63 protein-coding genes and 2 tRNA genes (2 of these 65 cut by a window edge) are annotated in these 54289 nt (G+C 63.6%); 35 read left to right on the top strand and 30 right to left on the bottom strand.

The features are described from left to right. Positions 1-288, top strand: partial view of an outer membrane protein gene (locus tag MUU56_RS03715; protein ID WP_244765943.1) — the end only. 354 nt of this gene lie to the left of the window's left edge; the window shows 288 of its 642 coding nt (coding positions 355-642); its start codon lies beyond the left edge, outside the window; it ends in the stop codon at positions 286-288. A gap of 418 nt (positions 289-706) precedes the next feature. Here MUU56_RS03715 and MUU56_RS03710 read toward each other — a convergent pair whose 3' ends face one another. From MUU56_RS03710 to MUU56_RS03700, 3 genes are all read right to left on the bottom strand, one after another. Beyond that, on the bottom strand, positions 707-1300 hold the full coding sequence (locus tag MUU56_RS03710) for a glutathione S-transferase (protein WP_244766011.1): 594 nt from the start codon (positions 1298-1300) through the stop codon (positions 707-709). Between the two features lie 113 nt (positions 1301-1413). Continuing rightward, positions 1414-2142 (bottom strand): ribonuclease T2 family protein, encoded by a 729-nt coding sequence (locus tag MUU56_RS03705; RefSeq protein WP_244765942.1) that lies wholly within the window; start codon positions 2140-2142, stop codon positions 1414-1416. A 77-nt stretch (positions 2143-2219) separates the two neighbouring features. Beyond that, positions 2220-3080 (bottom strand): 23S rRNA (adenine(2030)-N(6))-methyltransferase RlmJ, encoded by an 861-nt coding sequence (locus MUU56_RS03700; protein ID WP_244765941.1) that lies wholly within the window; start codon positions 3078-3080, stop codon positions 2220-2222. Positions 3081-3125: 45 nt separating this feature from the next. On the opposite strand from MUU56_RS03700, the gene MUU56_RS03695 reads away from it, so the two are divergent. The 5 genes from MUU56_RS03695 to creD all read left to right on the top strand — a co-directional run bounded on the left by MUU56_RS03695 (position 3126) and on the right by creD (position 10127). Then, positions 3126-5306: a molybdopterin-containing oxidoreductase family protein gene (locus MUU56_RS03695; RefSeq protein ID WP_244765940.1), complete on the top strand. Its 2181-nt coding sequence runs from the start codon at positions 3126-3128 to the stop codon at positions 5304-5306. 21 nt (positions 5307-5327) lie between these two features. Then, a complete protein-coding gene (locus MUU56_RS03690; protein ID WP_244765939.1) occupies positions 5328-5924 on the top strand; it encodes an NUDIX domain-containing protein in 597 nt (198 codons plus the stop codon). 375 nt (positions 5925-6299) lie between these two features. Continuing rightward, a complete protein-coding gene (gene aspS / locus MUU56_RS03685; protein WP_244765938.1) occupies positions 6300-8087 on the top strand; it encodes an aspartate--tRNA ligase in 1788 nt (595 codons plus the stop codon). 95 nt (positions 8088-8182) lie between these two features. Further along, the gene (locus MUU56_RS03680) at positions 8183-8512 is read left to right on the top strand and encodes a DUF1236 domain-containing protein (protein ID WP_244765937.1); all 330 of its coding nucleotides are present in this window, start codon (positions 8183-8185) and stop codon (positions 8510-8512) included. Between the two features lie 178 nt (positions 8513-8690). After that, entirely contained in the window at positions 8691-10127 is a 1437-nt protein-coding gene (gene creD / locus MUU56_RS03675) for a cell envelope integrity protein CreD (RefSeq protein WP_244765936.1), read from the top strand. Between the two features lie 240 nt (positions 10128-10367). Here the strand turns inward: creD and MUU56_RS03670 are convergent, their stop codons facing one another. Further along, on the bottom strand, positions 10368-11564 hold the full coding sequence (locus MUU56_RS03670) for a YdgA family protein (RefSeq protein WP_244765935.1): 1197 nt from the start codon (positions 11562-11564) through the stop codon (positions 10368-10370). A gap of 209 nt (positions 11565-11773) precedes the next feature. Between MUU56_RS03670 and parC the strand changes: the two genes are divergently transcribed. After that, the gene (parC, locus tag MUU56_RS03665; protein ID WP_244765934.1) at positions 11774-14026 is read left to right on the top strand and encodes a DNA topoisomerase IV subunit A; all 2253 of its coding nucleotides are present in this window, start codon (positions 11774-11776) and stop codon (positions 14024-14026) included. On the opposite strand, the gene MUU56_RS03660 is transcribed toward parC, so the two are convergent. The 6 genes from MUU56_RS03660 to hemB form a co-directional block, all read right to left on the bottom strand. Next, a complete protein-coding gene (locus MUU56_RS03660) occupies positions 14027-14419 on the bottom strand; it encodes a type II toxin-antitoxin system death-on-curing family toxin (protein WP_244765933.1) in 393 nt (130 codons plus the stop codon). Further along, on the bottom strand, positions 14416-14637 hold the full coding sequence (locus tag MUU56_RS03655) for an AbrB/MazE/SpoVT family DNA-binding domain-containing protein (protein WP_244765932.1): 222 nt from the start codon (positions 14635-14637) through the stop codon (positions 14416-14418). Before MUU56_RS03655 ends, MUU56_RS03660 begins: the two co-directional genes overlap by 4 nt. Positions 14638-14688: 51 nt before the next feature. Beyond that, the gene (locus tag MUU56_RS03650; RefSeq protein ID WP_244765931.1) at positions 14689-15603 is read right to left on the bottom strand and encodes a DMT family transporter; all 915 of its coding nucleotides are present in this window, start codon (positions 15601-15603) and stop codon (positions 14689-14691) included. Between the two features lie 78 nt (positions 15604-15681). After that, positions 15682-16446: an arginyltransferase gene (locus MUU56_RS03645; protein ID WP_244765930.1), complete on the bottom strand. Its 765-nt coding sequence runs from the start codon at positions 16444-16446 to the stop codon at positions 15682-15684. A gap of 151 nt (positions 16447-16597) precedes the next feature. Continuing rightward, positions 16598-17062, bottom strand: a complete 465-nt coding sequence (locus MUU56_RS03640) for an RDD family protein (RefSeq protein WP_064329698.1) — start codon at positions 17060-17062, stop codon at positions 16598-16600. A 245-nt stretch (positions 17063-17307) separates the two neighbouring features. After that, positions 17308-18324 carry a porphobilinogen synthase gene (gene hemB, locus MUU56_RS03635; protein ID WP_244765929.1) on the bottom strand — a complete coding sequence of 339 codons (1017 nt, stop codon included), beginning with the start codon at positions 18322-18324 and terminating at the stop codon, positions 17308-17310. 155 nt (positions 18325-18479) lie between these two features. On the opposite strand from hemB, the gene MUU56_RS03630 reads away from it, so the two are divergent. From MUU56_RS03630 to MUU56_RS03595, 8 genes are all read left to right on the top strand, one after another. Continuing rightward, entirely contained in the window at positions 18480-18917 is a 438-nt protein-coding gene (locus MUU56_RS03630; protein WP_244766010.1) for a DUF6163 family protein, read from the top strand. Positions 18918-19048: 131 nt separating this feature from the next. Then, positions 19049-19561 carry a transcriptional regulator LdtR gene (ldtR, locus tag MUU56_RS03625; RefSeq protein WP_024270688.1) on the top strand — a complete coding sequence of 171 codons (513 nt, stop codon included), beginning with the start codon at positions 19049-19051 and terminating at the stop codon, positions 19559-19561. Between the two features lie 287 nt (positions 19562-19848). Continuing rightward, positions 19849-21171, top strand: coding sequence for a L,D-transpeptidase family protein (locus tag MUU56_RS03620; protein ID WP_244765928.1), 1323 nt, complete (start codon positions 19849-19851; stop codon positions 21169-21171). 331 nt (positions 21172-21502) lie between these two features. Then, positions 21503-22801: a serine hydroxymethyltransferase gene (gene glyA, locus MUU56_RS03615; protein ID WP_244765927.1), complete on the top strand. Its 1299-nt coding sequence runs from the start codon at positions 21503-21505 to the stop codon at positions 22799-22801. A gap of 9 nt (positions 22802-22810) precedes the next feature. After that, entirely contained in the window at positions 22811-23290 is a 480-nt protein-coding gene (nrdR, locus tag MUU56_RS03610) for a transcriptional regulator NrdR (protein WP_244765926.1), read from the top strand. Next, positions 23291-24580 (top strand): bifunctional diaminohydroxyphosphoribosylaminopyrimidine deaminase/5-amino-6-(5-phosphoribosylamino)uracil reductase RibD, encoded by a 1290-nt coding sequence (ribD, locus tag MUU56_RS03605; protein ID WP_244765925.1) that lies wholly within the window; start codon positions 23291-23293, stop codon positions 24578-24580. Further along, the gene (locus MUU56_RS03600) at positions 24580-25197 is read left to right on the top strand and encodes a riboflavin synthase (protein ID WP_244765924.1); all 618 of its coding nucleotides are present in this window, start codon (positions 24580-24582) and stop codon (positions 25195-25197) included. The genes ribD and MUU56_RS03600 overlap by 1 nt, the downstream gene beginning before the upstream one ends. Positions 25198-25328: 131 nt before the next feature. Further along, a complete protein-coding gene (locus tag MUU56_RS03595) occupies positions 25329-26465 on the top strand; it encodes a GGDEF domain-containing protein (protein ID WP_244765923.1) in 1137 nt (378 codons plus the stop codon). Between the two features lie 5 nt (positions 26466-26470). Here MUU56_RS03595 and MUU56_RS03590 read toward each other — a convergent pair whose 3' ends face one another. After that, entirely contained in the window at positions 26471-26974 is a 504-nt protein-coding gene (locus MUU56_RS03590; protein ID WP_244765922.1) for a cupin domain-containing protein, read from the bottom strand. Between the two features lie 200 nt (positions 26975-27174). Here MUU56_RS03590 and ribH point away from each other — a divergent pair, with 200 nt between their 5' ends. From ribH to MUU56_RS03570, 4 genes are all read left to right on the top strand, one after another. Then, positions 27175-27636, top strand: coding sequence for a 6,7-dimethyl-8-ribityllumazine synthase (gene ribH / locus MUU56_RS03585; protein WP_244765921.1), 462 nt, complete (start codon positions 27175-27177; stop codon positions 27634-27636). Then, complete coding sequence (gene nusB / locus MUU56_RS03580) at positions 27633-28115, top strand: transcription antitermination factor NusB (RefSeq protein WP_244765920.1); 483 nt, start codon at positions 27633-27635, stop codon at positions 28113-28115. The genes ribH and nusB overlap by 4 nt, the downstream gene beginning before the upstream one ends. Positions 28116-28129: 14 nt before the next feature. Further along, a complete protein-coding gene (locus MUU56_RS03575; RefSeq protein ID WP_244765919.1) occupies positions 28130-29356 on the top strand; it encodes an MFS transporter in 1227 nt (408 codons plus the stop codon). A 192-nt stretch (positions 29357-29548) separates the two neighbouring features. Further along, a complete protein-coding gene (locus tag MUU56_RS03570) occupies positions 29549-31684 on the top strand; it encodes a sodium-translocating pyrophosphatase (protein WP_244765918.1) in 2136 nt (711 codons plus the stop codon). A gap of 84 nt (positions 31685-31768) precedes the next feature. On the opposite strand, the gene MUU56_RS03565 is transcribed toward MUU56_RS03570, so the two are convergent. Next, a complete protein-coding gene (locus MUU56_RS03565) occupies positions 31769-32248 on the bottom strand; it encodes an outer membrane protein assembly factor BamE (RefSeq protein ID WP_244765917.1) in 480 nt (159 codons plus the stop codon). Positions 32249-32344: 96 nt separating this feature from the next. On the opposite strand from MUU56_RS03565, the gene MUU56_RS03560 reads away from it, so the two are divergent. The 6 genes from MUU56_RS03560 to MUU56_RS03535 all read left to right on the top strand — a co-directional run bounded on the left by MUU56_RS03560 (position 32345) and on the right by MUU56_RS03535 (position 36896). Then, entirely contained in the window at positions 32345-32962 is a 618-nt protein-coding gene (locus MUU56_RS03560; protein WP_398431736.1) for a ubiquinol-cytochrome C chaperone family protein, read from the top strand. A gap of 11 nt (positions 32963-32973) precedes the next feature. Then, positions 32974-33528, top strand: coding sequence for a YceD family protein (locus tag MUU56_RS03555; RefSeq protein ID WP_244765916.1), 555 nt, complete (start codon positions 32974-32976; stop codon positions 33526-33528). 117 nt (positions 33529-33645) lie between these two features. After that, positions 33646-34704, top strand: coding sequence for a phosphate acyltransferase PlsX (gene plsX, locus MUU56_RS03550; protein WP_244765915.1), 1059 nt, complete (start codon positions 33646-33648; stop codon positions 34702-34704). 1 nt (position 34705) lies between these two features. Further along, positions 34706-35677, top strand: coding sequence for a beta-ketoacyl-ACP synthase III (locus MUU56_RS03545; RefSeq protein WP_244765914.1), 972 nt, complete (start codon positions 34706-34708; stop codon positions 35675-35677). A 222-nt stretch (positions 35678-35899) separates the two neighbouring features. After that, positions 35900-36238, top strand: coding sequence for an integration host factor subunit alpha (locus tag MUU56_RS03540; protein WP_064329714.1), 339 nt, complete (start codon positions 35900-35902; stop codon positions 36236-36238). Positions 36239-36365: 127 nt separating this feature from the next. Then, positions 36366-36896, top strand: coding sequence for a MerR family transcriptional regulator (locus MUU56_RS03535; RefSeq protein WP_244765913.1), 531 nt, complete (start codon positions 36366-36368; stop codon positions 36894-36896). 157 nt (positions 36897-37053) lie between these two features. Here the strand turns inward: MUU56_RS03535 and MUU56_RS03530 are convergent, their stop codons facing one another. Next, entirely contained in the window at positions 37054-37266 is a 213-nt protein-coding gene (locus MUU56_RS03530) for a hypothetical protein (protein ID WP_133033291.1), read from the bottom strand. Positions 37267-37750: 484 nt separating this feature from the next. Between MUU56_RS03530 and MUU56_RS03525 the strand changes: the two genes are divergently transcribed. Continuing rightward, positions 37751-37827: transfer RNA gene (locus MUU56_RS03525), tRNA-Pro, on the top strand. A gap of 84 nt (positions 37828-37911) precedes the next feature. On the opposite strand, the gene MUU56_RS03520 is transcribed toward MUU56_RS03525, so the two are convergent. Next, positions 37912-38100, bottom strand: coding sequence for a DUF2934 domain-containing protein (locus MUU56_RS03520; protein WP_244765912.1), 189 nt, complete (start codon positions 38098-38100; stop codon positions 37912-37914). A 191-nt stretch (positions 38101-38291) separates the two neighbouring features. On the opposite strand from MUU56_RS03520, the gene MUU56_RS03515 reads away from it, so the two are divergent. Next, positions 38292-38477 carry a hypothetical protein gene (locus MUU56_RS03515; RefSeq protein ID WP_244765911.1) on the top strand — a complete coding sequence of 62 codons (186 nt, stop codon included), beginning with the start codon at positions 38292-38294 and terminating at the stop codon, positions 38475-38477. Positions 38478-39143: 666 nt separating this feature from the next. Here MUU56_RS03515 and MUU56_RS03510 read toward each other — a convergent pair. From MUU56_RS03510 to MUU56_RS03500, 3 genes are all read right to left on the bottom strand, one after another. After that, positions 39144-39217, bottom strand: a tRNA-Arg gene (locus tag MUU56_RS03510). 273 nt (positions 39218-39490) lie between these two features. Continuing rightward, positions 39491-39655, bottom strand: a complete 165-nt coding sequence (locus tag MUU56_RS03505) for a hypothetical protein (RefSeq protein ID WP_244765910.1) — start codon at positions 39653-39655, stop codon at positions 39491-39493. Continuing rightward, entirely contained in the window at positions 39652-40233 is a 582-nt protein-coding gene (locus MUU56_RS03500; protein ID WP_244765909.1) for a hypothetical protein, read from the bottom strand. The genes MUU56_RS03505 and MUU56_RS03500 overlap by 4 nt, the downstream gene beginning before the upstream one ends. Before the next feature lie 121 nt (positions 40234-40354). On the opposite strand from MUU56_RS03500, the gene MUU56_RS03495 reads away from it, so the two are divergent. The 4 genes from MUU56_RS03495 to MUU56_RS03480 all read left to right on the top strand — a co-directional run bounded on the left by MUU56_RS03495 (position 40355) and on the right by MUU56_RS03480 (position 42291). Further along, positions 40355-40591: a helix-turn-helix domain-containing protein gene (locus MUU56_RS03495; RefSeq protein ID WP_244766008.1), complete on the top strand. Its 237-nt coding sequence runs from the start codon at positions 40355-40357 to the stop codon at positions 40589-40591. Positions 40592-40601: 10 nt separating this feature from the next. Beyond that, positions 40602-41105 carry a hypothetical protein gene (locus MUU56_RS03490; RefSeq protein ID WP_244765908.1) on the top strand — a complete coding sequence of 168 codons (504 nt, stop codon included), beginning with the start codon at positions 40602-40604 and terminating at the stop codon, positions 41103-41105. Between the two features lie 322 nt (positions 41106-41427). Beyond that, positions 41428-41787, top strand: a complete 360-nt coding sequence (locus MUU56_RS03485) for a hypothetical protein (RefSeq protein WP_244765907.1) — start codon at positions 41428-41430, stop codon at positions 41785-41787. A gap of 54 nt (positions 41788-41841) precedes the next feature. Beyond that, positions 41842-42291, top strand: coding sequence for a hypothetical protein (locus tag MUU56_RS03480; protein WP_244765906.1), 450 nt, complete (start codon positions 41842-41844; stop codon positions 42289-42291). A gap of 95 nt (positions 42292-42386) precedes the next feature. Here MUU56_RS03480 and MUU56_RS03475 read toward each other — a convergent pair whose 3' ends face one another. After that, on the bottom strand, positions 42387-42710 hold the full coding sequence (locus MUU56_RS03475) for a hypothetical protein (protein ID WP_244765905.1): 324 nt from the start codon (positions 42708-42710) through the stop codon (positions 42387-42389). A 57-nt stretch (positions 42711-42767) separates the two neighbouring features. Continuing rightward, positions 42768-42944, bottom strand: coding sequence for a hypothetical protein (locus MUU56_RS03470; protein ID WP_244765904.1), 177 nt, complete (start codon positions 42942-42944; stop codon positions 42768-42770). A gap of 377 nt (positions 42945-43321) precedes the next feature. Here MUU56_RS03470 and MUU56_RS03465 point away from each other — a divergent pair, with 377 nt between their 5' ends. Further along, positions 43322-43627 (top strand): hypothetical protein, encoded by a 306-nt coding sequence (locus tag MUU56_RS03465; protein WP_244765903.1) that lies wholly within the window; start codon positions 43322-43324, stop codon positions 43625-43627. 82 nt (positions 43628-43709) lie between these two features. Here MUU56_RS03465 and MUU56_RS03460 read toward each other — a convergent pair whose 3' ends face one another. Both MUU56_RS03460 and MUU56_RS03455 read right to left on the bottom strand, forming a co-directional pair. After that, positions 43710-44003, bottom strand: coding sequence for a hypothetical protein (locus tag MUU56_RS03460; protein WP_244765902.1), 294 nt, complete (start codon positions 44001-44003; stop codon positions 43710-43712). Next, positions 43996-44217, bottom strand: coding sequence for a hypothetical protein (locus tag MUU56_RS03455; RefSeq protein WP_244765901.1), 222 nt, complete (start codon positions 44215-44217; stop codon positions 43996-43998). Before MUU56_RS03455 ends, MUU56_RS03460 begins: the two co-directional genes overlap by 8 nt. 313 nt (positions 44218-44530) lie before the next feature. Here MUU56_RS03455 and MUU56_RS03450 point away from each other — a divergent pair, with 313 nt between their 5' ends. Next, on the top strand, positions 44531-45235 hold the full coding sequence (locus MUU56_RS03450) for a hypothetical protein (RefSeq protein ID WP_244765900.1): 705 nt from the start codon (positions 44531-44533) through the stop codon (positions 45233-45235). 12 nt (positions 45236-45247) lie between these two features. Here the strand turns inward: MUU56_RS03450 and MUU56_RS03445 are convergent, their stop codons facing one another. The 7 genes from MUU56_RS03445 to MUU56_RS03415 form a co-directional block, all read right to left on the bottom strand. Next, positions 45248-46390, bottom strand: coding sequence for a phage late control D family protein (locus MUU56_RS03445; protein WP_244765899.1), 1143 nt, complete (start codon positions 46388-46390; stop codon positions 45248-45250). Between the two features lie 8 nt (positions 46391-46398). Beyond that, positions 46399-48687: a phage tail tape measure protein gene (locus MUU56_RS03440; RefSeq protein ID WP_244765898.1), complete on the bottom strand. Its 2289-nt coding sequence runs from the start codon at positions 48685-48687 to the stop codon at positions 46399-46401. Positions 48688-48703: 16 nt separating this feature from the next. Continuing rightward, complete coding sequence (locus MUU56_RS03435; protein ID WP_244765897.1) at positions 48704-48991, bottom strand: phage tail assembly protein; 288 nt, start codon at positions 48989-48991, stop codon at positions 48704-48706. Between the two features lie 405 nt (positions 48992-49396). Continuing rightward, entirely contained in the window at positions 49397-50131 is a 735-nt protein-coding gene (locus MUU56_RS03430) for a head maturation protease, ClpP-related (RefSeq protein WP_244765896.1), read from the bottom strand. After that, entirely contained in the window at positions 50121-51059 is a 939-nt protein-coding gene (locus tag MUU56_RS03425; RefSeq protein ID WP_244765895.1) for a hypothetical protein, read from the bottom strand. Before MUU56_RS03425 ends, MUU56_RS03430 begins: the two co-directional genes overlap by 11 nt. A gap of 11 nt (positions 51060-51070) precedes the next feature. Next, positions 51071-51424, bottom strand: a complete 354-nt coding sequence (locus MUU56_RS03420) for a hypothetical protein (RefSeq protein WP_244765894.1) — start codon at positions 51422-51424, stop codon at positions 51071-51073. Between the two features lie 324 nt (positions 51425-51748). Continuing rightward, on the bottom strand, positions 51749-52609 hold the full coding sequence (locus MUU56_RS03415; RefSeq protein ID WP_244765893.1) for a hypothetical protein: 861 nt from the start codon (positions 52607-52609) through the stop codon (positions 51749-51751). Between the two features lie 194 nt (positions 52610-52803). Here MUU56_RS03415 and MUU56_RS03410 point away from each other — a divergent pair, with 194 nt between their 5' ends. Further along, positions 52804-53052 carry a DUF2934 domain-containing protein gene (locus tag MUU56_RS03410; RefSeq protein WP_244765892.1) on the top strand — a complete coding sequence of 83 codons (249 nt, stop codon included), beginning with the start codon at positions 52804-52806 and terminating at the stop codon, positions 53050-53052. 38 nt (positions 53053-53090) lie between these two features. Continuing rightward, positions 53091-53273 carry a hypothetical protein gene (locus tag MUU56_RS03405; protein ID WP_244765891.1) on the top strand — a complete coding sequence of 61 codons (183 nt, stop codon included), beginning with the start codon at positions 53091-53093 and terminating at the stop codon, positions 53271-53273. 377 nt (positions 53274-53650) lie between these two features. Here the strand turns inward: MUU56_RS03405 and MUU56_RS03400 are convergent, their stop codons facing one another. Then, positions 53651-53860: a hypothetical protein gene (locus MUU56_RS03400; RefSeq protein WP_244765890.1), complete on the bottom strand. Its 210-nt coding sequence runs from the start codon at positions 53858-53860 to the stop codon at positions 53651-53653. Positions 53861-54126: 266 nt separating this feature from the next. Next, positions 54127-54289, bottom strand: partial view of a YfjI family protein gene (locus tag MUU56_RS03395; protein WP_244765889.1) — the 3' portion only. The gene runs 1286 nt beyond the window's last position; 163 of the gene's 1449 nt are visible here — the last part of the coding sequence; the start codon falls outside the window, past its right edge — the gene reads right to left on this strand; its stop codon occupies positions 54127-54129.

Below are 54289 nucleotides of genomic sequence, written 5' to 3'. Positions count from 1 at the left end.
ATCCGCGGCCGCGTCGGTGTCGACCTGAACCCGGTCCTCGTCTACGGCACGGCCGGTATTGCCGGCACGAATGTCGAGATGAAGAACGCCGCCGGCAAGGACGACCGCAACATGGTCGGCTGGACCGCCGGTGCCGGTGCCGAAGCCTTCGTGACCAACAACGTCACGGCGCGTATCGAATACCGCTACAGCGACTACCAGAAGAAGGGCTTCAACCTCGGCGGCACCAAGGTGAAGTCGGGCTTCGAAGACCACAGCGTCCGCGTCGGTCTCGGCGTGAAGTTCTAAGCCAAACGGCTTTGGAAGCGGAAAAGGCCGGGCGAAAGCCCGGCCTTTTCTGCGTTTGGGGAATGTGGTTGCCCCTCACCCTAACCCTCTCCCCGCAAGCGGCAGGCGAATTGCATATGGATGAGGCGGCGCGTCCTGCCCCTTCTCCCCCGCGGGGAGAAGGTCGCGGCAGCGGGATGAGGGGGTGGCGCAGACGTCAGACGGTGTGCAAGCCCCCTCATCCGGCCCTTCGGACCACCTTCTCCCCGCGGGGGAGAAGGGGAAAGCAGCAGCGTGCTGTCATATGCAATTCGCCTGCTCAAGGGGAGAGGGGAGCTGTCCCACCAACGGCTATTGGTAGAGGAAACCGATGCGGCATATCCCCTTCGCCCCGCTTGCGGGGAGAACGTGGCCGGCAGGCCGGATGAGGGGCGAACCGTCAATCCTTGAACTGCGCGTAATCCGGGAAAACCGCCTCGAAGCGGGAGAGGAAGCGCTTCAGCTTGGGCCGGCCGCGCTGCCATTTGCCGGCAAAACGCAATTCGATGTAGCGCAGCATCGCGGCCAGCGCGAAGTGGCCGGCATGCGCCTTCCTGGCGAGGCGGGGCATGTTGGCTTCGAGATGGTCGAGCGCACGCTCGACCTTGTGCCACTGCCGGTCGATCCAGGGCTGGTGGACCTTCTCCTCCGGCCGCGAGCGGCGTTCGTAGACGATGGCGAGCAGGCTGTCGCAGATGCCGTCGGCGGTCGCCTCCAGCACGTCCACCTCCGTGCGTTTTGCCGCATTGCGCGGATAGAGCGTGCCCTTCGTCTGGCGGTCGATATAGTTCATGATCGCACGGCTGTCGTAGACGGCAAGGCCCTCGTCGGTCACCAGCGTCGGAATCTTGCCGAGCGGGTTGGCGGCCAGCAGCTCCGCCGGGTCGGCATTGGTGTCGGTCGCGACCGATCGCGCGTTAAGGCCGGCGAAATGCGCGGCCATGCGCACCTTGGTGGAATAGGGCGAGGCACTCGAATAGAAGATCTTCATCAGCGGCATCCTGTTCTGGGGCAAGTCCGACAAAAGGGCGAAGCGGTTTTGCGTCCGCAATCGCATTGAAAGAAGCGTTAGAGCGCTTTCGCGTTTCGAAGAAAAGCGGAAACGCGTTAGCGAATGGGCGGTTGTTCGATGGATCCGGCACGGCAGCCGGCGCGGTCGACGGCAGGGCAGGTGCGGAAGGAAAGCGCCGTAGTCATGCAGATGCGGACCTCCTCCAGCCGGCCGTCCCCGCAGGTGACCGCGATGCCCTTGCGGTCGAGGCCGGGATTGGCGGCGATGAAGGCCGCCTCCACCGCATCGGGGGAAAGCCGGGCACCGCCGCGCTGCGGCGTGAGGTCGGCGGGAATGCCGATGCGTTCGAAGGCCGCGCGCGTCACGGCAAAATAGTCCTTCTGGCTGAGGCCCGAGCAGGAGCCGTGCTTGCGCCATTGATGGCCGACCAGCCCCATGGAGGGAATGATGTCGAGCACGGTGCGGCCGAGGTTCTCCGGCACGCGGTCCGGCTGGCGCGTCGGGCAGAATTCCGGATAGCCGCGCTCGTTCTGCGGCCAGAGGCCGTGCACGATGAAGCCGTTGTTCTCGCCGCGCCGGCACTGCTGCGTCCGGCCGCCGGCATCGTTGTCCGCGCACCAGGTCGGCGACCAGGAGAGCGACAGCACGTAGAAATCGAACCCCTTGCCGAGCGGCACCGCCCCGCGCGTTTCCGGCGCCTTGCGGCTCACCTCCGTCTTCGGCTTTTCGGCCGGCTTGTCCTCGCTGCAGCCGGCAGGCAGCGCGAGCCCGGCGAGCAGCAGACAGAGGGGGCGGGCGAGGGGGAAGGAAAGCAGCCGGCTCATCGTTCGGCGGCTGCGAGGAATGGCGTCATGAAGGTCTCCCGGTTCGGCGCGCGATTGTTGCCGCCGGACGGCAAAGGTCAAGAGGCCTTCGTTTCCCCCGCGAGCCAGAAGGCGCGGGCCGAGGCGAAGCGGTCCTGCGCCAGCCGCTCCTTGAGGAAGGGCAGCAGCACGTCGAGCTCCTGCTTCAGCGTATAGGGCGGATTGACGACGATGAGGCCGGAGCCCGTCAGTCCCGTCGTCTCGCGGTCGCTCTTCACCGAAAGCTCCGCGCAGAGCATCTTGGGAATGCCCGTCGCCTTCAGCGCCTTGTGGAAGGCGGCGATGGGGGCGTTCTTCTTCAGCGGGTACCACAGGCAATAGACCCCGCCGGCAAAGCGACGCACCGCCTTTTCCAGTCCCTCCACCAGCCGCTCGTATTCGCCCTCGATCTCGAAGGGCGGATCGACCAGCACGATGCCGCGCTTCTCCTTCGGCGGCAGGTGCGCGCCGAGCGACAGCCAGCCGTCGAGCCTGGTGATGCGGCTCTGGAAGTCGCCGTCGAACAGCCGGTGCAGCGTCTCGTAGTCATCCGGGTGCAGTTCCATGGCGGAGAGCCGGTCCTGCGGGCGGAAGAGCTGGCGCGCCAGTTTCGGCGAGCCGGGATACCAGGTCAGCCCGCCTTGCGGATTGAGGTCCTGGACGGCCTTCAGGTAGGGGGCGAGGATATCGGCCACCGGAGAAGGCAGGTCGCCGTCGAGAAGCCGGCCGATGCCGTCGCGCCATTCGCCGGTCTTCTGCGCTTCCTCGCTCGAAAGGTCGTAGAGGCCGATGCCGGCATGGGTGTCGAGCACGCGAAAGGCTTTGTCCTTGCCCTGCATATAGAGGACGAGGCGGGCGAGCACGGCATGTTTCAGCACGTCCGCGAAATTGCCGGCATGGTAGATGTGGCGGTAGTTCATTTCAGGCCCCGTGCGACGCCCGCGATCATCCGCGCTGATGCGACGATGAATTGTTGCAATGGTAGAATGATTTGCCTTTTGGCACTTCGTGCTCTGCAATATAGAAAAGCCATGAACGTTGCGACCCCCCATCTCGGAAAACCGCGCATCGGCCATTCGGCCTGTCCGCATGACTGTCCCTCCACCTGCGCCCTCGATGTCGAGATAAGCGCGGATGGACGCATCGGCCGCGTCAAGGGCAGCGCCGACAACAGCTACACGGCCGGCGTCATCTGCGCCAAGGTCGCCCGCTATGCCGACCGCCTCTACCATCCCGACCGGCTGATGAAGCCGCTGGTGCGCAGGGGCGGGAAGGGCGGCGGCGAATGGGCCGACATTTCCTGGGAAGCCGCGCTCGACGCCATTGCCGAAAGCTTCGTCAAGGCCGAGCAGGCCCATGGCAGCGAGGCGGTCTGGCCCTATTTCTACGCCGGCACGATGGGCCTCGTTCAGCGCGATTCCATCGATCGCCTGCGCCACGCCAAGCGCTATTCCGGCTTCTTCGGCTCGATCTGTACCAATCCGGCCTGGACCGGCTTCACGATGGGCGCGGGAACGCTGCGCGGCCCCGATCCGCGCGAGATGGCGAAATCCGATTGCGTGGTGATCTGGGGCACCAATCCGGTCTCCACCCAGGTCAACGTGATGACCCATGCGGTGAAGGCGCGCAAGGAGCGCGGCGCGAAGATCGTCGTCATCGACATCTACGACAACCCGACGATGAAGCAGGCGGACATCGCGCTGAAGTTGCGCCCCGGCACGGATGCCGCGCTCGCCTGCGCCGTCATGCACGTCGCGTTCCGCGACGGCTATGCCGACCGCGCGTACATGGAAAGATATGCCGACGATCCGGCGGGCCTCGAAGCGCATCTTGCAACGCGCAACCCGGAATGGGCGGCCGGCATCACCGGCCTCGGCGTCGCGGAGATCGAGGCCTTCGCCGCCCTGGTCGGACGCACGAGGAAGAGCTTCTTCCGCCTCGGCTACGGCTTCACCCGCAGCCGCAACGGCGCGGTCTCCATGCATGCGGCGCTTTCGGTCGCCACCGTGCTCGGCTCCTGGCAATACGAGGGCGGCGGCGCCTTCCACAGCAATTCCGACATCTTCCACCTGCGCAAGGCAGAGCTGACGGGCGCAAGGATGGCGGACAGCGACATCCGCATGCTCGACCAGTCGCAGATCGGCCGCGTCCTCACTGGCGATGCCGTCGCGCTGCGCGGGCGCGGCCCCGTCACCGCCATGCTCATCCAGAACACCAACCCGGCGAACGTGGCGCCGGAGCAGCGCCTGGTGAAGCAGGGCTTCCTGCGCGACGACCTCTTCGTCGCGGTGCACGAGCATTTCATGACCGATACGGCAAGGCTCGCCGATATCGTGCTGCCCGCCACCATGTTCGTCGAGCACGACGATATCTACCGCGGCGGCGGCCACCAGCACATCCTGCTCGGCCCCAAGCTCGTGGAGCCGCCGGCCACCGTGCGCACCAATCTCTTCGTCATCGAGGAACTGGCCAAGCGCCTCGGCGTCGGAGGCATGCCGGGCTTCGGCCTGTCCGAGCGCGAGCACATCACCCGCATGCTGCCTTATTACGAGATGGATTTCGACAGGCTGGGCGAGGAGAAGTGGATCGACTGCCAGCCGGATTTCGACACCGCGCATTTCGTGAAGGGGTTCGGCTTTCCGGACGGGAAATTCCGCTTCAGGCCGAACTGGACGAACACGCCGGCGCCCAACCGGCCGCCCAGGGCGCTCGGCGCCTTCGGCCCGCACGAGGCGCTGCCGGCCTTCCCGGATCATGTGGCGATCATCGAGACGCCGGATGCGGATCATCCCTTCCGCCTCGCCACGTCGCCCGCCCGCACCTTCCTCAACTCCACCTTCACGGAGACGAAGGGTTCGCGCGAGCGCGAGGGCCGGCCGGAGGTGATGATCCATCCCGAGGACGCGGCGGCGAACGGCATCGCGGACGGCGATATCGTGCAGCTCGGCAATCCCCGCGGCGATATCCGCCTGCATGCCAGGGTCACCGACGGCGCGAAACCCGGCGTCCTGATCGCCGAGGGCATCTGGCCGAATTCCGCCCATCTCGACGGGGAGGGCATCAATGTCCTGACCGGCGCCGATCCGGTCGCGCCCTATGGCGGCGCCGCCTTCCACGACAACCGCGTCTGGCTGCGCAAGGCCTGAATTTTCACGCAAGGATTTTTCATGACGCTCGACACGTCCTCCGCCGTCCGCATCGTCGACCAGCAGACGGTCTGGAAGCGGTTCATCCATCTTCGCACCGTCGTGGTCGAGCAGACGCGGGCGGACGGCCGGGTCGAGCGGCTCGACCGTGAGGTGCACGACCATGGCCCGGCGGCCTGCGTGCTGCTCGTCGATCCCGCCCGCCAGTCGGTCATCCTGGTGCGCCAGTTCCGCCCCGGCGCCTTCTTCGGCGGCCATCCGGACGGTTTCCTCTCGGAAGTTCCGGCGGGGCTGCTCGACGACGACGCGCCCGAGGCGGCCGTCGCCCGGGAGGCGATGGAGGAGACGGGCTATGCGGTGCGCGACGTGCGCCACCTCTTCGACATCTATTCCAGCCCCGGCACGCTGACCGAGCGCGTCGGCTGCTTCGTCGCCCGCATCGACGCCACGGCCCGCGACGGCAAGGGCGGCGGCGTCGACGGGGAGGGCGAGGACATCGAGATCGTCGAACTGCCGATCGACGAAGCCTACGGCCTCATCGCCACCGGCGGCATTCAGGATGCGAAGACGATCGTCATGCTGCAATGGCTGATGCTGCACCGGGCGGAGTTCGGCTGATCGGGCGAGAGTGATTCTCGGTCCCAAGGGCTCGCTTCAAGGCGGGAACGCCGAACGTATGCGGCCCCTCACCCTGACCCTCTCCCTGCAAGCGGGGAGAGGGGACTTGCCCCGCGGACGGGGTATGGGTTGAGGAAAACGGCGCGGCATATCTCCTTCGCCCCGCAGCCAAGGAGAAGGTGGCCGGCAGGCCGGATGAGGGGCCGTATATTCCTGGCAATCGCCTTTGCGTCTTTCATGGTCAAGCAGCACGCCCCGGCAAAAGACCCGCAAGCCTTGACAAACAGCCCCGGCCATGCGCTTTTCCGCGCGATTTTTCTTGGTCGCTGCGCCGGGTTCTTCCCGCGCGGCCTATCAGCATTTCAGGATACCACGATGCACCGTTACCGCAGCCACACCTGCGCCGCCCTCCGCAAGTCCGATGTCGGCCAGACCGTTCGTCTTTCCGGCTGGGTCCACCGCGTCCGAGATCATGGCGGCGTGCTCTTCATCGACCTGCGCGACCATTACGGCATCACCCAGGTCGTCGCCGACCCCGATTCGCCGGCCTTCAAGAAGGCCGAGACCGTGCGCGGCGAATGGGTGATCCGCATCGACGGCCTCGTCAAGGCGCGCACCGAGGACACGGTCAACAAGGGCATGCCCACCGGCGAGATCGAGCTTTACGCGCAGGAGATCGAGGTTCTTTCCGCCGCCAGGGAGCTGCCGCTGCCGGTCTTCGGCGAGCCGGACTATCCGGAAGACGTGCGCCTGAAGTACCGCTTCATCGATCTGCGCCGCGAGACGCTGCACAAGAACATCATCAAGCGCACGCAGATCATCTCCGCCATGCGCAAGGGCATGGGCGAGGCGGGTTTTGCCGAATACACGACGCCGATCCTCACCGCCTCCTCGCCGGAAGGCGCGCGCGACTTCCTCGTGCCGTCGCGCATCCATGAAGGAAAATTCTTCGCCCTGCCGCAGGCCCCGCAGCAGTACAAGCAGCTGCTGATGGTCGCCGGCTTCGACCGCTATTTCCAGATCGCGCCGTGCTTCCGCGACGAAGACCCGCGCGCCGACCGCCTGCCGGGCGAATTCTACCAGCTCGACGTCGAGATGAGCTTCGTCACCCAGGAGGACGTCTGGGAGACAATGGAGCCGATGATGACGGCCGTCTTCGAGGAATTCGCCGAAGGCAAGCCGGTGACGAAGAACTGGCCGCGCATCCCCTATGACGAGGCCATCCGCAAGTACGGTTCCGACAAGCCGGATCTGCGCAACCCGATCGTCATGGAAGCCGTCACCGATCATTTCGCCGGCTCGGGCTTCAAGGTCTTCGCCAACATGATCGCTTCCAACCCGAAGGTCGAGGTCTGGGCGATCCCGGCGAAGACCGGCGGCAGCCGCGCCTTCTGCGACCGCATGAACGCCTGGGCGCAGAGCCAGGGCCAGCCCGGCCTCGGCTATATCTTCTGGCGCAAGGAGGGCGAAAAGCTCGAAGGCGCCGGCCCGCTCGCCAAGAACATCGGCGAGGAGCGCACGGACGCGATCCGCACGCAGCTCGGCCTCGACGACGGCGACGCCTGCTTCTTCGTCGCCGGCGATCCGGCGAAGTTCCACAAGTTCGCCGGCGAAGCCCGCACCCGCGCCGGCGAGGAGCTGAACCTCGTCGACCGCGATCGCTTCGAAATGTGCTGGATCGTCGACTTCCCCTTCTACGAGTGGAACGAGGACGAGAAGAAGGTGGACTTCGCGCACAACCCCTTCTCCATGCCGCAGGGCGGCCTGGAGGCCTTCGACAGCAAGAATCCGCTGGAGCTGAAGGCCTACCAGTACGACGCGGTCTGCAACGGCTTCGAGATCGCCTCGGGCTCGATCCGTAACCAGTCGCCGGAGCTGATGGTCAAGGCCTTCGAGAAGGTCGGCCTCAGCCAGGCGGACGTGGAAGAGCGCTTCGGCGGCCTCTACCGCGCCTTCCAGTACGGCGCCCCGCCGCACGGCGGCTGCGCCTTCGGCATCGACCGCGTGGTCATGCTGCTCGTCGGCGCGAAGAATCTCCGCGAGATCTCGCTGTTCCCGATGAACCAGCAGGCGCAGGATCTCTTGATGAACGCTCCGTCGCCCGCAACCCCGGCGCAGCTTCGCGAACTCGCGCTGCGCGTCGTTCCGTCGAAGAAGGATTGATCCAGGCGAGGCGGGAAGGGCGCCGGTCCTTTCCGCCGTGCGGAACAGTTGCGCGTGATCGCCGTTCTTTCTGCGTCAAGCACAGGAGAACGAACATGCGCAACAAGCTACTCCTTGCCACGGCGGCGACGCTCCTGACGCTCTCCGCCTCGGCTTACGCCCAGAGCACGGTGATCATCGAGGAGACCGATCCGGTGACCACCGAATCAACCGTCGTCGTGCCGGGCGAGGTCCGCACCTATGTCCTGGAACAGGAAGTCCCCTCGGTCGCCTATGAGGGCGACGTGGTCGTGGGCCGGGTGATCCCGGATGCGGTGGAAATCCACACGATCGACGGCAATGCCGACTATGCCTATACGGTCGTCAACGAGCGCCGCGTCATCGTGAACCCCCAGACGCGCACCGTCATACAGGTTCTCGAATAAGCCGCTCGAAACAGAACCCGGCGCTTCGCGCCGGGTTTTGCGTGTCCTGCCGCGGCGGACGCCACAATGCCGCGAATTCGCCGCCAGTCGATCCCAATTCCGCGCACAATCAGTCGAAATGCACCCCTAGCGTGAAGTCGCGCCCGAAAGAGGCGATTTACGACTGGAGGGACTTTTCATGACAACGACGGAAGCGGACGATCCCATCCCGACATCGACCCGGCAGATGCCGCCTATCGAGCCGCGCGGCAATCTCGCCACGTTCCTGCGCTCGCCCGGCGTCAAGTTCATCATGATCGGCATCATTTCCGTGGCGCTCCTGGTGCCGCTGCTGCTCGTCTGGGGGCTGACGGAGGAGCGCGCACAGCGCGCCGCCGATGTCTCCCGGCGCATCGCCCATGGCTGGGGCGGCGACCAGGCGATAAACGGCCCCTATCTCGCAGTGCCCTTCGAGGTCGAGCGCAGCCGCGTGATGGATTCGCGCACGATCGTCGAGCGGGTGACCGAATGGGTGCTCGTCATGCCGGAGACGCTCGACGTGACGGCCGACCTGACGGCGGAGGAGCGCAAGCTCTCCATCTACACGCTGCCGGTCTATAACGGCGCGCTGATGCTGAAGGGCCGCTTTGCCGGCAATATCCTGCAGGACCTCGCGCAGCTCGACGGCACGCCGCAGCTCGACCGGGCGTTTCTGGTGCTCAACATCAACGACATCACCGGCATCCGCTCCGATGCCGGCGTGAAGATCGACAATGGCGTCGTGCGGCCCTTCGATCCCGGCATGCGGCAGATCTCCGCGATGGCGAGCACCGGCACGGACGGCTACGCCTCGCCGCAAACGAGCGCCGGCGTGCACCGGATCATCGAGCGTCCGCTCGTCGAAAACGGCTTCTCCTTCGAGATCGCCCTGTCGCTGAACGGCTCGCGCAGCTTCGCCGTCGCGCCCGCCGGCCAGACGACGAGCTTTTCCGCGAGGGCGAACTGGCCGCATCCGGGTTTCGAAGGCCTTTTCCTGCCGGAGGAGAAGACCGTCACCGCGTCGGATTTCTCGGCCAGGTGGACGATCCCCTATCTCGCCCGCGGCATCGACCGTGTCGCCACCGGCCCGACCCTGCCGCTGTCGGGCAGCATGATGAGCATCAACCTCGTAGAGCCCGTGCAGTTCTATCAGGTGGTCTCGCGCACGCTGAAATATTCGATCGGCTTCATCTCGCTCGTCTTCCTCGCCGTCTTCGTCGTGGAATTGAAGGGCGGGCGCATGGTGCACTGGATCCAGTACGTGCTGACGGGCCTTGCGCTCATCGTGTTCTACGTGCTGCTCCTGGCGCTCGCCGAACATACCGGCTTCACCATCGCCTATGCCGTAGCCTCGCTCGCCACGACCCTGTTGATCGCCGCCTATCTCGGCAGCGCGACGGGCAGCCGCAGGAACGGCCTGTCGCTCGGCGCGGTGCTGCTCTCGGCCTATGGCATCATGTACCTGGTGCTGCGCGAGGACGAATATGCGCTGCTCGCCGGCGCGCTGATCTCCTTCGTCACCATCGCCGCGACCATGTATGCGACCCGCCGCGTCGAATGGTCGGCGCCGGTGCCGCAGGCCGTGCCGGCCCGTTGAAATGAAGGGCCCGGGGCGAATGCCTCGGGCGCAGCCACCGGCAAGACCTACCGCACCTCTCTTCCGTCATGGTCGGGCTTGACCCGACCATCCACGTCCCGGGCGCGGCTTGGATCCTCGGCTCGGGGGCCGAGGATGACGACAGTGGGTGGCGAGAGGTTTGTCAGCAACAAGCCTTATAAGCAAAAAAGCCCGGAGCGATGCTCCGGGCTTCCCTGAATTCGGCAAAAGCCGAAGGTCTTACATCTCATCGTTCGCCGTGACGGTGACGCCGAGGACCTGCGGGATGGTGTTCGGCGCGCCCATGGCGGCCCCCATGATCATCGGGAACGGCACCGGCTCCTTCGGCTCGGCGCTGATCGTGATGCTCTTGGGGTCGTCGAGATAGGTGTTGACGGCTGCGGCGATCTGGTTCTGCAGCTCCGGCATGTTGAGCTGGGCGAGCATGATCGGAACCAGACCCTTCAGCGACTGGGCCATCTGGTCGCCGGAAACGCCCTGTTCGCCGCCGGCATAGTCGAGCAGCTTCCTGGTGATCGAGGCGTCCTCGAAGGAGATGGAGGCGCTGTTGAAGGTCAGCTGCTGCACGAGGCCCATCATGGACATGCCCATGGCGGCGTTGGCCTCTTCCTTGTTCGGGTTGGCCTCGGCGGCCTTGATGGCTTCCTGCATGCCCTTCAGGAAGTCGAGCGTGTAGCCGGAGAATTCCAGCGCCAGGTTGAGGCGGCCGACATCCTTGAAGTCGAAGGCATATTCATCGACGGCAAGCTTGCCGCTGGCGAGCTCCCAGCTGCCGGACATCGTGACCTTGCCTTCCAGCGTCTGCATGTTGAGCTTGGCGAGCGTGTCCTTGGCCTTCGGGTCCTCCACCGAGGTGAGGTCGGCCTTGAGGTCGGAGAGCGTGGCGTCGAATTCGAGGCCGGCATCGCCGTCCATGCGCGTGATGTTCGCCTCCATGCCGGACATGGAGAAGACCTCCTTGCCCTTGGAGGTGACGGAGACCGGGCCGGCGGTGGCCGATTCGTACATCAGCAGCGATTCCAGCGTGCCGGGAACGACCGTGCCGGGAATGATGACGCCGTTGATCGCGATGTCCTTGGCCGAGACCGTGGCATCCGCTTCGGTGACGTTGATGTCCTGGAACGAGACCGTCTCGACTGTGTAGCCGCCTTCGCCGTCTTCCTCGACGCCGTCCATGGTGATGGTGCCGAGCTTGACCGGGGCCTCGGCGCCGGTGGCCTTCAGTTCGGCATTTTCCAGCGTAACGGTGGAGCCGTCGGTGGCGACGTTCGACGAGCTGATCGTCACGCCGCTCGTGGCATAGGTGGCGTTCAGCTTGGCGAGCAGATCCGCGCCGTCGAGCGCGAAAGCGGGGCTTGCCAGGGAGGCGAGCGCGGCGCCGGCGAGAAGGGTGCGGAAATGGGAGGTGCGCATCATTGTAGGCTCTCTTTCTGGATTTTTGGACGGCTGCCTTGCCGTTACCGCTCATATACGTGCGGCGCGGCGACTATATTCGGGCCGCCGGAACTTTCCATGGAAATCTCGGGCGCCGGCCGGATTCCGGAAACAGCCTTTACAAAGCGCTATCCACAGGCCGGCCGCCCGGTTTCCTTGCCGCGAATCGGCAGGAACGCTAGTCAAGTCCCATGGGACAGAACACTTTGCCGCCGGATGGCGGAGACGACAACATTCAGCCGGTCGACCTGAAGGCGGCGCTGGAAGAGCGCTACCTTGCCTATGCGCTGTCGACCATCACGCAGCGCGCGCTGCCGGATGTACGCGACGGCCTGAAGCCGGTGCACCGCCGCATCATCCATGCGATGAGCGAAATGGGCCTCCGGTCCAACTCCTCCTTCAAGAAATGCGCGCGCATCGTCGGCGACGTCATCGGTAAGTTCCACCCGCATGGCGACCAGTCGGTCTACGACGCCCTGGTGCGCCTCGCGCAGGATTTCTCGCAGCGTTATCCGATCGTCGACGGGCAGGGGAACTTCGGCAATATCGACGGCGACAACGCCGCTGCCTACCGATACACCGAAGCGCGCATGACCGAGGTCGCGACGCTCCTGCTCGAAGGCATCGACCAGGATGCCGTCGACTTCCGCCCGACCTACAACGAGGAGGACGAGGAGCCGGTCGTCCTGCCGGGCGCCTTCCCGAACCTGCTCGCCAACGGGTCCTCCGGCATCGCGGTCGGCATGGCGACCTCCATCCCTTCGCACAACGTGCATGAACTGTGCGACGCCGCGCTGCACCTCATCCGCCATCCGGACGCCGATGTCGAAAAGCTCACGGAATTCGTGCTGGGGCCCGATCTTCCGACCGGCGGTATCATCATCGACGGCCGCGAGAGCATCATCGAGGCCTACAAGACGGGCCGCGGCGGTTTTCGCGTGCGTTCCAAGTGGCAGACGGAAGACCTCGGCCGCGGCGGCTACCAGATCGTCGTCACGGAGATTCCCTACCAGGTGCAGAAGTCGCGGCTGATCGAGAAGATCGCCGAGCTGCTCATCGCCCGCAAGCTGCCGCTGCTGGAGGACATCCGCGACGAATCGGCGGAAGACGTGCGCATCGTGCTGGTGCCGAAGAGCCGCACCGTCGATCCAACGATCCTGATGGAGTCCCTCTTCAAGCTCTCCGAGCTGGAAAGCCGGATTCCGCTCAACATGAACGTGCTCTCGATGGGGCGCGTGCCGAAGGTCATGGGCCTGAAGGACGTGCTGGTCGAGTGGCTCGCGCATCGGCGCGAAGTGCTCCAGCGCCGCTCGCGGCACCGGCTCGCGGCCATCGACCGCCGCCTGGAAATCCTCGGCGGCTACCTTGTCGCCTATCTCAACCTCGACGAGGTGATCCGCATCATCCGCGAGGAGGACGAGCCGAAGGTCTCCCTGATGGAGACCTTCTCGCTCACCGACGTGCAGGCCGAGGCGATCCTCAACATGCGCCTGCGTTCGCTGCGCAAGCTGGAGGAATTCGAGATCCGCACCGAATTCGACAACCTGTCGAAGGAAAAGGCGGAGATCGAGGCGCTGCTGGCGTCCGACGAGAAGCAGTGGCAGACCGTGGCCTGGGAAATCGGCGAGGTCCGCAAGAAGTTCGCGAAGGCCACCGAGATCGGCCGCCGCCGCACCCAGTTCGCCAGCGCGCCTGAGGCCGATGTCGAGGCCATCCAGCAGGCGATGATCGAGAAGGAGCCGGTCACGGTCGTCATCTCGGAAAAGGGCTGGATCCGCGCGCTGAAGGGCCATATCGCCGATACGTCCGGCCTCCAGTTCAAGGAGGGGGACGCGCTGAAGGTGGCGTTCCCGGCGCAGACGACGGACAAGGTGCTGGTCATGACGACGGGCGGCAAGGTCTTCACGCTCGGCGCCGACAAGCTTCCGGGCGGCCGCGGCCATGGCGAGCCGTTGCGCATCATGGTCGACATGGAGAACGACCAGGACGTGCTGACCGCCTTCGTGCATGACGCTTCGCGCAAGGTCATCGTCGCTTCGCAGGCCGGCAACGGATTCGTGGTCGCGGAAACCGAGATGGTCGCCAACACCCGCAAGGGCAAGCAGGTGATGAATGTCGGCATGCCCGACGAGGCCAAGCTGGTGGTGCCGGTGCGCGGCGACCACGTCGCCGTCGTCGGCGAGAACCGCAAGATGCTGGTCTTCCCGCTGGCGCAATTGCCGGAAATGTCGCGCGGCAAGGGCGTGCGCCTGCAGCGCTACAAGGACGGCGGCGTCTCGGACCTGCGCTGCTTCGCCATCGCCGACGGCCTCACCTGGGATGACAGCGCCGGCCGCAACTTCGTGCGCAGCAAGGAAGAGCTCCTGGAATGGATGGGCGACCGCGCCAGCGCCGGCCGCACCGTTCCGAAGGGTTTTCCGCGCAGCGGCAAGTTCAGCGGGTAATCAGCCGGAGTAGGGGACGCTGCCGTCGCGAAGGAAGCGCGTCGCGCCCTCCTCGTCGATCTCGCTGGCGGCGACGGCGAGGACGAACGCGATGACATCGGCTTGCGATGCTTCGATCAGGAAGCCGTTCAGTATCAGGAATGAGAACGCGGCGAGGAAGCCGGTTCGCTTGTTCCCGTCCGAAAACGGGTGGTTCCGTACGATGCCGTAAAGATAAGCGGCGGCGAGCTTAAAGATATCGGGCTCACCGTACGCAGCCTTGTTGAGCGGGCGGGCCAGCGCGGCTTCCAGGGCGTTTTCGTCCTTGAGGCCACCCAGCCCGCCATGCTCGCGAAGCTGCTCGTCATGCATGATCTCGACGGCCTGGCGCGAAAGCCATTTGATGTTGCTCATTTGGCGAGTTCGCGCAGGGCCACGCGATATTTCTCCATGCCCAGACGGGCGGCCTTCAACTGTTCCGCAAGGTCGGCATTTTGCGGAACCAGCTTGATCTTGCCATCCTCTTCCGTAAGGGTCAGTTCATCACCAGCCTTGACGCCCATACGATCGAGCACGTCCTTAGGTATGATGACGCCTTCGGAGTTGCCGATTTTGCGGATCGTGATGTTCATAGTGCACCTCGTTATAACTGAGTTATAACATAAAGCGTCCCGAGCTTCAATTCATCCCGTAAACGGAAACTCCGCCTTCTCGCTTTCCCTGACGGCGCGGGCTTTCGAGCGCATCTGCCACAGCGAGTGCGCAAGCAGCGCGAGGATGAGGATCGAGCCGCCGATCAGGGTCTGGGTGGTGGGCGTTTCGGCAAAGGCGATCCAGACCCAGATGGGGGCGAGCACCGTTTCCACGAGGTAGAACATGCCGACTTCCGGGGCGGAAAGATATCGGGGACCGGTCGCCAGGCACCAGAAGGCGAGGGGCAGGAGCACGAGGCCGTTGAAGAGGATGTAGACGGGTCCGGCGATCGAAAGGCCGCCGGGCGGCAGGAAGAAGAGTGCCATGACGCCCGACAGCACGGCGGCGACGAGCGGCACGAAACCCATGTCTGCGCCGCTCCTGCGGCTCAGCGTCAGCGAGATCGCCAGGAGCAGCGCCGAACAGGCGGCCATGGCATCGCCGAAGAGGTTTCCGCTCGACAGTCCGTCATGCACGATCAAAAGGACGCCCGCGACCATCGCGGCCATGGTGAGGAGCGTGGCATTGCCAGGGCGCTCGCCGAGGAAAATCCAGGAGAGGATGGCGGCGAACATCGATGTGAAGGCGAGGATGAAGACGACATTGGCCGTCGTCGTGTTGAACACCGCCAGCATGAATGTCAGCCCGTTGATGCCGTAGCACAGGCCGATCAGCAGGCCGATGCGTCCGGGAACGAGCACCGTCCTGCGGTGCAGGACGAAATTCAGGCAGGCCCAGAGGACGACCGCCATCACGAACACCGAGAGGTTCCGCACGACGACCATCGACCAGACGTCGCCATTGGCGGAACGGATCAGCGGAATGTCGAAGGAGAGGGCGAGGCCGCCAACGGCGGTGATGAGAAGGCCCTTGCGGTGAAGGGCGGGATCGTTTGTCGGGGGCACGGCAGGACCGGATCTGGGAATGCGATGGATACAATATCCTGAAGCAGTTCAGGCGAACAGGATGTCGTCGGACTTGCGCTAGGTGGTGTTCGTCTCGTCGTTATAGCGCTCCCAGCCGCGCGGCATCAGGTGCTCCTGCGGCAGGAACTTTGTCTTGTAGTCCATCTTGCGCGATCCCTTGACCCAGTAGCCGAGATAGACGTGCGGCAGGCCGAGTGCCTTGGCGCGGCGGATGTGGTCGAGGATCATGAAGGTGCCGAGGGAGCGGTCCGCCACCTCCGGATTGTAGAAGGAATAGACCATGGACAGGCCGTCGCCCATGCGGTCGGTCAGCGCCACCGCGAGCAGCTCGCCCTGCGGACGCTCCTTGAGGCCCGAGCCTTCCTCGCGCAGGCGGTATTCGATGACCTTGGTGTGCACATGGGTGTCCTCCACCATCATCGCATAGTCGAGCACCGACATGTCCGACATGCCGCCCTTCTGGTGGCGGGCGTCGAGATAGTGACGGAAAAGGGAATATTGCTCGCTGGAGGGCTCGGCGAGGTATTCGTGCGAGACGAGATCGGCATTGGCGGCCAGAACCCGGCGCATGGAGCGGCGCGGGGTGAACTCGTTGACCAGGATGCGGACGGAAATGCAGGCGCGGCAGGTCTCGCAGGCGGGCCTGTAGGCAATGTTCTGCGAGCGGCGGAAGCCGCCCTGGGTCAGGAGGTCGTTCAGCTCCGGCGCGCGCTCGCCCACCAGATGGGTAAACACCTTCCTCTCCATCTCCTGCGGCAGATAGGGACAGGCCGCCGGCGCGGTGAGATAGAATTGCGGAGAGGATGTTGCCTGCGTATTCATCGGCCGTGGGGCGACTCCGTCGCTGTGTGACACTTCTATGCCGATACCATGGCCTAGTTCAAAAAAAGGTCAACTGGCGCATGACCCTTCAGGCCGGAATCGACAGGGAGAACGGATCATGCGCAAGGCGGGGAGACGTCCCCCGCGTTTCTCAATAGCGGTCGCGGCGAACCATCACCGTGCCGAGCAGCAGGTCGTGCAGCAGGCGGCCACGATCGGTGAAGAGGCCGACGAGCACGATGAACGGCGTCAGGAGCGCATTGCCGATCCAGAACAGCACGAGATGCACGATCGCCGTCAGGAAATCGACCGGCCGTCCGTCGACGCGGGCAAGCGCAAGGCCCATGACGTTCATGCCGGCGCTCGCCTGGCTCGGGCCGCCCATCGTCAGGCCGAAATAGAGCATGGCGACGATGGCGAAGAGCGCCGGATAGAGGAAGAAGCCGAGGCCGAGCGTCAGGATGCCGAGGAAGAAGACCACGACGGCGGCCGGGATCCAGAGCAGCGCGACGATCGCATAGTCGATCAGAAACGCAAAAATCCGGCGCGACAGCACGCCGCGATAGGCCTGCCAGTCCGTCGTCGGAACCCGCGTTTCGTTGAAATCAGCACTCATCTGCCTGTCTCCTGGATGGAACATGCCCTTCATATGGGGATGTGTCGGGAGAAAACAACGGGTGCGAGCGAAGGCGGCGGTCTGCTCATTTGGCGTTTGCCCCTCACCCTAACCCTCTCCCCGCGAGCGGAGAGGGGACTTGCCCTGCGAACGGCATTGATTGGGGAAACCGGCGCGGCATATCCTTTCGCCCCGCTTGCAGGGAGAAGGTGGCCGGCAGGCCGGATGAGGGGGGATGGCGGAACTCAGCCCTTCTTCGCCAGATGCCGCGCCACGTCCATCGCGAAATAGGTCAGGATGCCGTCGCACCCGGCGCGCTTGAACGCCAGCAGGGTTTCCAGCATTACACGCTCGCCGTCGATCCAGCCGTTCATCGCGGCGGCCTTGATCTGGCTGTATTCGCCGGAGACTTGGTAGGCGAAGACCGGCAGGCCGAACGCTTCCTTCATGCGCCAACAGATGTCGAGATAGGGAAGGCCCGGCTTGACCATCAGCATGTCCGCGCCTTCCTCCACATCGAGCGCCGCATCGCGGATCGCCTCCGTGCCGTTGGCAGGGTCGATGTAGTAGGTCTTCTTGTCGCCCTTCAGCAGGCCGCCGGTACCGATCGCGTCGCGATAGGGACCGTAGAAGGCGGAGGCGAACTTCGTCGCATAGGACATGATGCCGACATTCTGATGGCCCGCGGCGTCGAGCGCCCGGCGGATGACGCCGACGCGGCCGTCCATCATTTCGGAGGGTGCGATGATGTCGGAGCCGGCATCGGCCTGGATGACGGCGGCCCGCGCGACCAGCTCGACCGTCTCGTCATTGACGACGACGCCCTCGCGCAGCACGCCATCATGGCCGTGGCTGGTGAAGGGATCGAGCGCGACGTCGGTGATGACGCCAATGTTGGGAACCGCCTTCTTGATGGCGCGCGTCGCCTCGTTGATGAGGTTGTCGGCCGCCAGGCTGTTCGAGCCGGTCTCGTCGCGCAGGTGCATCTCGACGTTCGGGAAGGTCGCGATGGCCGGAATGCCGAGGTCGGCGGCCTCCTTCGCCGCCTCCACCAGCCGGTCGACGCTCATGCGGTTGACGCCGGGCATGGCCGTGATCGGTTCGACGATATTGCTGCCCGGCACCACGAAGACCGGCCAGAGGAGATCGTCGACCGTCAGGCGGTTTTCCTGGACGAGCCGGCGCGTCCAGTCGGCCTTCCGGTTGCGCCGCATGCGGCGGTGGCCGGTGATCTCGTCGACGATGTTCCTGCTGCCGGTCATGGCGTCTTCATCCCTTGCGCGTGCGATTTCCGCCTCCATATCACGCCCGTCCCGGCAATCAAATCGCGCGCGGGCAAGGGGCCTGCGGCATATGGCCGTGCATGACCGCGGTTACGGGCTTTATGCCGGCCGGCCTTGCCCTTACTGTCCGCGCCATGGTTGCTGATTCTGCCAAGGGCCCGAGACCAAGCCTGACCGAAACGCTGTTCGCCCTCTTCCTGCGGCTGGCGGCGATCGTCTCTTTGTGGTTCGCGCTGCAATACTGGGCGATGCTGACGGGCTTCTCCTTCGGCGGGCAGGGGCGCTTCGACCTGCTGCCGCCGGCCTGGAAGGCGGCCTATACGGCGCTTGCCGTGCTGTTCCCCGTCGCGGCCGTCGGCCTCTGGCTTCTCGTCTCCTGGGGGCCGGTGATCTGGCTGATCGCGGCCGCCACAGAGATCGCCATGCACGAGGTCTATCCCTCGACCTTCGGCGTCAACCGGCTCCTGGTTCTCACCCACGGCGCCATAGCGCTTGTCTTCGTTCTTTTCCGCATCGCGCTCTTCGTCCAGCGCCGCCGGCAGGCCCGCACGGTAAGAACTGATTCACCGTGAGACAGGGTCGCCTTCCGGTAAGGCGCTGTTAAGGCTGCGGTTTAAGTAGAATTTTAGATGCATTCGTTAGGTTCTCACTCAAGGCGGGAAAACAAACCACACCGCCAAACAAAACAGTGAGGCAGTAAACCATGAACACCAAGATGAAGCCGCAGCAGGCCCCCGTCGTCGATCCGCAGGAAGACGCGATCCGCAATCTCTACCTGGAATCCCTCCACCTCGTCGAGCGTCTGCACCGTCGCCTGCTCGACGTCATCAAGGACGAGTTCGACCGCGCCGGTCGCTCGGATGTCAACGCCGTCCAGGCGCTGCTCCTCTTCAACATCGGCAATTCGGAACTGACCGCAGGCGAGCTGCGCTCGCGCGGCTACTATCTCGGCTCGAACGTCTCCTACAATGTCAAGAAGCTGGTCGACCTCGGCTTCATCAACCACCAGCGTTCGCGCATCGACCGCCGCTCCGTCCGCATCAGCCTGACGGAAAGCGGCCAGGAAATCGCCGAGACGGTCGCGAAACTCTACGAGCGCCATATCGGCTCGATCCAGAAGGTCGGCGGCATCGGCGAGGGCGAGTTCAACCAGATGAACAAGCTGCTCCAGCGCCTCGATCGCTTCTGGAACGACTCGATCCTCTACCGCCTGTAATTTCCGGGCGCCGTTTCCGACCTCCTTCACAAAAGCCGGCCGCGTCCCCTGCGCGTCCGGCTTTTCATGTTTTCATGCGGGGGCTTAGGGTCGGGCGCGCCTGCCGAGACACGAATTGGCCATATTGCTGTGACACCCGGACGCTGGGCTAAGGTATGCGCGGGCGGCAGGGCCGGTTTGCGTTTGTTAACCCTGTTCGTGATAGCTGCATCGGGTATGGACCCTTGGGGTCGCCGTGCCGTGCGCACCTCGCCGTTCTTTGCGGCGCTCAGGAGATGGTAGGATCAATGTCTCGCAAAACCGGATTTGATGTGTTCTCGCGCCGCGCCTTCCTGCGCTCCGCTGCAACCTTCGGTGCCGCTGCCGTGGCCGGCCCGACGCTGGCCCAGACAGCGCTCGACGACATCCTCAACGCTCCGCGCCGCGGCAACTGGGACGACCAGTTCGACGCCGAGGCATCGCGCACCGCCACCGCCGTCGTCTCCAACAACCCGATCTTCGGCTCCGGCAGCTCCGGCTATCTCCAGCAGGCGATCAACGACTACCAGAACATCGTCTCCAATGGCGGCTGGCCGACGGTCAACACGCAGCAGAAGATGGAGATGGGCGTCGCCGATCCGGCGGTCCAGCAGTTGCGCCAGCGCCTGATCATCTCCGGCGACCTGCCGCGTTCCGCCGGCACGAACGGCGCCTTCGATTCCTACGTGGACGGCGCTGTGAAACGCTTCCAGGCCCGTCACGGCCTGCCGGCCGACGGTGCCGTCGGCGAATATACGCTGAAGGCGCTGAACGTTCCGGCCGTCACCCGCCTCGGCCAGCTCCAGACCAACCTCGTGCGCCTGCAGGCGATGTCCGGCGACCTCGGCCGCCGCTACGTCATGGTGAACATCCCCGCCGCCTATATCGAGGCCGTCGAGAACGGCCGCGTCGCCTCGCGCCACACCGCCATCGTCGGCAAGATCGACCGTCAGTCGCCGGTGCTGAACTCCAAGATCTACGAAGTGATCCTCAACCCATATTGGACCGCGCCGCGCTCGATCATCCAGAAGGACATCATGCCGCTGATGCGCAAGGATCCGACCTATCTTGCGCGCAACTCGATCCGCCTCTTCGACGGCAACGGCAACGAAGTCTCGCCGGAAACCGTCGACTGGAACGCCGAGAAGGCCCCGAACCTGATGTTCCGCCAGGACCCGGGCAAGATCAACGCCATGTCCTCGACGAAGATCAACTTCCACAACGAGCACCAGGTCTACATGCACGATACCCCGCAGCAGGGCCTGTTCAACAAGCTGATGCGCTTCGAATCGTCCGGCTGCGTGCGCGTTCAGAACGTGCGCGACCTCTCGGTCTGGCTGCTCAAGGACACGCCCGGCTGGTCGCGCGGGCAGATGGAGGCGACCATCAAGAGCGGCGTCAACACGCCGATCAGGCTGGCCGAGGAAGTGCCGGTCTTCTTCACCTACATCACCGCCTGGTCGGCCAAGGACCGCGTCGTGCAGTTCCGCGACGACATCTACCAGAAGGACGGCGCCACCGAACTCGCCCTCCAGACCGGTTACAACCAGGAAGGCGGCCGCTCCGTCGAGAGCGATCTCTTGCCGCAATAAAGGGTGATCCGTCCGAGGTTTTCGCGGGCCTCGCTTCCTGGCGGAAGCGGGGCTTTTCCTTGCCGACAAACATTAGCCAGTCCACCACCGTCATCCTCGGCCTCCGAGCCGTGGATCCACGTCCCCACCCGCGGCGGTGGATGGTCGGGTCAAGCCCGACCATGACGGAGGAGAGGTTTTCGGACCTGGCCGGGCGGCTGGCATGCCAAGTGATCCTTGTCGTTTTTATCGCATAACACGCGCGGAAATGGCGCAAACCGTGGAGCGGATATTGCCCTTGCCATGCGAGGACGCTAAACACCGTGCCACTTGACCCTAAGGAGCCTCGAGGATGAGCAATTCTTCCGCTACCGACGTTTTCTTCACGCGTTCCCTTGCCGATACCGATCCGGAGATTTTCGGCTCGATCCAGAAGGAACTCGGTCGCCAGCGCCATGAGATCGAACTGATCGCCTCGGAGAACATCGTTTCGCGCGCCGTGCTCGAAGCCCAGGGCTCGATCATGACGAACAAGTATGCCGAAGGCTATCCGGGCAAGCGCTATTACGGCGGCTGCCAGTTCGTCGATATCGCGGAAGAGCTCGCCATCGAGCGCGCCAAGAAGCTGTTCGGCGTCAACTTCGCCAACGTGCAGCCGAATTCCGGCTCGCAGATGAACCAGGCCGTCTTCCTCGCGCTGCTCCAACCGGGCGACACCTTCATGGGCCTCGACCTCAATTCGGGCGGCCATCTGACGCATGGCTCGCCGGTCAACATGTCCGGCAAGTGGTTCAACGTCGTCTCCTACGGCGTGCGCGAGGAGGATCACCTCCTCGACATGGACGATGTCGCCGAGAAGGCCCGCACCCACAAGCCGAAGCTGATCATCGCCGGCGGCACCGCCTATTCCCGCATCTGGGACTGGAAGCGCTTCCGCGAGATCGCCGATGAAGTCGGCGCCTACCTCATGGTCGACATGGCGCACATCGCCGGCCTCGTCGCCGGCGGCCAGCACCCGTCGCCGTTCCCGCATTGCCATGTCGCCACGACCACCACGCACAAGTCGCTGCGCGGCCCGCGCGGCGGCATCGTGCTGACGAATGAGGAAGACATCGCCAAGAAGATCAACTCGGCCGTCTTCCCGGGCCTGCAGGGCGGCCCGCTGATGCACATCATCGCCGCCAAGGCCGTCGCCTTCGGCGAGGCGCTGCAGCCGGAATTCAAGGACTACGCCGCGCAGATCGTCAGGAACGCCAAGGCGCTCGCCGAGACGCTGAAGGCCGGTGGCCTCGACATCGTCTCCGGTGGCACGGACAACCACCTGATGCTGGTCGACCTGCGCAAGAAGAACGCCACCGGCAAGCGCGCCGAAGCCGCCCTCGGCCGCGCCTATGTCACCTGCAACAAGAACGGCATCCCGTTCGACCCCGAAAAGCCGTTCGTCACCTCGGGCGTGCGCCTCGGCACTCCGGCCGGCACGACGCGCGGCTTCAAGGAGGCCGATTTCCAGGAGATCGGCAACCTGATCGTCGAGGTGCTCGACGGCCTGAAGGTCGCCAATTCGGACGAGGGCAATGCGGCAGTCGAGGCATCGGTGCGCGAGAAGGTGCTGGCGCTCACCGGCCGCTTCCCCATGTACTCCTACATGTAAGGAGCCGGCATGCGCTGCCCCTATTGCGGTTCGGAAGATACGCAGGTGAAGGATTCCCGTCCCGCAGAGGACGGGGCCGCCATTCGCCGCCGGCGCATCTGCCCGGATTGCGGTGGTCGCTTCACGACCTTCGAACGGGTGCAGCTTCGCGAGCTGATGGTCGTCAAGAAGACGGGCCGCAAGGCCCCCTTCGACCGCGACAAGCTCCTGAAATCCTTCGAGATCGCGCTTCGCAAGCGGCCCGTCGACCGGGACCGCATCGAACGCGCGGTCTCGGGCATCGTCCGCCGCCTCGAAAGTTCCGGCGAGACGGAAATCTCTTCGGAGGAGATCGGCCTCCAGGTGCTGGAGGCGCTGAAGGCGCTCGATGACGTCGGCTTCGTGCGCTACGCCTCGGTCTATCGCGACTTCTCCCATGTCGACGATTTCGAGAAGATCCTCTCCGAAGTCGCCGCCAAGATCGCCCGGGATCCGGGCGCCGACGGCTAGATGTCCGGCCCCGTCGAAGACGACGCACGCTTCATGGCAGCGGCCATCCGCCTCTGCCGCCGCAATCTCGGCCGCACCGCCACCAATCCCTCCGTCGCCTGCCTGATCGTCAAGGACGGCGTCGTCGTCGGCTCCGCCGTCACCGCCCCGGGCGGCCGGCCCCATGCGGAAACGCAGGCGCTGGCCGTGGCCGGTGACGCCGCGCGTGGCGCAACGGCCTATGTCACGCTCGAACCCTGCTCGCACCACGGCAAGACGCCGCCCTGCGCCGATGCGCTGATCGCCGCCGGCGTTTCGCGCGTCGTCGTGTCGGTGACGGACCCGGACGAGCGCGTGGCGGGCAGGGGGCTTGGGATGCTGCGCGATGCCGGTATCGCCGTCGAGACGGGCGTGCTGGAAGCGCAGGGCCGTGCAGCGCTTGCCGCCTATCTCACCCGTCAGACGAAGAAGCGGCCCTATGTGACTCTCAAGCTTGCCGTTTCCGCCGATGGCATGCTCGGCCGGCTCGGCGCGGGCCAGGTGGCGATCACCGGGCCGGTCCCGCGCGGGCAGGTGCATGTGCTGCGCGCCGAGACGGATGCGATCCTCGTCGGCATCGGCACGGCGCTCGCCGATGATCCCGAGCTAACCTGCCGCCTGCCGGGGCTGGAAGCCCGCTCGCCGGTGCGCATCGTGCTCGACCCGCGGCTGGAGCTGCCGCCGGCCTCGAAGCTGGCGCGCACGGCGAAGAACGTTCCGGTTATCGTCGTGACGTCGAAGGGTGTGGGGTTACCCCCCTCTGGCATGCCGGCCATCTCCCCCTCAAGGGGGGAGATTGGATGGGAGCCTGATCCCCGCGCACCGTCATCTGCATCACCTGCTGGACCGACGTTTGATGTGGACGGGAACGCTGCTTCCTCGATCTCCCCCCTTGAGGGGGAGATGGCCGGCAGGCCAGAGGGGGGTATGGATGGCACGGCCTCCGATATGCGAAGTGCCCGCGCTCAGGCCCTCGAAGCCGCCGGCGTCGAGATCCTGACCTGCGACCCGCGCCGGCTCGACGACCTGCTGATGGCGCTCGCCACGCGCGGCATCTCCTCGCTGCTCGTCGAAGGCGGCGCGCGCACGGCGCAATCCTTCCTCGATGCCGGGCTCGTCGACCGGATCTCGCTGTTCGAGGGGGCCGGGACCATTGGCAAGGACGGGGTCGCATCCCCATGTGTGTGCGGACGCGTGCCGGATGGTTATTCGCTCCGCCGCACGGCGCACTACGGCGCGGACAGATTGTACGAATACGAAAGAGACGATTGATGTTTACCGGCATTGTCACGGATATCGGAACGGTCGAGAAGGTCGAGCCCATGAACGAGGGGGTTCGCCTGCGCGTGCGCACCAGCTACGACCCCGCCACCATCGACATGGGCGCCTCCATCGCCCATTCGGGCACCTGCCTCACTGTCACGGCGCTGCCGGAGGCAGGCTCGAATGCCCGCTGGTTCGAGGTCGAGGCGTGGGAGGAGGCGTTGCGCCTGACGACCATTTCCGGCTGGATGCCCGGCACCCGCATCAACCTCGAACGCTCGCTGAAGATCGGCGACGAACTCGGCGGACACATCGTCTCGGGCCATGTCGACGGCAAGGCGGAAATCCTCTCCGTCGAGGCCGAGGGCGACGCGACGCGTTTCCGTATCCGCGCGCCGGAAGGGCTGGAGCGCTTCGTCGCGCCGAAGGGGTCCGTCGCGCTCGACGGCACCTCGCTCACCGTCAACGCCGTCGATGGCGCGGTCTTCGACGTGCTCCTCATCCGCCACACGCTGGACGTCACCACCTGGGGCGAGCGCAAGGCGGGCGATTTCGTCAACTTCGAGGTCGACACCATGGCGCGCTATGCAGCGCGGCTTGCGGAGTTTCCGGCGCCGAAGGCGTGACGATGGCGTGACTCGCCCAGGCGTCGTCATCGATCGGGACCGCCGCGCGTTGCGGCCCGCCCGTGAGGTAACGATATCGATACCTCTTGCTCCGTAGTGTGCGGCATCGGACCGTTGGAGACCGCTGCCGCATGGCGCCTGACTACCAAACCCTTCTGCTGGCGATCGGGCTGGCGGGCTTCTGCCTGTCGGCCACGCTGTTCGCCTCGTGGATGTCCGCCCGCGTCGAGCGCTTTCTCCTGAGCTGGTCCATCGGCATCGGCTGCATCGTGCCGGCCGTCGCGGTCTACAGTCTCTATATCGACCAGGCGAGCGTCGCGATCGGGTGCCTTGCCTTCGCGCTGCAGTTCCTCGGCTTTGCCTTCATCTACGGCGCGGCCTACCGGTTCCGCTCCGGCAAGCGGGCGCGCCGGCGCATTGCCGCCGTGCTCGCGGGCTGCCTTGCCGTTGCGCTTCCTCCGCTGGCGGCCGGTTATGACGGAATCGGCTTCATCGTGCTCAACCTGCTGATCGCCGGTTCCCTCGTCGCGACGGCGCGGGAATATTGGCGGGGCCGCGCGGAGGCGCCGCTGCCGCTGATCGGCATCGTCATCCTCTATCTGCTGACGGCCGCTTCCTTCCTGATCTGCGCCGCCGTGCTGCTGCATGACGGCAAGTGGGTCATGGGTCATGCGCCGGACAACTGGGCGGAAACCCTCAACCTGATCGCCGCCATCATGGGCATTACCGGCATCGGCGCCATGTCGCTCGCGCTCAACCAGTGGCGCATCGCCGGCCGCCACCGCCGTGCGGCCATGACCGACGCGCTGACCGGCCTGCTCAACCGTCGCGCGCTTTTCGATCGCTACGGCGTCCTTCCGGTCGGGGAGCACCAGGCGGCGATCGCCTTCGACCTCGACAATTTCAAGGCGGTCAACGACCGGTACGGCCATGCGGCCGGCGATGCGGTGCTCATGGTCTTCGCCGATGTCCTGCGCGAGTCCTGCGGCGCGGCCGCCTGCCTCGCCCGCCTGGGCGGCGAAGAGTTCGTCGTCGTCTTGGAGCGGACCGTGCCGGACCGCGCGCAGCGCATCGCCGAGCGTATCCGCCAGGACTTTGCCGGCAAGCTCATTCCGATCGGCGGGCGGTCCATCACCTGCACCGTCAGCGCCGGCATCGCCTTTGCCGGCAAGGACTGCGCGAGCTTCGATTCCCTGCTCAGCAGCGCCGACAGGGCGCTCTACATGTCCAAGCGCAACGGCCGCAACCGCGTGTCGCTCGCTGCCTGAACGCGTCAGGCTCCGGGCTCGCCCTCCCAGTAGTCGACGGCCTCCCTCGTGCGGCCGATGGTGCGGAACTCGGTGCGGCCGCCGGTAGGGGCGCGCGTCTTGGCGAGGAATTTGCCGGAATCGGGATATTCGCAGATCTCCGTCGCCGCCATGGACGAGATGGAGAGGTATTTCAGCGGCACGGTGCCGGTGTTGAGGATCTGGTGCGCCGTCTCCGGTCCGCCGGCCGGCGCGCCCAGCACGTCGCCGGGGCCGATCAGCCGCCGTTCGTCGCCATAGCGATAGGTGCCGTGGCCTTCGAGGATGACGAACAGCTCTTCCTCGACATGGTGGCAATGGAAGGGACAGCCGGACTTGCCGGGTGGCACCTCGCCATAGCCGATGCCGAGGGCCGTCAGGCCGAGGAGGGCGCCGAAGGCCGTGTCGCGGGATTCATAGAGCGTGCCTTGCGTCCAGTGCTCGAGCGTCAGCTTGGCAAGGTTGACGATCGGCGGGTTGTGCGCGTTCATCGGGCTGTCTCCTCGTGTCGGGCACGTATCGTTCGCATTTTGTTCCGATGTGTCAAGCCCGCGGCGCGCGGTGGGCCGGCGTGCCGGGGCACCGAAATCGCCGCAGGCGGCGGAAAATGCTTGCCAAGCTCCGTCCGTCGTGGTTTGACCGCCGCCTCTGCCCGCTGATGCGTGGCCTGCCTCCAATTTTCAGGTGATTCATGGCCGACACCGATAATCCCCATCTCCTCATCGTCGAGGCGCGCTTCTACGACGACATGGCCGATGCGATGCTCGACGGCGCCAAGCATGCGCTCGATGCCGCCGGCGCCACCTACGATATCGTGACCGTCATGGGCGCGCTCGAAATCCCCGCCGCCATCTCCATGGCCCTCGACGGCATGGAAAACGGCGGCACCTGGTATGACGGCTTCGTCGCGCTCGGCATGGTCATCCGCGGCGAGACCTACCATTTCGACATCGTCGCCAACGAATCGAGCCGTGCCCTGATGGACCTGTCCGTCAGCGAGGCCCTGCCGATCGGCAACGGCATCCTGACGGTCGAGAACGACGAGCAGGGCTGGGCGCGCGCCCGCCGCACGGAAGGCGACAAGGGCGGCTTTGCGGCCCGCGCGGCGCTCACCATGATCGATCTGAAGAAGAAACTGGGCGGCGAACAGTGACGACGGACAGGGACCAGCAGCCGGTGAAGCCGGCCAACCAGCGCGGCGCGGCGCGTCTTGCCGCCGTACAGGCGCTCTACCAGATGGATATCGGCGGCACCGGCGTCCTGGAGATCGTCGCCGAATACGAGATGCATCGCCTCGGCCAGGAGCTGGACGGCGACACCTACCTGAAGGCGGATGCCTCCTGGTTCCGCTCCATCGTCTCGGGCGTCGTGCGCGACCAGCGCCTGCTCGACCCGATGATCGGCGCGGCGCTGCAGGACGACTGGGCGCTGTCCCGGCTCGATTCCACCGTGCGCGCCATCCTGCGCGCCGGCACCTTCGAACTGAAGGAGCGCAAGGACGTGCCGGTCGCCGTGATCGTCACGGAATATGTCGAGATCGCCAAGGCGTTCTTCGAGGATGACGAGCCGAAGCTGGTGAATGCGGTGCTCGACCGCATCGCCAGGCAGCTTCGGCCGGACACACGCAAGTAGGTTGGCAGGGTGACATGAGCACGGGCACGGTCGAAGGTCTTGAACACGAACTTTCGGCTGCGCGCCGCAACGTCTTCCTCCTGACGATTGCGCAGGCCTTGCTGGCTTCGGCCGGGCCGATCGTCTTCTCCATCGGCGGCCTTGCCGGCTACAACCTGCTCGGCGCGGACAAGTCGCTCGCCACCGCGCCGCTGACCGGCTTCAATGTCGGCGTGGCGCTCGGCGCCGTGCTCGTCGCCATCGCGGCCCGCATGCTCGGGCGCACCTATGGCTTCATCGTCGGCGCGCTCGTCGGCGCGGGGGGCGGCCTCTTGGCCGCCATCGCGCTGTTTCGCGGCGATTTCTGGCTCTTCGCCGTCGGCTTCGTGCTCGTCGGCATTTCCAGCGGCTTTGCCCAGAAGATCCGCTTCGCGGCGGCCGATGCCTCGCCGTCCTTCTACAAGCCGCGCGCCATTTCCTGGATTCTCGCCGGCGGCGTCATCTCCGCCGTGCTCGGACCCCAGGTGGTCATCCTCACCAAGGACCTGTTCGAGCCGGTGCTGTTTGCCGGTGCCTTCGTGGCGCTGGCCCCGCTCTGCCTTGCCGCCATCGGCCTCTTCCTGTTCCTGCGCCTGCCGGACCACAAGGCGGCGGCCGTCGCGACGGGGGAGGCGACGCGGCCGCTCGGCGAGATCGTGCTGACCCAGCGGTTCATGACGGGCATGATCTGCGGCATATCCTCCTACGCCCTGATGACCTTCATGATGACCGGCGCGCCGCTGGCCATGGTCATCGGCTGCGGCTTCTCGCCCGAGCTGGCGACGCTCGGCATCCAGTGGCATGTGCTCGCCATGTTCGCGCCGAGCTTCTTCACGGGCATGCTGATCCAGCGCTTCGGCACGGAAAAGGTCGTCGCCGCCGGCCTCCTCATCCTCATGGCCTGCGCGGCGGTCGCCCATGCCGGCCTCGAACTCTGGAATTTCTGGGGCGCGCTGATCCTGCTCGGCGTCGGCTGGAACTTCGGCTTCATCGGCGCCACCGCCATCGTCGCCTCCAGCTACAAGCCGCACGAGGCCGACAAGGTGCAGGGGTTCCACGACATCATCCTCTTCGGCACGGTGGCGCTCGCCTCCTTCTCCTCCGGCAAGGTGTTCAACGCCTATGGCTGGCAGACGATCAACCTGATGTTCTGGCCGATCACCGGGGTGAGCCTCGTGCTCGTGCTTCTCCTGCTTTTGCGCAGCCGCCGCGCGGCTGCCTGAGCCCGTCCGCCGTCCGACGTCGAAAAATCCAGCGCAGCGCGCCGCTTGCCGCAGTGCAGCGGCTTGACGCAACCGATTCGCAAACGCACTCTGGCCCCGCGCCGGCTCCCGTCTTGTGAGGAGGCAAGCGGGAGCGGACGCATATCGGCTGCGGGGAGAGGACCCCGCGGCCTCCAAGGAGGACAGAGCGAAATGACCATATTGTTGGGCGTTATCGCATGCGGGTTGCTCTCGGTGGTCTATGCCATCTGGGCGACACGGTCGGTGCTTGCCGCCGATCAGGGGAATGCCCGCATGCAGGAAATTGCAGGTTATATCCGGGAAGGGGCGCAGGCCTATCTCACCCGGCAGTACAAGACCATTGCCATCGTCGGGGTCGTCGTCTTCGTCGGCACCTGGCTGCTGCTTTCCGCTACGGCTGCCATCGGGTTCCTGATCGGCGCCGTGCTCTCGGGTGCCGCCGGTTTCATCGGCATGCATGTGTCCGTCCGCGCCAATGTGCGCACGGCGCAGGCCGCATCCGTCAGCCTGTCCTCCGGCCTCGACATCGCCTTCAAGTCGGGTGCGATCACCGGCATGCTTGTCGCCGGTCTCGCGCTGCTCGGCGTGTCGATCTACTATTGGGTCCTCACCGGCCTGCTCGGTCAGGAGCCGGCCTCGCGTGAGGTCATCGACGCGCTCGTCGCGCTCGGCTTCGGCGCCTCGCTGATCTCCATCTTCGCCCGTCTCGGCGGCGGCATCTTCACCAAGGGTGCGGATGTCGGCGGCGACCTCGTCGGCAAGGTGGAAGCCGGCATTCCCGAAGACGACCCGCGCAACCCGGCCACCATCGCCGACAATGTCGGCGACAATGTCGGCGATTGCGCCGGCATGGCCGCCGACCTCTTCGAGACCTATGCGGTGACCGTCGTCGCCACCATGGTCCTCGCGGCGATCTTCTTTGCCGGCACGCCGGTTCTTTCCAGCGTGATGATCTATCCGCTGGCGATCTGCGGCGCCTGCATCATCACCTCGATCGTCGGCGCCTTCTTCGTCAAGCTCGGCACGAACGGCTCCATCATGGGCGCGCTCTACAAGGGCCTCATCGTGACGGGCCTCTTGTCGATCGTCGGCCTTGCCGCCGCCACCTCGCTCACCATCGGCTGGGGGGCCATCGGCACGGTCGCGGGCGCGGAGATCACGGGAACGAACCTCTTCATCTGCGGCCTTCTCGGCCTCGTGGTGACGGCGCTCATCGTGGTGATCACCGAATACTATACGGGCACCAACAAGCGCCCGGTGAACTCCATCGCGCAGGCCTCCGTCACCGGCCACGGCACCAACGTCATCCAGGGCCTCGCGGTCTCGCTGGAATCGACCGCGCTGCCGGCCATCGTCATCGTCGGCGGCATCATCGCGACCTACCAGCTGGCCGGTCTCTTCGGCACCGGCATCGCCGTCACCGCCATGCTCGGCATTGCCGGCATGATCGTGGCGCTCGACGCCTTCGGCCCGGTCACCGACAATGCCGGCGGCATCGCCGAGATGTCGCACCTGCCGCCGGAAGTGCGCAAGTCGACCGACGCGCTCGACGCGGTCGGCAACACGACGAAGGCCGTCACCAAGGGCTATGCGATCGGTTCCGCCGGTCTCGGCGCGCTGGTGCTCTTCGCCGCCTATTCGAACGACCTTGCCTACTTCGCCGCGAACGGGGACAAGTATCCCTACTTCGCCGGCATCGGCACGATCTCCTTCGACCTTTCCAACCCCTATGTCGTCGCCGGCCTGATCTTCGGCGGCCTCATCCCCTATCTCTTCGGCGGCATCGCCATGACGGCCGTCGGCCGTGCGGCGGGCTCCATCGTCGAGGAGGTGCGCCGGCAGTTCCGCGAGAAGCCGGGCATCATGGCAAGCACCGAACGGCCGGACTACGGGCGCGCGGTGGACATCCTCACCAAGGCGGCGATCCGCGAGATGGTCGTGCCCTCGCTGCTTCCGGTGCTGGCGCCGCTCGTCGTCTATTTCGGCGTGCTGCTCATCTCCGGCTCCAAGGCCTCGGCCTTTGCCGCGCTCGGTGCCTCGCTGCTCGGCGTCATCGTCAACGGCCTCTTCGTGGCGATTTCCATGACCTCCGGTGGCGGGGCTTGGGACAATGCCAAGAAGAGCTTCGAGGACGGCTTCGTCGACAAGGACGGCACCCGCCACCTGAAAGGCTCGGAAGCCCACAAGGCCTCCGTCACCGGCGACACCGTGGGCGATCCCTACAAGGACACGGCAGGCCCGGCGGTCAACCCGGCGATCAAGATCACCAATATCGTGGCGCTGCTGCTGCTGGCCATCCTCGCCTGACCGGCACCGCCGGTCGGCAGGCAAAAAGAAACCGCGGGGAGCGATCCCCGCGGTTTCTTGTTTCCGGGAGTGGCCGGAGGCCCCTTACTTCGGGCCGCCGCCGCCGAAGATGTTCTGGATCGCCGCGCCCGGCGCACCGCCCGAGCCGCGTAGCAGCTGTCCGAGGAAGGTGAGCTCCACGCCGCCGGTCGGCGTGACGCGGGAGATCAGGTCGAAGACGCGGCCGTCCTTCAGCGTGTAGTGCGCAAGGCGCTCGACCACGCCGTCCTTGTCGAAATAGACGGCGAGAACGCTCTGCTCGACGACCTTCGGCTTCATGAAGGCGACGGGGCGGGTGCGCTTCTGAGAGATGTAGTAGAAGACCTCGTTGTCGAAGGTCGCGGTCGCGGACGGCGAGCCGAGCGAGAGCAGGACCTGCTCGCGCGAGGAGCCGACCGGTGCCAGCGCCAGAGTTTCCTGGTCGACGACATACCCCTGGTGCAGCACTTCGCCGGGACCCTGGCAGCCTGCGAGAACGGAGGAGGAAAGCGCGATGGCAATGGCGGCGTTACGCAACAGCTTCATGTTCAGAGCATCTCTCTTCAACAACATCCCCGGGACTGTGATGGCCGCGCAGCCATTGCAATTCATGCCTGCTTCGGTAAACCAGCTTCGACCGTCATGCAACATGACTTGCGACGGCTCCATGGTTTGAATCGGGCAAAACTAGGCTTTATGATGATTTTCGGCCTGTTCGGCAAAAAAAACGGCAACCGGCGTATTGTCGAAAGGCAGTACGCGACGCTGACACAGGCGGCGCGCCATCCCTATCTCTATGAAGCGCTTGATGTTCCTGACACGGTGATGGGGCGCTTCGAGATGCTCTCGGCAATGCTGATCCTCTACTTCCGGCGCACCCGCGCAAGCGGCACGTCCGGCCAGGAGATCGCCCAGGAGATCGTCGATGCCTTCTTCGAGGACGTCGACCATTCGATTCGCGAGCTCGGGGTCGGCGATGTCGGCGTGCCGAAGCGCATGAAGAAGTTCGCCGGCATGTTCTACGGCCGGCTGGAATCCTACGCGGCGGCGCTCGATTCCGGCGACCGGGACGGGCTTGCGAATGCGCTCCGGCGCAATATCTATCCCGAAGCGGGTGAAGGCGCGCCCTCCATGGCGGGGCTAGCCTCCTATCTCTTTGCCGCCGAACAGGCGATGATGGCTGTCGGCGAGGATGCGATCGCGGTCGGCGCGCTGGCCGTGGCGGAACCCGGTCATGAAGGACACACCCTAGGGCGGTGAAAAGGACGAGAATGACGAAAGACGACGACACGCCGTTTTCCTATCCGGTCAAGGTGGGGCATATCTCCGGCAACCCGGTCGAGGTGACGCTGAGTGCCGATGCCGAGGAGCGCGCGGGGCTGGCGAAACTCTGGTCCGTGCTGGAGGTGAAGACGCTGTCCGCCACCTTCCAGGTCATGCGCTGGAAGCGCGACGGCGTGCGGCTCAAGGGCCACGTCGAGGCGGACATCGTGCAGGCCTGCGTGGTGACGCTCGATCCGGTGGAGGCGCATATCGACGAGCCGGTCGAGGTCGTCTTCGTGCCGGAAGGCTCCAAGCTGGCGCGGCTTCCGGCCGCGACCGAGACCGGCGAGATGCTGCTCGATCCGGACGGCCCGGATGCCCCGGAGGTCTTTACGGGCGACACGATCGATGCCGGCGTGGTCGCCGCCGAACATGTGGCGCTCGCCATCGATCCCTATCCGCGCAAGTCCGGTGCGGGCTTTTCCGGCCATATCGAAAGCACCGACGCGGACGACAAAAAACCGTCGCCTTTTGCCGTTCTGAAGGACTGGAAAAAAGACTGAACGGCTCCTGAGACGCCCGATAATTCAGTTGTGCCCCCGGCGAAAAGCGGTATTTTGACCGAATTCCGCCGCGGCAGCCTTCTGCCCCTGGAAAACAAGAATTAAGGCAAGACACGCGTGGTCAGAATTTCCGTCGACGTCATGGGTGGCGATTTCGGCCCCAAGGTCGCTATCCCGGGCGCAGCCAAGGCTCTCGAGCGTCATCCCGACATCCGCTTCGTGCTTTTTGGCAACGCCGCCGAATGCGAGCCGTTCCTGGCGCAGCATCCGAAACTGAAGGCCGCCAGCACCTTCCACCATTGCGACGTCGCCGTCGCCATGGACGAGAAGCCGAGCCAGGCGCTGCGCCGCGGCCGCGGCAAGTCCTCCATGTGGCAGGCGATCGACGCCGTTGCCAAGAACGAGGCCGATGTCGCCGTTTCCGCAGGCAATACCGGCGCGCTGATGGCCATGTCGAAATTCTGCCTGCGCATGATGGCCAATATCGAGCGCCCGGCGATCGCCGGCATCTGGCCGACCTTGAGGGGCGAGAGCATCGTGCTCGACATCGGCGCGACGATCGGCGCGGATGCGAACCAGCTCTTCGATTTCGCGCTGATGGGCGGCGCCATGGCGCGCGCCCTGTTCGAGATCGACAAGCCGACGCTGGGCCTGCTCAATGTCGGCGTCGAGGAGATCAAGGGCCAGGAAGAGGTGAAGGCCGCCGGCCAGCTCATCCGCGAGGCCAATTTCGACACGATTGACTATTACGGCTTCGTCGAGGGCGACGATATCGGTCGCGGCACGGTGGACGTGGTGGTCACGGAAGGTTTTGCCGGCAACATCGCACTGAAGGCGGCGGAAGGCACGGCGCGGCAGATCGCCGAATACCTGCGCGCCGCCATGTCGCGCACCTGGATGGCCAAGCTCGGCTACATCCTTGCCAAGAGCGCCTTCGACCGGGTGCGCGAGAAGATGGATCCGCGCAAGGTGAACGGCGGCGTGTTCCTCGGCCTCAACGGCATCGTCATCAAGAGCCATGGCGGCACGGATGCCGAGGGCTTCGCGGCCGCCGTCGATGTCGGCTACGACATGGCCCGCAACGGCCTCAAGGACAAGATCGAAAGAGATTTGCAGAAGTATCATGCCGGCCGCCCCGTCGAAGGGGCCGCCCAGGGCATGACCGACGAGGTATAGAATGATTCGTTCAGTGGTCCGCGGTTTCGGAGCGGCGCTTCCGAAGCGGGTTCTCACCAATGCCGAACTGGAAAGCATGGTCGACACGTCCGACGAGTGGATCGTGCAGCGCACCGGCATCCACCAGCGCTACATCGCCGGGGAGGGCGAGACGACCGCATCGCTCGGCGAGGCCGCCGCGCGCGCCGCGCTCGACAAGGCGGGCCTGACGGCCGCCGATATCGACGTCATCATCGTTGCCACCTCGACGCCGGACAACACCTTCCCGGCGACCGCCGTCAACATCCAGAACCGCCTCGGCATGCACCATGGCTTCGCCTTCGACGTGCAGGCCGTCTGTTCCGGCTTCGTCTATGCGGTGACGACCGCCGACGCCTATATCCGCGGCGGCCTTGCCAAACGCGTGCTCGTCATCGGCGCGGAAACCTTCTCGCGCATCCTCGACTGGACCGACCGCACGACCTGCGTGCTCTTCGGCGACGGCGCCGGCGCCATCGTGCTGGAAGCCGCGGACGGGGCGGGAACCAACCAGGACCGTGGCGTCCTGACGGCGCAGCTGCGTTCCGACGGCGCTCATCGCGAAAAGCTCTATGTCGACGGCGGCCCGTCCACCACGGGCACGGTCGGCCATCTGCGCATGGAGGGCCGCGAGGTCTTCAAGCATGCGGTCGGCATGATCACCGACGTGATCGTCTCGGCCTTCGACGCCACCGGCTTTGCCGCCGAGGACATCGACTGGCTGGTGCCGCATCAGGCGAACAAGCGCATCATCGACGGTTCGGCCAGGAAGCTCGGCATTCCGCTCGAAAAAGTCGTCGTCACCGTCGACCTGCACGGCAACACCTCTGCCGCCTCTATCCCGCTGGCGCTGGCCGCGGCGGCGGGCGACGGCCGAATCAAGGAGGGCGACCTCGTGCTGCTGGAGGCCATGGGCGGCGGCTTCACCTGGGGCGCGGTGCTGCTGCGCTGGTAGCCATTTCCACGCGCCCGCCCATTGGGAGAGGGCGGCTTTCGGCAAAGGGGACGCGGGAAAGGGCCGGCTCCGGCCCCCCTTTGCCATGCGGGAACGCCGGCCGGCCGCGGGTGAAACGGTCTCTCCCGCATCAGGGCGCAGGGCCGCTTGACCCGCAGGGGCAAGGACAATACTCTTCCGCCACTTAACCATAGGCTTTCAATGGGAAATCGGTGAGGAACGATGAGCGGCAAGACGGTGACACGCGCAGATTTGGCCGAATCGGTTTTTCGGAAGGTCGGCCTTTCGAGGACCGAATCCGCAGAGCTTGTCGAAACCGTGATCGACGAGATCTGCAATGCCATCGTGCGGGGTGAGAGCGTGAAACTCTCCTCCTTCGCCACCTTCCAGGTGCGCGACAAGAACGAGCGCATCGGCCGCAACCCGAAGACCGGCGAGGAAGTGCCGATCTCGCCGCGACGGGTGATGACCTTCAAGGCGTCCAACGTGCTCAAGCAGCGGGTGCTGAAGGCCCATCTCGCGCGCAAGGCGAAACAGAAGCCGGCTTCGCCCGCTTCCTGAGCGATTTTCTGCCTATAGCCGGCGATTCGGCAATTTGAAACTTGAATATCGTCCGGCAACCCGCTGAAATGAATACGATTCGGCAGCGCCTTTCGCTGGCCGTGCGCGCGCTTTCATCGAGGGTAGAATGGACAAGAGTCCGGATGCTTTCCGCACCATCAGCGAGGTTGCCGACGATCTCGACCTGCCGCAGCATGTGCTGCGTTTCTGGGAGACGCGTTTCACGCAGATCAAGCCGATGAAGCGCGGCGGCGGGCGCCGCTACTATCGGCCCGAGGACGTGGATCTCTTGAAGGGCATCCGCCATCTTCTCTACGACCACGGCTACACGATCAAGGGCGTGCAGAAGCTCCTGAAGGTCAACGGCAACCGCTTCGTCGCCGCCATCGCCAGCGGGGACCTTGCCACCGTCGAGGCGCTGGCTGCCGCCAGCCACGAGGAGCCGACCCCGCCGAAGGCCGGCAGCGACGAGGACCAGATCGTCGGCCGCGCCAAGGCGCCGGCCAGCCGTCGCTTCTTCTCCTTCGTCGGCGGCGGCGACGAAACGCCGGAAATCTCGATCGGCAAGACCAGCGTCGGCAAGGAAGACCGCGCGCTCCTGCAGGAAGCGCTCTACGATCTCCTGGAATGCAAGCGTCTGCTCGACCAGGTGCGCTGAGCCTTTTCCGGGCGCCCAGCGCGTCCTGGTCGCCGGCCGCCCATTGCCGGGCAACCCGGCCCAAGCGATCCAGCATCCGCCGGCGCCGTCATGCTGCAGGTTCGGTCCGCTCCATCCGCATCCGGGCAGCATGCTTCACCGCCATGAAGGGGCTGCGTCAATCCCGCTGCTGCATCGGCTCCCAGCCGCGCACGAAGCCGCGCCCCATCGCCGAGCGGGTCAGTTCGAGCTGGCGCCGCAGATGCGCGCAATCGGCCAGCAGCGTCGCGATCGTCGCGCGCGCATCGCCGTCATGCCAGGCAAGGGCGGCGCATACGGCATCGTCCTCCTTCGGTTCAGTCTGTGCTTCGTACTCGGGAAGCGGTCGCACGTCGGCATTCTCCTGTGGTGCCACAGAAAATCGGGGATTTCCGGGATCGAGATAAGCAGGCCTTCGCCTTTGTTCCTATTATGTTCTCATGCGCCGCAGAGTCAAGCGCGCGAAACGGAGTGGCAGAAGGAAAAGGCCCCGCACGGTGGCGGGGCAAACAAGCGTCACGCTTGGCTCTCAGTGACGCGGGGGAGTGCTCGCAAATGACAAGCGAGCAGAGGCATCCTACGACTTTCGTCTAATTCGGGGGAAGGTCTGATTCGGCGTTTCCGGTACGGTTGCGAAAAAAATTGCACTTTTCGGTGGCTGCAGCCCACGACGGGCTGGAACTCCGCCCGCCCGCTTGATCCGGGGCGTGCCACCAAGTCCTGGGCGTTTGAACGCCCGCAACGTCCTGCCAGCAAGACAATTCCCCACTTTCGTTCCCGCCTTTGATTTTTGGGCTTGCATCCAAATGCCCGAGACTATAGGGGTTTGCGCGGTCCGGAATGTAGCGCAGCCCGGTAGCGCACTTGACTGGGGGTCAAGGGGTCGTGGGTTCGAATCCCGCCATTCCGACCATTAAAATCAAAGACTTAGATACCGGTACGTCTTCTGGCTACAAAAATTGTAGCCATATTGTAGCCAATAGCAGGGCAGGGCGCTTCAATGCGTCGGGTTCGCCGCTGCAGCCAGACCGCCCTCATGCCGACTCGCAGCTTCGGCTTCTTCCTCTTCTTGTATTTCCCGTTCTGCCTGGAGCCAGTGCCCCAGCGATCGGCCGTCGAGCGAACCTTCGCGCTGCCAGAGTTCGAAGGCGCGCGCCTTGATCCGCCTTTCGCGTTCGTCGTCCATGATCAGCCCAGCCCGAAGAACGACAGGACGGCGATCACGACCACGACCAAGCCGACGAGATAGATGATGTTGTTCATTGTGCGTCTCCTTTTCCGTTTGGGGTCAAACGTGCCCGCCTCTGTTCTTGTTCCTGCTCGGTTGGAACCACCGCGATCCGTAGTCGTTCCTCATGCCCCACAGGAGATCACGCAATGGCGATTGAGAACGCACCCACCGAGAAGGGCAAAGATGGCGCAAGAGGCCTCCACAAGGCTACACGGGCCGAGGAGCGCAAGGTTGAGGCTGAGAAGGGCTCGGACCTCGCGAAGGGCGCCGATCGCTTTGACGAGCGCTCCAGGAGCTCTGACGGCAAGAGCGCCGGTGAAAAGCAGCGGTAAGTAAATCGTCTGACCAGCAACACGCCGTATATTCAACATCTAATATAGATAGAAAGCAAGTACACTGCTCGCCTTGCAATTGTCACGCTATAGGCGCACAATTGCATCACTGACAGCCGATTACCAGGGCGCTGTCGGCGGTAAGGTGACTCCTTTCGCCCTGAACAAGGAAGGGAGCTCGCCATGGATCTCCCGCATTTATTACCTCAAGCCGGAATATTTGAGCCGGACGATCTTGCTGTTATGCGAGATGTCGTCGCACGGCTGAAAAGGCATGCGGACCACGACATCGATGCGATTGCCCTTACCGTAATCCGCCTTTTCCGGGAGGAGCCCGGCGATGCTGAGCACCTTTGGAACCGGTGTCGGTCCATCGTGAGCTGACCGCGGCTTGCGCGGTAAGGCACCTGGAGAAAAACAAAGCCGCTCGCCTTTTCAGGCGAGCGGCTCCGTGCACGGCGCTGCGGCAATGGGCTGCAACCGGTTGGTGGCCGCGCATAAACCAGCGATACTACATCGTGGAATGGTCGGCCAGCCGGCCGCGAATCTGGGAGCGGTGGTGCCCGGCTGGCCTGTGGTGTGAAAAGGCCGCGCGTCACCAAGCGAGGAGCTGCAGCGCGCGGCACCGCCCCGACCGGACATGACTACGGTCGGGGCGAAAACTTGTGGCCCGCCCCGGACTCGAACCGGGATCCTCCAGGATAGAAAGCCGGTGCGCCATCCAGTTGCGCCAGCGGGCCGGGAGGTCAGAAGCTCCCGCCTCTGTATGGATCGGGACGGCGCTTCCAGCGCGGCTCCTGGATCTCGGCAGGCGCCTCACTCTTCGGCGGTTCTATCGAAAACCGGATGCTCTCGACGTTATCCCTGAGCCACTGCTCGCTCACCGTGAGGATCCGCTTGCCGTCAGCCATTAGATCGACGCCGGGCAACTCGGGCCAGAACTTGCCGGCCGTGAAGACTGTGCCGCTCTTCAACCGGGACGATCGTGCCGGGTTCGTAAAGGTCCAAGTAGGTCACGCAAAATACTCCGCGTGGCAGCCGGCATAGGGCTCGTTCAGGTCGTGGTCGGTTTCCTCTTCCCGCTCGTCGTCCTCGATGTCTGGATCGCCATCAGCGGCGTCGAGGAGGGCGATTAGCACGTCGATGGCCTTTTCAATCTGATGGCGCTGGATGTTCATGCTGCGTCCTCGAGCAGGCTCGACACGTAGAAGTCCAGCCGCATCGCCTCGGTATCGGCGCTTGTCATTGCGGCCAGACCGCGTAAGGCGCGCATCAGCAAGTTTTCTGCAGCCTTGGGATCATCGCCATCCGTCATCCAGTAGATCGCGCCGGCGATCCGAAGCATGACATCATTTGTGTCTACCGCATCCAGCGCTTCGGCCTTTTTTAGTTCGTGGGCAGGACCGTGGTAGAACGACGAAAGGTCGCCCTTTCCAGCCGTGGCCTTGTCCGCTCCGTCCAGTGCCGCCACCGCAGCGCGCCAGCGGTCATAGGCCGTCTTATGGCGGGGAATGTCCGCGCCGACGATCCGCAGCACTGAAGTGGCGCGCGTCGACGGCTGTGGAAGCGCGCGCCAGTCACCGCCCTTGAAGTGGTAATGCTGAGTGAACGTATTGCAGGGCGTCCACTCCCGGTCGGCATAGTTGTCACCGTAGAGCTCGATCCGGAGGATGCGAGCCTCCATGTGAAGCCATTGGAGGTAGGCCTCGCTGAGGTCGGCTGGTGACGGTTCATTAACTGTGTTTCGTTTCGGCATGGGACACCTCGTTGCGGGCTAGCGATTTTCGATATACATAGCGATAAACGATGATTTTCGCCAAGGCAAGCGAAAATCGCTAGCTCTATCTATTTTTCCCGTAACGTGGTATCTCTTGAATATGTTGACACCCTCTCAGTGCCGCGCAGCCAGAGCGCTATTAGACTGGTCACAGCAGCAGCTTGCCGTTCAGTCCAAAATCGGCAATGCGACGATCCGTAACTTTGAGAGCGGCAGGTCCGCTCCCCAACACGCAACGCTGGACGTTCTCAGAAGATGCTTTGAAACGGCCGGCGTCATCTTCATCGACCAGAACGGCAACGGCCCTGGCGTGCGTCTGAGGGATCGGCAGGAGTAGCGTAGTCGCCATGCCGAACATCGTTGACGATATGGTGTACTTTCTGGAACGGCAGGAAGACGGCAAATTTCATATCGAAGGCGAGTACGCTCTGTCTGATTTGCGTAACACCGTTCCTGGTTTCGGCGACCGGATTACTCTTACGATTGATGGTGTTGGCACGTCGATCGCGGAAGTAGTAGGACGCTACTTCGTGCGGCACATCGAGGAGGCTTCAGATTCGGAATGGATCGCTTGGTTCATCATCGTCCAATCGATCGAACCGCAGGAGGCCGACGATCTTTTCGATGTCATCTCCGTGCGCTACACCAATTTTGTAAGGGCCAGCCCGCCTGGCCAGCCGCCTCCAGTCTACGAGCCCGTCGCTCCACCGAAGCTCCCGAAGTCCAAGCGCATCAGCCACAAAATGAAGGACCCGGATTTCTGGACGCCGGAGCGCAAGGAGGCGATGCGAAAGAAGCGGGAAGCGAGGCTAGCCAGGATGGCGAAGTTGGGCATTCCCGACTCGGATTGACATCCATCCCCCTGAAATCACTCGGTGCAAAATTGCGTTGAGCGGTATGCGCAAATCTGCGCATACCGTCGAATCCTTCCGCGACAAGCGCGTCATCAACAGGCGCAATAGGCAACATTCGAGGATCGACAGTCGAGTTGTATTGAAGCATTTTTCCCGAGAGAGGAGAAGTCATGCTTCAGAAGACCGGGTACTGCATCGCTATTCTCATTCTGTCTGCCGCCTGCTTCTGGGCGGTCGGACAGTGGTACTAGAGTCGGGACTGGTCCTCGACAACCCTGCATCGCGGTGCGATGATGGCGCGACCTAAAGGGAGGGGATGATGGGCGCCAGGATCACCGGGACGGCCTCTGCATTTTTGCTGGTCGGCATGACGGCCAGCGCTGCGGCTTGCACAGCTTACGAACGGGAGGTCTACGAAGTGGCGAAGGCTGTCGAGAGTTTCCGGGAAACGGCGCATTTCAGCGAGTACGGATGGTCATCCAAAGCTCCGTACAGCAAGTGGCTAAGTCGCATCCGGCAACTAAGCGACGACGAGGAGCAGGCGCGGAAGCTCATGATCTCCCACGGCTTCATTCCGATGGAAATCTACAGCGTCGCAGACGAATTCCGGACAGCCGGGGGCTTGGATGGTTTTTACAAGGACCGCGACAAGGATATCAAAAGCCTTCGATGTAAGTAAGAACAATCACGTTGCCGTAGGGGCATGCGCTTGCCCGTCCAACCCAGATAGACCATGCCCGCCAAACCCATCCTCATATACCGCCTAACGCCTGCTCAGATCGACCTCATCGATCGCTTGGCGACGAGCGACGGAATCGTCATGGACGGACTCGCCTACCCGGATTTGGTCGCCTATCAGGAGTTGGAGAAACTTGGTTTCGCCGAAATGCGCATCGAGCCCCGGAAGAAAATCAAGATCGCGATCACCGACCAAGGGCGTCAGGTGCGGGCGGCCAGGTACATCTCCAGCAAGCCGGTCGTTCGCCTTACTGGACCGCAATTCCTTGCAATGCGTTTCCTCGCTGAAAGGCCGCGATCCTACAACGACATCCCTGCCGAGATGAAGGATGTGGTCCGCCGCCTTCGGCTGCGTGGCTGGGCGACCATGGAGGAGGATGCAGAGGGGCGGTTTTGGACCGCGTTGACTGCTGAAGGATGGGAGATTGTGGATCTGCTGGACTAGAAACGTCTCGTATTCCCATGACGCAGATCAAACGGCGACACCCGCTGAACGTGTATGATTAGGCATTACCAGCGCGGGGGCCGGGAATGCACGATCTATCGGTTGATGTCTTTGCCGCCGGGGAGAAGCGTCTCCTGGCGATCGTTCCAGTGAAGGTTCGGGCTTCGGGCCAAGGCGGTCAGCCGGCAAGCGACGCCGAAATAATCGGAGAAGCAATGTGCGCCCTCCGCGAAACTCGGCGATTTTCGGACAGGGAAATCGAATCGTTCCGCTACAAGATTAATAGGACTACGCCTACGGCCGGTGACCCAGCCGATACCGACGCCCGGATAGATGCGGTGGTGGATTCGCCCAAAGAACGTGAGCCGGTCGAGGTTTATAGTCAGCGGCCTGGCCCCCACGCGGATCATGATGTTCATCGGGATCGATAATGGCGGGCCGACTGGCCGGAGTGGCATCGGTCCCCGAATACCCCCTCACGCGCCGTCCGGTTTTCCCCAGCCCAGCTTACGGCACAGCTCTTCACCCGCGCTGATCGCTTCCTTCTGGGTCTTGAAGGGGCCGGCCAAGTAGTGCGACTTGCCGCGGAATTCGACTAGGACGCCCTTGTTCAAAACGTCATAGACGATGTGCATGCCAGTTTCATACTTCATCAAATCACCTCCTGCCCTCAATACGGCTGGCAGCGTGATTGGATCAAATCAATCAGCTCGTTAACCCAAAGAATTGAGGTTAATCAGGATGCGGGCGTCGGCACGACCGGTTCCATCTTGACTCCTCCCAAAATGAGAACAAAATAGGAACATAGTCCGCCGAGCGGACCCAATTCCTATAGGTGCACCATGTCGACGAAAGCCGCTCCGCAGCAAGAAATAGACGCAGTCATCGAGGCCTACGGCGGCGACGCACGGGCCGCTGTGCGCGAATTGCTGGCCGATGCGGACTTCCTGCGCGATCAGCTCTACACAGCCTCTGCGCTCGTCTCTAAGGGTTACGCCCGTGGGTGGAGGCCTCAGTATGAACGGCCGTGATGCGTCACCGGCGCGGCATCGATATCACGGCTGGCAATCCGATGGATCCGGCGACGCTCACCGGCGTCAATGTCTATGTCAACAGTCGCCAGCATTCCGTCGCCTTCCAGGATATCCCCGAGTGGTATGAGCTCGGCGCTCGGTGCTTCCAGTGCAAGCACGCAGGATATCTCGATCGCTGGGAACTGGCGCGACGGTACGGGCGAACGCGCATGATCATCACTCTGGAGCGGAAGCTACGGTGCACGCGGTGCGGCAACCGGGAGGCCAATGATTTCGTGCTGGCGAAGATGGGGCGGGATTGATGCCCAAGAAGGAAAAGCTAGAGGCGTTTCGAGGCGCTGCCAAGTCAGCCGTTGAGGTGTTCCAGGCGAGATTCGGCGATAACTAAATCCCCGCCGCCGCCAACGCCTCTTGCTCGCCCTCACAGACCTCGCCCCACTTCTCCTCACGGCGAATTCGCCGATATGCCGCGAGGCCATCCTGGACGAAGGCGGGCCACAATTCGGCCGGCACCTGCACGGCGCAGCGTCCGTCTCGCAGCAGTGGCGGCCGAGCCGCGAGCTTGCCATCCGGACGCTGCACGACAGTGCAGCCGCGGATGGTCCACCCGCCGATTTCGACATCGAATATCGCCCTGGCGGCGCGAGAACCTTTGCGCATGTTGCGGATCTCAACCATTTTCTTTCTCCTTGTAATGAGCCACCGCCACCCGCAGCAGTTCGGCCTCCATGATCGCAGACAACGGCGCGGCCCTGGTCTCGCCTGGCGCACCGATCCGCGGCACAGACAATCCATAGCCATCCTCGCGCCGGATGAGGGCGCAGCCTGGCAGCACCAAGCCAGCGACCTCGGCTGTGAAGGTGTAGGCGACACGGCCGGGCAGCCGGTTCATGTGTGAAATTCGGATCATACCCCCTCCCGGTCGGGTCCCTTTCCAGCCAAAAATCGACCCCTGCGGGTCGGGCATCCCGGCGGCGGTCCACCCCCAGGTCGGCAACCTCGGCAACGGGTTGCTACCGTTGCCGAGCACTGACGCAACGTCAAAGTGGTGTCATACCCACGAGGCTAACGAGCCAAATCGAGGTGGGCTCACCCACCCGCGCGAGACCGTAGACTAGCAATGCAGCAACGGGGTAGAGTAGAACAGAAGAGATCAGCCTAAGCGTGTTCATGGGGGCCTCATGTCGAATGAAGAGGATAACAGCATGCCGAGGACGAACGCTTCGGATGTTGTGGCTATGGTTGCGCGGAGCGGGCTAGGCGCTGTACCTCTTGTAGGAGCAGCCTTGGCCGAGATCGTTACTGTTCTCATCCCCAATCAAAGGTCGGCACGCGTGGAGGCCTACGTCAAAGCACTTGCGGAACGCCTGGAGGGCGTTGTTGCTCGAGCAGACGCGCTGGACCTTGCCGATCCATGGAAGATCGACCTGTTTGAGGAGGGGGCATTCCAATCCGCACGGGCCGTAAGCGACCAACGGCGAGACTACATCGTATCTGTTGTCGCGCGTGGATTATCCGGCGAGCAGATCGCAGTCGCAGACGCGAAGTCGATACTTTGGATCCTGAGAGAGCTTGATGAACGCCAGCTAGTCATACTCGTCGGATACCTTCCACAGAATGGTTGGAACAGTGAGTATCGTAGACTGCATGCCGACGTGTTCGAAACTTCGATGCCTTTGACTATGGGAACCCCACAAGAAGAGGTATCGAAGAGAACTTACTATAACCACGCTGTCGACGGCCTTGTGACGCTAAAACTCCTAAATGAGATTTTTCGTGTAGACGACCTAAAAATGGCGAAACTTGACCACAATGGAAAGCCAGAGGTAAGCAGGAGAGTGCTTTCAAGGTTAGGTGCTGAGGTACTGTTTTACCTAGGTTTCGAAGTTAAAAGAGAGCATCACTACTAAGCGTATTGCCCGCTAATTCTCATCCGTCCGCCCATAGCGGCGCGTGTTGTTCCACTCGCTCGGCGTGGCCGGCGTGCCGTCGGGCGCATTGTCTGCAACCTTGCCATCCGGCGTGTTGTCGTTCGCAGCGCCGTCCGTCCCGCCGCTCTTCTTTTTCGCGGACGACCCGTCGTAGAGCTTGGCGCTGATGGCCGTGCGGTAGCCGTCTTTCTTGTTGTAGGTGTGCGTGGCCGTGTCGATGATGTACGGCACGCCATCCAGTCCGGGGCGCACGCCCTCGAACAGCAGCGGTGCGCCGGCGACGATCGCCGTGTCACCGATGACGGCGACGGACGCCGCGCCTTCGCCGCGCTTCAGGTCTTTGGCCTTGGACTGGGCGGCCTTGTCGGCCTCTGCCGCGTCTGCGTAAGGCTCGGCGATGCGATAGACGCTGTCGCCGTCGGCATCACTGTCCGCTTCGACCTCGACGCGCTTCGCCTTGTCCTTGTCCTCGTAGTACGAGACGACCTTCTTGTATTTCGTGCGGTCATTCGCCTCGAAGGTGCAGGTGCCTTGGATAATCCGCGGCGGCGTGACGACGACGGAGCCCATGAACGAACCGGAAGCCGCATTGCCGGATCCGCGCTTGGAGAAGATCAGCCGCCCGTCCTTGACCTTGAAGAGGCCATTGTGGCGCTCGGCCAGGCGGCGCAGGACATGGATTGGCGTTTCGTCCTGCTGGCCGAACCACTCGTATTCATGCTCGCCGATTTCGCTATCGACAGAAGCGGAAAGACCCATGTCGCCGGCGAGATCGGACACAATGTCCTTGACCTTCTTCTTGTCCCAGTGCCGCTCCTTGCGCTCCTTCGCCTTGCTGTCCCGCATGTCGCGGGCCTTACCGGAAATCGAGAGCGAGTACGGCAGGCACTTGGCGCTGACCTTGTCGACCACGTAGGTGCCCAGACTGCGGGCCGCGCCGTAGCCTATGCGAATGTCAACGATCGCGCCCTTGCGCGGCAGGGCAAGGAACTGCGGCGGGCCGTCATTCAATTCCATCTGAAAGGCGTCAGAGGCGACGCCTTCCTTGTCTGTTACTGAAATAGAGACAAGGCGCTCGTAGAAGCCGCCGGCAACAGGGTTGCCGTCGACCGTGATTTCGACTTGGGGGTGCATGGGTGCTCCTAATCTGTATCGGCCGCTTCGACCGCAGCCTTTGAGGCCTGGCCAATATCCGACATGACGGCAGCGGCGACGTCTTTGGCGTTGCTGACCTCTGTGATGTAGAAGTTGTTCGTCTGGCGAAGTTCCGGAGCCTGCTTGTTCGTCACCCGCACGTCCTGCACGCCACGGCTCGGCTGCAGAAGTTGGCTAATCGTAGGACCATCCAACGTGACGGGCTTGTCGAGGCCAGCCAGCATTTCGCCGGTGGTGCGGGGCGAGCCGCCGCTCTCGCCCCCTGCCTTCGTTTCCACGCCAAAGTGCTGCCGGGAATTGAAGTTCGGGTCAGCAGCCGCGCCGAACCACCACCGCTTGTCAAAGATGGACGGCCAGCCGGCAGGTGTGCTCGGAACGTCCTTTGTCCCGTCCTTGCCGAGGTAGGCATCGAGCGACGACTCGCGGCCGCCGTCGTCATAGTCCTTGTTGAGGTAGGGATGGCTGGAGTTATCGTTGACAAATCGGTTGCGGAACCACTCGGATGGCGTCGTGATCTTGCTGTCGAGCCACTTGTTGAAGCCGCTCGAACCATCGCGGTTCTTTTTGTACAGTTCCTCGATACCCTCTTTAGTCGAGGGCATGTTTGCATAAGCGTCAAACATCTGGAAAAGGGCCAAGAAACCCTTCCAGCCCGTTCCACCGCTACTTGGCTTTTCAGGGGCCGGCTTGTTTTTACTGTCTCCCGGCAGGGTTGGAACCTTCACGTCGCTCAGAATCCCGCCGATCTTGCTTACGGTGCGCAGAATGCCGATAGCCGTCGTGATGCCGGTTATTTTTGCGAGACCAGTTGCCAGGGCGGTAATGGCGCCAGCCACCAGTGAGATCGACCCCGCTGCAAGGGCCAGCTTGAAACCCTTTCCGGCGAGGTCGCCGAGGAACCGACCGACCGGATTATCCGCAATGTCCTTGGCAAATTCCCGAAGAGACTTGCCGTATTCCTGAAACTGCCCGAAAAGCCGCCCGTATTTGTCGGCAGCGGCGCTGGCATCTTCCGCGCCAAAGATGAAATCGCGGATATCCTTGATAACATCCTTTCCATCGCCCAGGCCGAGGCCGGAGAGGAATCCGCCTATCCGCGACTTGAATTCGTCGAAGATCGTGAAACGGCTGTCCAGGGTGTCCATGACGTGCCCGAAGTCAGCAATGCCCTCCTTCAGCGCGGGCAGCCAACTTAGACCGATATCCTCGAAGACATAGCCGATCTTGTTCCGAAGGATCTGCAGCGCGTTGGCAGTTGTGTCCGCACGCGCCGTGAATTCGCGGAAGGCCGACCCCGCGTAATTGCTGCGGTCCGCAACAAGATCGAATGCCTTGTCAAGCAGTCCGATGTTGCCGACAAGTGGCGCGAAAGCCCGCGCTTCATCGCCGAAGAATTTGGACAGCAGTGCGATCTGCTTTTCAGCGGGCGCCTTGGCGATGGCCTTCAGCACCGTCTTCAGAGCCCTCGGCGCGTCCTTCTTCATCTGCTTGGCGAGGGTCGGAAGATCCAACCCGAGCGCCCTCGCAGCCTCCTGCTGGTCCTTCTTGGCGAACTCGCCCGCCGTCATCTTGCGGACAACGTTCATCGTGGCGGTGCCAGCCGTCTCGGCTTCCGCGCCCGCCGAAATCATCGCCGAACCAATAGCGGCGACTTGTTCCTTGGCAAACCCGCTCATCTCCGCGAACTTGCCGACGCGGAGCATGTAGGCCGTGATGTCCTTGGCCTTCGAGGCCATGTTGTTGGACAAGTGGTTGATGGCGTCCGCCATCTCACCGGTCTCTGCAACGGTTAGACCTAGCTGCGCTTTGAGCTTGGCCAGGCTTTCGCCGGCCTCGCCTGCAGACATGTCGAATGCGATGCCAACGCGGGCCGCCATCTCGGCGAAGGATTGCAGTTCGTTCGTCGCGATGCCAGACTCGCCGGCGGCGGCAAAAAGCTGCGCGATCTCAGTTGATGCCAAGGGCAGCTCGGTCGACATCTTGCGGATCGAGCGGCTCATCACCTCGAACTGCGCATCGCTGGCGTTGACGACTTTCTTGACGTCCGCGAAGGCGGACTCAAAGTCCATCGCTGCGCCGACTGTCGAACTGATGCCCTTCGATACGCCAATGTAGCCGGCGCCGAAGGCGAGCATTTGGGCACCAAATCCCCTCAACGGTGCCATCATCGCGGTCTGCTGGCGATTCAGGGCGGAGATGGCGCCGGAGACGCGGCGGACTGGGCCGGTCACCTGGTCCAGAAGCGTCAGTTTGAGGACGCTGTTTAGTTGTGCCATTGACCGGCCTCCTTGCTTAGTTCTTCAACTTGGCCATGTGAGCGGCAAGATGATCGGCCAGGCTGTCGAGAACCGGCTGACCGTCGACCTCGTCGATTTCGTCGACCGCGGAGCGTGGAAGGCCTGAGAAGTGGGCGAGGAGGTTCAATAGGTCTTCGCTGAAGGCGCCGAGTTGGCCCTGTGCGAGCGAGCTGCAGGCAGTCAGGATGACCGGATAGTCGCCAAGCTTTATGGTGCGCCAGGTCAGGGAGGAAACGGTCTTGGCACCATTGGAGATGGGCTTCGAGAGAGAAATGGTGGTCATATTGCCTCCTAAGAAAAAGCCCGGCACGACGACCGGGCGAGGATGGGATTTTGGGGGTGCAAGTGTCCGCAGTGCGGACGCTGCGGACACCTAGGCTGGGGCATTTCTGTTACGGAGTAACAGCCCGAAATGACCGCGCAGGCGAGCGTCGGTCGCGGCAACGTTCACGCGGTCAGAGGCTTCCGTAACCAGCAAACCCTTTTGTTTCCAGATGGTTACTGTCTTTCGACTAACGTGCTGGTATTCCGCGTATTGGCTTTGATTCATGTAGGTAACGGTCACAATCCGCTCCTTTTGTTACCTGTCCGCATCTGTTACCCTGTTTTCAAACTAGCTAAAGTTCGACCGGCGAGGCCTGCGCGCCCGCTTGGGGTCCGGAACAGGATAGGGTTCCTGTGCCAGGGGCTACCGGTGGCGCCGGACGAAGGCGTTGTTCGCCTCAACGATTTTCGCCCACCCGGTCAACTCGACCTTCGGCTTCGCCTCCTCCGGCTTCACGGCAGGCGCAAAGCCCATCGACTTGTTCATGGCGGCGACAACGCGGGCCCATGACGCCTTAGTGTCCGCAACCTTCTGTAGGCCCCGAGGGGAGGCTGCGGCGCGTGCGTGAACGGCCTGCATCCGCGCTTCGTACTTCTTGTCGACCCGAGCGAAAGGAACAGCCAGACGATCAACCACGGCGGTTGCGAACCCAGCTGCGACGGCTTCGTCTGGCGTGAACCAGGTCTCGGCCTTCATGACCTGGCGGGCCGCCGCCTCGGAGATCCCTGCGCGCTTGGCATACACCTTCGCGTACGCAACGGCGTGCGCTTCCAACTGCTCCACCGTTTTCTGATGCGCGTCAGAGTCGCCGTAGGTGAAGTTGTGCGGCTCGTGGATCATCAAAATTGATCCGTCCAGCATCGTGATAGTATGGCCCGCCATGGCGATGAGGCTCGCGGCCGAAGCGGCGATGCCGATAATCTCGACCGCAACCTTGCCGCGGTGAGCGGACAAGATGTTGTAGATCGCCGAGCCGTCGACGGCGATGCCGCCGCCGCTGTTTATGGTCACGGTGATGTCGCCGCTGTATGGCAGCGCGGCGCGGACGGTCGTCGGGGTGAAGTCCTCCCCGACGACGCCGAAGAGGTCAAGCCGCATTGGCAGCCTCCTTCGGCGCGAGCACGTACTCGATCTCAGGCTTGCGCTCCGCACGGATACGACGGGGCGGAAGCGGCTGATCAAGCTTCGCCAGGAGGCCTGGCGCGTGGTAGCTGCCGGGTTCGAAGAACACCGGCCCACCCACGATTGCTGGCGGCAGTTCCACCTTCTGATGGAGAGGCGCAGCGAAATGGCCCGTGTCGTCGGGAAGGAAAGTGCGCTTAATAAAGCGCCGCTTCACCACCTCGATCGAGCCGCCGCCGTCTGTGGTGTAGTAGCCTTTCTCGTAGCCGCCTTCGTCGAAGTCGTCTTCACTCCAGCGGCTTCGGACGCGCTTGCCGACACGCTCAACTCTTACACGGTGTTGATGCTCGACGGGCCTAGACTGGTCGCCAACTCCAGCCCAGAGTTCGACGACTTCCTCCTTCACCGTCTCCTTATACAGGTTCGGTGACGAGCGAGCGGCTTCCGCCTTGTCAAGGCGTGCGGCGCCGGCGGGAAGGTTTTCGTTCGCGGCTTCTACCGCCACGTCGGCTTCGGCGATGGCGCGCAGAACGTCGCGGATCGCCATGGCCGCCTTCTCATAGTCGCCGAGCTTTTTCCGGGCGGTAGCCGTCAGTTCTTTGGCGCGATCGTAGGCGGCCTGGCGATCGGACTCGGCTTCGGCCTCGAGTGCCGCTTCGTGGTCCCGCGTCAATCGCTGGATGCGAGCGCGTGCCTGGTCCACGTCAATGTTGGCCTCGGTCTTCGCATCCAGAAGGGCGCGCAAGGCCTTCTTGTCGGCGGTCAGGAGGTTGGCTTCGTATTGCTCTTCTGCTGCAGCTACCGCAGCTTCTGCCTGGGCGAGTTCGGCCTGGGCCTTTGTGATGGCGGTGGCAATGTCGCTGGACGACGACTTGCCGAGGATTTTATTGATCAGTTTTCCCAACGGGATTCCTTTCATTGCTTCGAGAGCCGGCGCCGGAGTTCCGCGAGTGGAAGATGTACGGCAGTACCGGCGGGTTGGTCGGTGGCGGTGGTGATCGGGCCGCCTTGCGGGCGATAGACCCAGATGGCGTCAACGCCTGACGTGGCGATCTGGCGTGCGATCGGCAGAACCTCGTGCGGTCGACCGAGACGATGGCGGAAGAGTTCGGCTGCGATGGCTATGGTGACGGCCTCAATGTGGTTGTAGATTCGGGCCTTCCCGCGGACCGCGCCGAGGCGGAATGTTGGCGCCCTGCATAACCACTGCCTGATGCTGGCCTCGGTCAGGCCGAGGAGGCCCGCCAGGTCGCCGTTGTTGTATGTCATTTCGGCCTCCTCTCTGTGACGCAGGCTGGGCGTCACGATCTAGGTGGTAAAAAAAGACCGCTCCCCGAAAGGAGCGGTCAGGAGTTCGCGGTAGCGTTGGTGTTAAACCCGCGAATTGGGAAACTGGCCGGTGCAGCGGTGTCGCGCACACGGCTGATCGTGCCGGCGGATGAAGACACCGGCGGCGATGAGGGAATGGGAGTGAGCGACTACGCGCAGCCGCCCACTATCAGGGCGGTGACGGCCGCCCTGAAACACGAAAGGGCCGCATCGCTGCGACCCTTCTCTCATGTAAACCCTTTGGCGTTTGGAAATGGGGTAGCCCTACGCGGCGGCCTGACCCTTGAGGAAAACCATGCCGGGATGCAGAGTGGACTGATAGTGCCCCGCCGGCACGGGCATGCCCGGCTTCCACGACGACGACGGCCTGTTATCGTTGGCAGCCTTCCTGCCGACGCCCTGCCGCCAGAACCGATCCACAATTCCGAAGCCATCGAAGATGCGAGCGCGGGCCTCGCCCTTGGCTCCCTTGCTGCCGGCACCGAGGCGCTTGCCGATTTCTTCAAGTGTCAGGCCGTCCACTACTGACCACTCGAACGCGTCAAGGATCGCCGGCACGTAGGCAAGTCTGGCGCGAAGGAACGCGAGCTCGCGCTTGGCATCGATCGCTGCCAGGATGGGCCAGTCGCCGGTCCATGCCTTCGGTACGGGTGCAGCGCGCTTCTTGGTCTCTTCTCCGGCCACGGCCGCCCGCTGCGCCGGCATTGCAGGGTTGGCGCGCTTGCCGGTGACGACCTTCGGGCCTTTCCACTTACCGTGCCTATCGCGGTTCTGTACTTCAAAAAGGTCCGTGGGTTCGCGACCGACAAGCTGGGTCGGCGCGGTGGCCGTGTCGTGCAAGTCGCGATATCGAATGGCGAGATCCAGGCACGCCTCATTCTTTTCAGTGCGAAGTAGCTTCTGGAGCGGCCAGTCCTCATTGTCGTTGTCGGCTTGGCCGCGGTAGCGATTCGACGTCAGGCGGGCGGCCTGTGCATCAAGGCGCCATTGCAGGCTAGGGCCGTCGGCAGGCAAGCGCACCGTCACGCCAGGAGCGCGGACAGTTCGTCGGGGCGCCCATTCGCCCTCGTCAATAATTGCAGGCAGCATGTCGCGCCGGTCGAATACCGCGAGTTCTTTCGTCAAGGTCCGTCACCCTTCAGAAGAGGAATTTGCAATGTGAGGAATCGCGGCCGTCAAACCGCGATTCTGAAGATAGTACCTTTTTACAAATTTGTCAAGCCTTTTCTATTGACAAATACGGAAAAGTATGATCGCGAACAAAACTCATCACAGGGAACCAAAATCACAACGAGACGTTTGTGGCCGCGGAGGTGCCCATGGACAACACGGATCGAATCCGACGTCGCGCTTATGAACTTTGGCAGGCTGCAGGCTCGCCGCGCGGAGATGGTGCTGAATTCTGGCTCCAAGCTGAAGCGGAGGTCGCGCAAACCGATCCGGTTCTTGAAGAGGACACGCCGGACGCTGCTGCCCGCCGCGAAATTGAGCGCGAGAAGCCGGATACCGTTCTGAAGGTTGGCGGACGGAAGAAGAAGCCGGAGCCCGGCGGCCTTGCGAACTGGTAGTGCGCTACCCATATTGCGATGCACCAAAGGAGATTCGTATGACAATTAATTTCCGAAATCCTATCGCTGACCTACGGACGGCTACGGGCTATGGCACCGAGGAGTTATCCCTGATCAGCGGTCTGACCGTTTCGGAAATCGCGAAGATTGAGAGCGGCGAGCTCGTCGACCAGGCGAAGATCGCTCGGTTGTTCTCGGCGGCTGGGGTGAAGCGGGGCTGAGGGCTGACGACCAGCCCTTGAACGATAAGGCGCGGATCACTATCTACGACTACGACACAGGAAAGAGCCGCGTGTGTTTGAGGGAAGCACCAAGGTTGAACAAAATCCCTCGAAACATGGCTGGGTTACGTGCGGACAGCGGTTCAGTTGCAGTCTGCCGCACGCGAGACGGAGTACCCCATGCGGGCAATCCTCGTCCTCGAAGCCAGCAAGTCTACCGGCACCGTCCGGATGGCTGTTGACCTGCGGGTCAATCTGGCAGCGATCCTGACGATTTTCGGCAGGCTATTCTAAAGGAGAACCCTCTCGCTCATGGCGGGAGGGTTTTCTCTTTTGTAGCTATGCCCGCGAAGGGGCTTGCCAGCGCGCCACACCGATCACAGCGGATTCCCCCGTTCCACCTTCCGCACATACGGCTCGCGTTCTAGAAACGTGCAACCGTCGGACACGGTTTCGACGATGTAGACGTACTCGCCGTCATCTTTGTCGATGCCGACCACGCGGCAGGGCTGCCAAGAGGTTCGGCTGGGTCGGCCTTCCGTTGTGATCACTTCGCGTTCTGCGATGTATGGGGTAACTGCGAACATTGTTTTTCCATTTTCTCTCTCCTCAATGGGCTGGTAGGGACCTTCCGTTGTAACGTTGCAAACATGCTTTTCTACCGCCCTATAGAAGGGCAAAAATCGAAATCAAAAGCATCTTTACAATATTACAACGATAGTATTTTTTGTATATATCTTATTGTTTTATATAGGTAATTCCGTTGCAGAAGCCTTACAACGGCCCTGCAACGCTGCAACGGAATGACCATCTCGGGCTATGCGCCGTTGCAACGTTGCAGGGCCGTTGTAAGTCAGTTGCAACGGAATTTGCTGCCGGGACCCGGCTTCGGCTTAAACTTCAGATCCGTGATCTCGCCGGACTGCAGCAGCCACCCCAGAGCTCCTTCGACTTCGCGAAGGTCCGCGCCGGAAACGCCTTTCTTGCGAAGCAGCGTCGAGAATGGCGTGGGGCCA

Source organism: Shinella yambaruensis, from assembly GCF_022899355.1.
Classification (GTDB): domain Bacteria; phylum Pseudomonadota; class Alphaproteobacteria; order Rhizobiales; family Rhizobiaceae; genus Shinella; species Shinella yambaruensis.
The sequence above is the reverse complement of the archived record's forward strand: the minus strand, read 5'-3'. Positions and strand labels throughout refer to the sequence as shown.

Coding starts and splice junctions, on each gene's coding strand:
- MUU56_RS03705 (WP_244765942.1), bottom strand. CDS start 2,142: ATGAGCCGGCTGCTTTCCTTCCCCCTCGCCCGCCCCCTCTGTCTGCTG.
- MUU56_RS03700 (WP_244765941.1), bottom strand. CDS start 3,080: ATGAACTACCGCCACATCTACCATGCCGGCAATTTCGCGGACGTGCTG.
- MUU56_RS03695 (WP_244765940.1), top strand. CDS start 3,126: ATGAATTGTTGCAATGGTAGAATGATTTGCCTTTTGGCACTTCGTGCT.
- MUU56_RS03690 (WP_244765939.1), top strand. CDS start 5,328: ATGACGCTCGACACGTCCTCCGCCGTCCGCATCGTCGACCAGCAGACG.
- aspS (WP_244765938.1), top strand. CDS start 6,300: ATGCACCGTTACCGCAGCCACACCTGCGCCGCCCTCCGCAAGTCCGAT.
- MUU56_RS03680 (WP_244765937.1), top strand. CDS start 8,183: ATGCGCAACAAGCTACTCCTTGCCACGGCGGCGACGCTCCTGACGCTC.
- creD (WP_244765936.1), top strand. CDS start 8,691: ATGACAACGACGGAAGCGGACGATCCCATCCCGACATCGACCCGGCAG.
- MUU56_RS03670 (WP_244765935.1), bottom strand. CDS start 11,564: ATGATGCGCACCTCCCATTTCCGCACCCTTCTCGCCGGCGCCGCGCTC.
- parC (WP_244765934.1), top strand. CDS start 11,774: ATGGGACAGAACACTTTGCCGCCGGATGGCGGAGACGACAACATTCAG.
- MUU56_RS03660 (WP_244765933.1), bottom strand. CDS start 14,419: ATGAGCAACATCAAATGGCTTTCGCGCCAGGCCGTCGAGATCATGCAT.
- MUU56_RS03655 (WP_244765932.1), bottom strand. CDS start 14,637: ATGAACATCACGATCCGCAAAATCGGCAACTCCGAAGGCGTCATCATA.
- MUU56_RS03645 (WP_244765930.1), bottom strand. CDS start 16,446: ATGAATACGCAGGCAACATCCTCTCCGCAATTCTATCTCACCGCGCCG.
- MUU56_RS03640 (WP_064329698.1), bottom strand. CDS start 17,062: ATGAGTGCTGATTTCAACGAAACGCGGGTTCCGACGACGGACTGGCAG.
- hemB (WP_244765929.1), bottom strand. CDS start 18,324: ATGACCGGCAGCAGGAACATCGTCGACGAGATCACCGGCCACCGCCGC.
- MUU56_RS03630 (WP_244766010.1), top strand. CDS start 18,480: ATGGTTGCTGATTCTGCCAAGGGCCCGAGACCAAGCCTGACCGAAACG.
- ldtR (WP_024270688.1), top strand. CDS start 19,049: ATGAACACCAAGATGAAGCCGCAGCAGGCCCCCGTCGTCGATCCGCAG.
- MUU56_RS03620 (WP_244765928.1), top strand. CDS start 19,849: ATGTCTCGCAAAACCGGATTTGATGTGTTCTCGCGCCGCGCCTTCCTG.
- glyA (WP_244765927.1), top strand. CDS start 21,503: ATGAGCAATTCTTCCGCTACCGACGTTTTCTTCACGCGTTCCCTTGCC.
- nrdR (WP_244765926.1), top strand. CDS start 22,811: ATGCGCTGCCCCTATTGCGGTTCGGAAGATACGCAGGTGAAGGATTCC.
- ribD (WP_244765925.1), top strand. CDS start 23,291: ATGTCCGGCCCCGTCGAAGACGACGCACGCTTCATGGCAGCGGCCATC.
- MUU56_RS03600 (WP_244765924.1), top strand. CDS start 24,580: ATGTTTACCGGCATTGTCACGGATATCGGAACGGTCGAGAAGGTCGAG.
- MUU56_RS03595 (WP_244765923.1), top strand. CDS start 25,329: ATGGCGCCTGACTACCAAACCCTTCTGCTGGCGATCGGGCTGGCGGGC.
- MUU56_RS03590 (WP_244765922.1), bottom strand. CDS start 26,974: ATGAACGCGCACAACCCGCCGATCGTCAACCTTGCCAAGCTGACGCTC.
- ribH (WP_244765921.1), top strand. CDS start 27,175: ATGGCCGACACCGATAATCCCCATCTCCTCATCGTCGAGGCGCGCTTC.
- MUU56_RS03575 (WP_244765919.1), top strand. CDS start 28,130: ATGAGCACGGGCACGGTCGAAGGTCTTGAACACGAACTTTCGGCTGCG.
- MUU56_RS03570 (WP_244765918.1), top strand. CDS start 29,549: ATGACCATATTGTTGGGCGTTATCGCATGCGGGTTGCTCTCGGTGGTC.
- MUU56_RS03565 (WP_244765917.1), bottom strand. CDS start 32,248: ATGAAGCTGTTGCGTAACGCCGCCATTGCCATCGCGCTTTCCTCCTCC.
- MUU56_RS03560 (WP_398431736.1), top strand. CDS start 32,345: ATGCAACATGACTTGCGACGGCTCCATGGTTTGAATCGGGCAAAACTA.
- MUU56_RS03555 (WP_244765916.1), top strand. CDS start 32,974: ATGACGAAAGACGACGACACGCCGTTTTCCTATCCGGTCAAGGTGGGG.
- MUU56_RS03545 (WP_244765914.1), top strand. CDS start 34,706: ATGATTCGTTCAGTGGTCCGCGGTTTCGGAGCGGCGCTTCCGAAGCGG.
- MUU56_RS03540 (WP_064329714.1), top strand. CDS start 35,900: ATGAGCGGCAAGACGGTGACACGCGCAGATTTGGCCGAATCGGTTTTT.
- MUU56_RS03535 (WP_244765913.1), top strand. CDS start 36,366: ATGGACAAGAGTCCGGATGCTTTCCGCACCATCAGCGAGGTTGCCGAC.
- MUU56_RS03520 (WP_244765912.1), bottom strand. CDS start 38,100: ATGGACGACGAACGCGAAAGGCGGATCAAGGCGCGCGCCTTCGAACTC.
- MUU56_RS03515 (WP_244765911.1), top strand. CDS start 38,292: ATGGCGATTGAGAACGCACCCACCGAGAAGGGCAAAGATGGCGCAAGA.
- MUU56_RS03505 (WP_244765910.1), bottom strand. CDS start 39,655: ATGAACATCCAGCGCCATCAGATTGAAAAGGCCATCGACGTGCTAATC.
- MUU56_RS03500 (WP_244765909.1), bottom strand. CDS start 40,233: ATGCCGAAACGAAACACAGTTAATGAACCGTCACCAGCCGACCTCAGC.
- MUU56_RS03495 (WP_244766008.1), top strand. CDS start 40,355: ATGTTGACACCCTCTCAGTGCCGCGCAGCCAGAGCGCTATTAGACTGG.
- MUU56_RS03490 (WP_244765908.1), top strand. CDS start 40,602: ATGCCGAACATCGTTGACGATATGGTGTACTTTCTGGAACGGCAGGAA.
- MUU56_RS03485 (WP_244765907.1), top strand. CDS start 41,428: ATGGGCGCCAGGATCACCGGGACGGCCTCTGCATTTTTGCTGGTCGGC.
- MUU56_RS03480 (WP_244765906.1), top strand. CDS start 41,842: ATGCCCGCCAAACCCATCCTCATATACCGCCTAACGCCTGCTCAGATC.
- MUU56_RS03475 (WP_244765905.1), bottom strand. CDS start 42,710: ATGAACATCATGATCCGCGTGGGGGCCAGGCCGCTGACTATAAACCTC.
- MUU56_RS03470 (WP_244765904.1), bottom strand. CDS start 42,944: ATGAAGTATGAAACTGGCATGCACATCGTCTATGACGTTTTGAACAAG.
- MUU56_RS03465 (WP_244765903.1), top strand. CDS start 43,322: ATGCGTCACCGGCGCGGCATCGATATCACGGCTGGCAATCCGATGGAT.
- MUU56_RS03460 (WP_244765902.1), bottom strand. CDS start 44,003: ATGGTTGAGATCCGCAACATGCGCAAAGGTTCTCGCGCCGCCAGGGCG.
- MUU56_RS03455 (WP_244765901.1), bottom strand. CDS start 44,217: ATGAACCGGCTGCCCGGCCGTGTCGCCTACACCTTCACAGCCGAGGTC.
- MUU56_RS03450 (WP_244765900.1), top strand. CDS start 44,531: ATGCCGAGGACGAACGCTTCGGATGTTGTGGCTATGGTTGCGCGGAGC.
- MUU56_RS03445 (WP_244765899.1), bottom strand. CDS start 46,390: ATGCACCCCCAAGTCGAAATCACGGTCGACGGCAACCCTGTTGCCGGC.
- MUU56_RS03440 (WP_244765898.1), bottom strand. CDS start 48,687: ATGGCACAACTAAACAGCGTCCTCAAACTGACGCTTCTGGACCAGGTG.
- MUU56_RS03435 (WP_244765897.1), bottom strand. CDS start 48,991: ATGACCACCATTTCTCTCTCGAAGCCCATCTCCAATGGTGCCAAGACC.
- MUU56_RS03430 (WP_244765896.1), bottom strand. CDS start 50,131: ATGCGGCTTGACCTCTTCGGCGTCGTCGGGGAGGACTTCACCCCGACG.
- MUU56_RS03420 (WP_244765894.1), bottom strand. CDS start 51,424: ATGACATACAACAACGGCGACCTGGCGGGCCTCCTCGGCCTGACCGAG.
- MUU56_RS03410 (WP_244765892.1), top strand. CDS start 52,804: ATGGACAACACGGATCGAATCCGACGTCGCGCTTATGAACTTTGGCAG.
- MUU56_RS03405 (WP_244765891.1), top strand. CDS start 53,091: ATGACAATTAATTTCCGAAATCCTATCGCTGACCTACGGACGGCTACG.
- MUU56_RS03400 (WP_244765890.1), bottom strand. CDS start 53,860: ATGTTCGCAGTTACCCCATACATCGCAGAACGCGAAGTGATCACAACG.